At 73.1% G+C, this 56663-nt stretch carries 51 protein-coding genes and 1 pseudogene (2 of these 52 only partly in view); 29 read left to right on the top strand and 23 right to left on the bottom strand.

The features are described from left to right. Positions 1-1332: the 3' portion of an ATP-dependent Clp protease ATP-binding subunit gene (locus ACFYOJ_RS01485; RefSeq protein WP_356552392.1), read on the top strand. Its footprint begins 1149 nt before the window's first position; the window shows 1332 of its 2481 coding nt (coding positions 1150-2481); its start codon lies beyond the left edge, outside the window; it ends in the stop codon at positions 1330-1332. Between the two features lie 81 nt (positions 1333-1413). On the opposite strand, the gene ACFYOJ_RS01480 is transcribed toward ACFYOJ_RS01485, so the two are convergent. Then, positions 1414-1785, bottom strand: coding sequence for a DUF488 family protein (locus tag ACFYOJ_RS01480; protein WP_356552390.1), 372 nt, complete (start codon positions 1783-1785; stop codon positions 1414-1416). 279 nt (positions 1786-2064) lie between these two features. Between ACFYOJ_RS01480 and ACFYOJ_RS01475 the strand changes: the two genes are divergently transcribed. Beyond that, positions 2065-4143, top strand: coding sequence for a SpoIIE family protein phosphatase (locus ACFYOJ_RS01475; RefSeq protein WP_356552389.1), 2079 nt, complete (start codon positions 2065-2067; stop codon positions 4141-4143). Positions 4144-4216: 73 nt separating this feature from the next. Here the strand turns inward: ACFYOJ_RS01475 and ACFYOJ_RS01470 are convergent, their stop codons facing one another. The 3 genes from ACFYOJ_RS01470 to ACFYOJ_RS01460 form a co-directional block, all read right to left on the bottom strand. Next, positions 4217-5056: a class I SAM-dependent methyltransferase gene (locus ACFYOJ_RS01470; RefSeq protein WP_356552387.1), complete on the bottom strand. Its 840-nt coding sequence runs from the start codon at positions 5054-5056 to the stop codon at positions 4217-4219. Positions 5057-5335: 279 nt separating this feature from the next. After that, on the bottom strand, positions 5336-5830 hold the full coding sequence (locus tag ACFYOJ_RS01465; RefSeq protein WP_356552386.1) for a hypothetical protein: 495 nt from the start codon (positions 5828-5830) through the stop codon (positions 5336-5338). A gap of 43 nt (positions 5831-5873) precedes the next feature. Continuing rightward, positions 5874-7088, bottom strand: coding sequence for an FAD-dependent oxidoreductase (locus ACFYOJ_RS01460; RefSeq protein ID WP_356552385.1), 1215 nt, complete (start codon positions 7086-7088; stop codon positions 5874-5876). Positions 7089-8112: 1024 nt separating this feature from the next. Between ACFYOJ_RS01460 and ACFYOJ_RS01455 the strand changes: the two genes are divergently transcribed. From ACFYOJ_RS01455 to ACFYOJ_RS01445, 3 genes are read left to right on the top strand one after another with little or no spacing between them, the layout of a single operon-like run. Further along, positions 8113-8595 (top strand): DUF6301 family protein, encoded by a 483-nt coding sequence (locus ACFYOJ_RS01455; protein WP_356552383.1) that lies wholly within the window; start codon positions 8113-8115, stop codon positions 8593-8595. Next, positions 8592-9029, top strand: a complete 438-nt coding sequence (locus ACFYOJ_RS01450; protein ID WP_356552381.1) for a hypothetical protein — start codon at positions 8592-8594, stop codon at positions 9027-9029. Before ACFYOJ_RS01455 ends, ACFYOJ_RS01450 begins: the two co-directional genes overlap by 4 nt. Before the next feature lie 21 nt (positions 9030-9050). Further along, positions 9051-11522: a HEAT repeat domain-containing protein gene (locus tag ACFYOJ_RS01445; RefSeq protein WP_356552380.1), complete on the top strand. Its 2472-nt coding sequence runs from the start codon at positions 9051-9053 to the stop codon at positions 11520-11522. Positions 11523-12432: 910 nt separating this feature from the next. Here ACFYOJ_RS01445 and ACFYOJ_RS01440 read toward each other — a convergent pair. Together ACFYOJ_RS01440 and ACFYOJ_RS01435 are read right to left on the bottom strand one after the other, a co-directional pair. Further along, positions 12433-12993, bottom strand: a complete 561-nt coding sequence (locus ACFYOJ_RS01440) for a hypothetical protein (protein WP_356552378.1) — start codon at positions 12991-12993, stop codon at positions 12433-12435. 357 nt (positions 12994-13350) lie between these two features. Then, complete coding sequence (locus ACFYOJ_RS01435) at positions 13351-13764, bottom strand: Ohr family peroxiredoxin (RefSeq protein ID WP_356552376.1); 414 nt, start codon at positions 13762-13764, stop codon at positions 13351-13353. A 526-nt stretch (positions 13765-14290) separates the two neighbouring features. Here ACFYOJ_RS01435 and ACFYOJ_RS01430 point away from each other — a divergent pair. Next, positions 14291-14875, top strand: a complete 585-nt coding sequence (locus tag ACFYOJ_RS01430; RefSeq protein WP_356552374.1) for a TetR/AcrR family transcriptional regulator — start codon at positions 14291-14293, stop codon at positions 14873-14875. A gap of 292 nt (positions 14876-15167) precedes the next feature. On the opposite strand, the pseudogene ACFYOJ_RS01425 reads toward ACFYOJ_RS01430, so the two are convergent. From ACFYOJ_RS01425 to ACFYOJ_RS01410, 4 genes and pseudogenes are all read right to left on the bottom strand, one after another. Beyond that, positions 15168-15236 (bottom strand): annotated as a pseudogene (locus tag ACFYOJ_RS01425) (oxidoreductase); the annotation flags it as partial. Between the two features lie 13 nt (positions 15237-15249). Further along, positions 15250-15981: a chorismate mutase gene (locus ACFYOJ_RS01420; RefSeq protein WP_356552372.1), complete on the bottom strand. Its 732-nt coding sequence runs from the start codon at positions 15979-15981 to the stop codon at positions 15250-15252. 7 nt (positions 15982-15988) lie between these two features. Next, positions 15989-17365, bottom strand: a complete 1377-nt coding sequence (locus ACFYOJ_RS01415; protein WP_356552370.1) for an FAD-binding oxidoreductase — start codon at positions 17363-17365, stop codon at positions 15989-15991. Between the two features lie 159 nt (positions 17366-17524). Next, the gene (locus tag ACFYOJ_RS01410; RefSeq protein ID WP_356552368.1) at positions 17525-18334 is read right to left on the bottom strand and encodes an alpha/beta hydrolase; all 810 of its coding nucleotides are present in this window, start codon (positions 18332-18334) and stop codon (positions 17525-17527) included. Positions 18335-18597: 263 nt separating this feature from the next. On the opposite strand from ACFYOJ_RS01410, the gene ACFYOJ_RS01405 reads away from it, so the two are divergent. From ACFYOJ_RS01405 to ACFYOJ_RS01385, 5 genes are all read left to right on the top strand, one after another. Beyond that, positions 18598-19239 (top strand): TetR/AcrR family transcriptional regulator, encoded by a 642-nt coding sequence (locus ACFYOJ_RS01405; RefSeq protein ID WP_356552367.1) that lies wholly within the window; start codon positions 18598-18600, stop codon positions 19237-19239. Positions 19240-19288: 49 nt separating this feature from the next. Continuing rightward, entirely contained in the window at positions 19289-19513 is a 225-nt protein-coding gene (locus tag ACFYOJ_RS01400; RefSeq protein ID WP_356552365.1) for a hypothetical protein, read from the top strand. 232 nt (positions 19514-19745) lie between these two features. After that, positions 19746-20738, top strand: coding sequence for a dihydroxyacetone kinase subunit DhaK (gene dhaK, locus ACFYOJ_RS01395; RefSeq protein ID WP_356552363.1), 993 nt, complete (start codon positions 19746-19748; stop codon positions 20736-20738). A gap of 50 nt (positions 20739-20788) precedes the next feature. Further along, a complete protein-coding gene (gene dhaL / locus ACFYOJ_RS01390; protein ID WP_356552361.1) occupies positions 20789-21388 on the top strand; it encodes a dihydroxyacetone kinase subunit DhaL in 600 nt (199 codons plus the stop codon). Then, on the top strand, positions 21381-21791 hold the full coding sequence (locus tag ACFYOJ_RS01385) for a PTS fructose transporter subunit IIA (RefSeq protein ID WP_356552360.1): 411 nt from the start codon (positions 21381-21383) through the stop codon (positions 21789-21791). The genes dhaL and ACFYOJ_RS01385 overlap by 8 nt, the downstream gene beginning before the upstream one ends. Positions 21792-21852: 61 nt before the next feature. Here ACFYOJ_RS01385 and ACFYOJ_RS01380 read toward each other — a convergent pair whose 3' ends face one another. Next, positions 21853-22716, bottom strand: coding sequence for a glycoside hydrolase family 75 protein (locus tag ACFYOJ_RS01380; protein ID WP_356552358.1), 864 nt, complete (start codon positions 22714-22716; stop codon positions 21853-21855). A 362-nt stretch (positions 22717-23078) separates the two neighbouring features. On the opposite strand from ACFYOJ_RS01380, the gene ACFYOJ_RS01375 reads away from it, so the two are divergent. Both ACFYOJ_RS01375 and ACFYOJ_RS01370 read left to right on the top strand, forming a co-directional pair. Further along, the gene (locus tag ACFYOJ_RS01375; protein WP_388596061.1) at positions 23079-24089 is read left to right on the top strand and encodes a fibronectin type III domain-containing protein; all 1011 of its coding nucleotides are present in this window, start codon (positions 23079-23081) and stop codon (positions 24087-24089) included. A gap of 174 nt (positions 24090-24263) precedes the next feature. Further along, complete coding sequence (locus tag ACFYOJ_RS01370) at positions 24264-24845, top strand: hypothetical protein (RefSeq protein WP_356552356.1); 582 nt, start codon at positions 24264-24266, stop codon at positions 24843-24845. A gap of 13 nt (positions 24846-24858) precedes the next feature. Here the strand turns inward: ACFYOJ_RS01370 and ACFYOJ_RS01365 are convergent, their stop codons facing one another. The 5 genes from ACFYOJ_RS01365 to ACFYOJ_RS01345 form a co-directional block, all read right to left on the bottom strand. Then, entirely contained in the window at positions 24859-25413 is a 555-nt protein-coding gene (locus ACFYOJ_RS01365; protein ID WP_356552355.1) for a PadR family transcriptional regulator, read from the bottom strand. A 45-nt stretch (positions 25414-25458) separates the two neighbouring features. Next, a complete protein-coding gene (locus tag ACFYOJ_RS01360) occupies positions 25459-27474 on the bottom strand; it encodes an NADPH-dependent 2,4-dienoyl-CoA reductase (RefSeq protein WP_356552353.1) in 2016 nt (671 codons plus the stop codon). Positions 27475-27584: 110 nt separating this feature from the next. Then, entirely contained in the window at positions 27585-27956 is a 372-nt protein-coding gene (locus tag ACFYOJ_RS01355) for a hypothetical protein (RefSeq protein WP_356552352.1), read from the bottom strand. 199 nt (positions 27957-28155) lie between these two features. Beyond that, the gene (locus ACFYOJ_RS01350; RefSeq protein WP_356552351.1) at positions 28156-28995 is read right to left on the bottom strand and encodes a putative protein N(5)-glutamine methyltransferase; all 840 of its coding nucleotides are present in this window, start codon (positions 28993-28995) and stop codon (positions 28156-28158) included. 174 nt (positions 28996-29169) lie between these two features. Further along, a complete protein-coding gene (locus ACFYOJ_RS01345; RefSeq protein WP_356552349.1) occupies positions 29170-30246 on the bottom strand; it encodes a hypothetical protein in 1077 nt (358 codons plus the stop codon). Positions 30247-30341: 95 nt separating this feature from the next. Between ACFYOJ_RS01345 and ACFYOJ_RS01340 the strand changes: the two genes are divergently transcribed. From ACFYOJ_RS01340 to ACFYOJ_RS01315, 6 genes are all read left to right on the top strand, one after another. After that, positions 30342-30851 (top strand): MarR family winged helix-turn-helix transcriptional regulator, encoded by a 510-nt coding sequence (locus tag ACFYOJ_RS01340; RefSeq protein WP_356552573.1) that lies wholly within the window; start codon positions 30342-30344, stop codon positions 30849-30851. A gap of 86 nt (positions 30852-30937) precedes the next feature. After that, positions 30938-31543 (top strand): sulfite oxidase-like oxidoreductase, encoded by a 606-nt coding sequence (locus ACFYOJ_RS01335; RefSeq protein WP_356552347.1) that lies wholly within the window; start codon positions 30938-30940, stop codon positions 31541-31543. Positions 31544-31547: 4 nt separating this feature from the next. Beyond that, the gene (locus tag ACFYOJ_RS01330; RefSeq protein ID WP_356552346.1) at positions 31548-32318 is read left to right on the top strand and encodes a ferredoxin reductase; all 771 of its coding nucleotides are present in this window, start codon (positions 31548-31550) and stop codon (positions 32316-32318) included. A gap of 268 nt (positions 32319-32586) precedes the next feature. After that, the gene (locus ACFYOJ_RS01325; RefSeq protein ID WP_356552344.1) at positions 32587-33555 is read left to right on the top strand and encodes an acetylxylan esterase; all 969 of its coding nucleotides are present in this window, start codon (positions 32587-32589) and stop codon (positions 33553-33555) included. Between the two features lie 408 nt (positions 33556-33963). After that, positions 33964-35103: a transcription termination factor Rho gene (rho, locus tag ACFYOJ_RS01320; RefSeq protein WP_356552342.1), complete on the top strand. Its 1140-nt coding sequence runs from the start codon at positions 33964-33966 to the stop codon at positions 35101-35103. Between the two features lie 173 nt (positions 35104-35276). Then, positions 35277-36464, top strand: coding sequence for a serine hydrolase (locus tag ACFYOJ_RS01315; RefSeq protein ID WP_356552341.1), 1188 nt, complete (start codon positions 35277-35279; stop codon positions 36462-36464). Between the two features lie 27 nt (positions 36465-36491). Here the strand turns inward: ACFYOJ_RS01315 and ACFYOJ_RS01310 are convergent, their stop codons facing one another. Continuing rightward, a complete protein-coding gene (locus tag ACFYOJ_RS01310; RefSeq protein WP_356552340.1) occupies positions 36492-37424 on the bottom strand; it encodes a glutaminase in 933 nt (310 codons plus the stop codon). A gap of 104 nt (positions 37425-37528) precedes the next feature. On the opposite strand from ACFYOJ_RS01310, the gene ACFYOJ_RS01305 reads away from it, so the two are divergent. Further along, positions 37529-38587: a fatty acid desaturase family protein gene (locus ACFYOJ_RS01305; RefSeq protein WP_388596066.1), complete on the top strand. Its 1059-nt coding sequence runs from the start codon at positions 37529-37531 to the stop codon at positions 38585-38587. 61 nt (positions 38588-38648) lie between these two features. On the opposite strand, the gene crcB (ACFYOJ_RS01300) is transcribed toward ACFYOJ_RS01305, so the two are convergent. From crcB (ACFYOJ_RS01300) to ACFYOJ_RS01290, 3 genes are all read right to left on the bottom strand, one after another. Continuing rightward, positions 38649-39023, bottom strand: a complete 375-nt coding sequence (gene crcB / locus ACFYOJ_RS01300) for a fluoride efflux transporter CrcB (RefSeq protein WP_356552338.1) — start codon at positions 39021-39023, stop codon at positions 38649-38651. Between the two features lie 40 nt (positions 39024-39063). Then, positions 39064-39516, bottom strand: a complete 453-nt coding sequence (gene crcB / locus ACFYOJ_RS01295) for a fluoride efflux transporter CrcB (RefSeq protein ID WP_356552337.1) — start codon at positions 39514-39516, stop codon at positions 39064-39066. 224 nt (positions 39517-39740) lie between these two features. Further along, the gene (locus ACFYOJ_RS01290; RefSeq protein WP_356552336.1) at positions 39741-41762 is read right to left on the bottom strand and encodes a beta-galactosidase; all 2022 of its coding nucleotides are present in this window, start codon (positions 41760-41762) and stop codon (positions 39741-39743) included. A gap of 185 nt (positions 41763-41947) precedes the next feature. Here ACFYOJ_RS01290 and ACFYOJ_RS01285 point away from each other — a divergent pair, with 185 nt between their 5' ends. The 5 genes from ACFYOJ_RS01285 to ACFYOJ_RS01265 all read left to right on the top strand — a co-directional run bounded on the left by ACFYOJ_RS01285 (position 41948) and on the right by ACFYOJ_RS01265 (position 46951). Then, positions 41948-43267, top strand: coding sequence for an extracellular solute-binding protein (locus tag ACFYOJ_RS01285; protein WP_356552334.1), 1320 nt, complete (start codon positions 41948-41950; stop codon positions 43265-43267). Beyond that, a complete protein-coding gene (locus tag ACFYOJ_RS01280) occupies positions 43264-44244 on the top strand; it encodes a sugar ABC transporter permease (protein WP_356552332.1) in 981 nt (326 codons plus the stop codon). Before ACFYOJ_RS01285 ends, ACFYOJ_RS01280 begins: the two co-directional genes overlap by 4 nt. Then, on the top strand, positions 44241-45143 hold the full coding sequence (locus ACFYOJ_RS01275) for a carbohydrate ABC transporter permease (protein WP_356552330.1): 903 nt from the start codon (positions 44241-44243) through the stop codon (positions 45141-45143). Before ACFYOJ_RS01280 ends, ACFYOJ_RS01275 begins: the two co-directional genes overlap by 4 nt. Beyond that, positions 45140-46171: a LacI family DNA-binding transcriptional regulator gene (locus ACFYOJ_RS01270; RefSeq protein WP_356552328.1), complete on the top strand. Its 1032-nt coding sequence runs from the start codon at positions 45140-45142 to the stop codon at positions 46169-46171. The genes ACFYOJ_RS01275 and ACFYOJ_RS01270 overlap by 4 nt, the downstream gene beginning before the upstream one ends. A gap of 183 nt (positions 46172-46354) precedes the next feature. Beyond that, positions 46355-46951, top strand: a complete 597-nt coding sequence (locus ACFYOJ_RS01265) for an NAD(P)H-dependent oxidoreductase (RefSeq protein ID WP_356552326.1) — start codon at positions 46355-46357, stop codon at positions 46949-46951. A 126-nt stretch (positions 46952-47077) separates the two neighbouring features. On the opposite strand, the gene ACFYOJ_RS01260 is transcribed toward ACFYOJ_RS01265, so the two are convergent. Then, positions 47078-47479 (bottom strand): SseB family protein, encoded by a 402-nt coding sequence (locus ACFYOJ_RS01260; protein ID WP_356552324.1) that lies wholly within the window; start codon positions 47477-47479, stop codon positions 47078-47080. Between the two features lie 291 nt (positions 47480-47770). On the opposite strand from ACFYOJ_RS01260, the gene ACFYOJ_RS01255 reads away from it, so the two are divergent. After that, positions 47771-49216, top strand: a complete 1446-nt coding sequence (locus tag ACFYOJ_RS01255; RefSeq protein WP_356552322.1) for a glyceraldehyde-3-phosphate dehydrogenase — start codon at positions 47771-47773, stop codon at positions 49214-49216. A gap of 125 nt (positions 49217-49341) precedes the next feature. Next, the gene (locus ACFYOJ_RS01250; RefSeq protein WP_356552321.1) at positions 49342-51600 is read left to right on the top strand and encodes a PI-PLC domain-containing protein; all 2259 of its coding nucleotides are present in this window, start codon (positions 49342-49344) and stop codon (positions 51598-51600) included. Positions 51601-51672: 72 nt separating this feature from the next. Here the strand turns inward: ACFYOJ_RS01250 and ACFYOJ_RS01245 are convergent, their stop codons facing one another. Beyond that, positions 51673-52563 carry a DeoR/GlpR family DNA-binding transcription regulator gene (locus ACFYOJ_RS01245; protein WP_356552319.1) on the bottom strand — a complete coding sequence of 297 codons (891 nt, stop codon included), beginning with the start codon at positions 52561-52563 and terminating at the stop codon, positions 51673-51675. 117 nt (positions 52564-52680) lie between these two features. Beyond that, the gene (gene araD / locus ACFYOJ_RS01240; RefSeq protein WP_356552318.1) at positions 52681-53421 is read right to left on the bottom strand and encodes an L-ribulose-5-phosphate 4-epimerase AraD; all 741 of its coding nucleotides are present in this window, start codon (positions 53419-53421) and stop codon (positions 52681-52683) included. 413 nt (positions 53422-53834) lie between these two features. Between araD and ACFYOJ_RS01235 the strand changes: the two genes are divergently transcribed. Then, positions 53835-54890, top strand: a complete 1056-nt coding sequence (locus ACFYOJ_RS01235) for a LacI family DNA-binding transcriptional regulator (protein ID WP_356552316.1) — start codon at positions 53835-53837, stop codon at positions 54888-54890. 715 nt (positions 54891-55605) lie between these two features. Beyond that, positions 55606-56663, top strand: the 5' portion of a protein-coding gene (gene araB, locus ACFYOJ_RS01230) for a ribulokinase (protein ID WP_388596069.1). It continues 643 nt past the right edge of the window; 1058 of the gene's 1701 nt are visible here — the first part of the coding sequence; its start codon is at positions 55606-55608; its stop codon lies beyond the right edge, outside the window.

Genomic DNA, 56663 nt, shown 5'->3' with positions numbered 1-56663 from the left:
GAGGGGCTGCGCGACACGTACGAGGCCCACCACCAGGTGCGGTTCGCGGACGGCGCGCTGGCGGCCGCGGCGGAGCTGTCCGACCGCTACGTCTCCGACCGGTTCCTGCCGGACAAGGCGATCGACGTGATGGACCAGGCGGGCGCGCGGGTGCGGCTGCGCAGTGCCGGCCGGTCCACCGAGGTGGCCGGTCTGGAGGACCGGATCGCCCGGCTGCGGCGGGAGCAGGACCAGGCCGTGGCCGCGCAGGACTACGAGCGGGCCGCGGAGCTCAAGGGCCGGATCGCCGAGGCGGAGGGCGAGCTGGCGGGCGTCGAGGAGCGCCGTGAGGGTGTCGTGTCCGTCACCGCCGCCGACGTCGCGGACGTCGTCTCCCGTCGCACGGGCATCCCGGTCTCCCAGCTCACCGCCAGTGAGAAGGAGCGGCTCCTCAGGCTGGAGGAGGAGATGCACGAGCGCATCGTCGGCCAGGACGAGGCGGTCACCGCCGTCTCGCGGGCCGTGCGCCGCAACCGGGCCGGCATGGGCGACCCGAACCGTCCCGTGGGCTCCTTCCTCTTCCTCGGCCCCACCGGTGTGGGCAAGACGGAGCTGGCCAAGACCCTCGCCGAGCTGCTGTTCGGCGAGGAGGACCGCATGATCCGGTTCGACATGAGCGAGTTCCAGGAGAAGCACACCGTCGCCCGCCTGGTCGGCGCCCCTCCCGGGTACGTCGGCTACGAGGAGGCGGGGCAGCTCACCGAGAAGGTCCGCCGGCAGCCGTACAGCGTCGTCCTGTTCGACGAGGTGGAGAAGGCGCACCCCGACGTCTTCAACACGCTGCTGCAGATCCTCGACGACGGGCGCCTCACCGACGGGCAGGGCCGCACCGTCGACTTCCGGCACTGTGTCGTCGTCATGACGTCCAACATCGGGGCGCGCCGCATCCTCGACCACCAGGGCGACGTGTCCGGCCTCAAGGACGAGCTGATGGACGAACTGCGGAGCAGGTTCCTGCCGGAGTTCCTCAACCGCATCGACGACATCGTCGTCTTCCACGGCCTGTCCGAGGACGACCTGGGCAAGATCGTCGATCATCTGCTGGACCGGAGCGAGCACCGGGTGCACGCGCAGGGCATGAGGCTGGAGGTCACCGAGGCCGCCAAAAAGCTGCTGACCGCCCACGGGCACCAGCCGGAGTTCGGTGCCCGTCCGTTGCGCCGCACCATCCAGACGGAGCTGGACAACCGCGTCGCCGACCTGCTGCTCGGCGGCGAGGCGGAGCCCGGGGACACGATCGTCGCCGACGTGCGCGACGACTCCCTGCACTGCACCGTCAGGAAGCCGGCCTGAGCGGCCGACGGCGTCCGGCCGGCCCCGGTCCGCCGGGACCGGGGCGCGTCACGTCCGGGAACACGTCACGACCGGGGCACGTCACGTCCGGTGCGCGTGGTCGTCCAGCCACTGGGCGAGTACGGCCGCCTCGCTGTGGTCGGCGTCCTTGGTGGCGGTCAGCAGGGTGACCGTGCCGTCGGACGCCAGGGCGCGCAGTTCCTCGGCCGCCTCCTCGTGCTGCGGGTCCTCCAGTTCGGCGACGTAGCGGCGGCGGAACTCGGCGAAGCGTCCGGGGTCGTGGTGGTACCAGTGGCGCAGACCGGTCGAGGGGGCGACCTCCTTCAGCCACCTGTCCAGGCGGGCCCGTTCCTTGCTCACGCCGCGCGGCCACAGGCGGTCCACGAGCACCCGCTTGCCGTCCTGCGGCGACGGCTCCTCGTAGATCCTGCGGTAGGTGATGTGTCCGGCCATGGGGGATCCTCCCGTCGGGGCTGCCGGGCGGGTACCCGGCGCCCGCCCGGAGACACGGGCGGGGACCGGCGCCCGCCCGGGGGGCACGACGGCGGCGGTCGCGTGTCCTCCGGGAGCGCCCGGCCGGCCGTACCACCGGGCATCGCGCTCCTGTGAAGGGGGCGATCTGCGCGCGGGGCGGCTCACGCGCAGAATGGGAGGAGAACACGCCGGTCCGGTGGCGCCCGGCCGTCCCGGCAGGGGCGCACCGAGGCGCGCGCGACCTGCCGGGAGGCAGCGATGGAGCATTCCGGGGGCCGCCCCGCCGGGCGGGAGGGCCGAAGGGCCGCCGCGCACGTGGCCCTCGCCGTCAACGGCATGGGCAGCTTCACCTGGGACGTGCCCAGCGGTGTGATGCACTACGACGACGCCGCCCTCGCCGTGATGGGTTTCGGGCCGGGCGAGTTCGACGGCAGTCTCGGCGCGCTCGGCGCGCGCATGCTGCCGGCCGAGCTGCCCGCGGTCGAGGAGCAGGTGGAGCGGGCGCTGCGGGAGCGCTCCGCGTTCAGTCTGTACTTCCGGGTCCGGCACCCGGGCGGCCGGCTGCGCTGGACGCACACCCAGGGGCACGTCGTCTGCGACGACCGGCGGCGTCCGGTGCAGGTCATCGGCATCGTGCGGGACGCCAGCCAGGAACTGCGGGCCATCGACCAGACCGAGCAGCTGCGGCGGGCACTGCAGGACCGGCGCCGGCAGGCCGACATCGTCGCGTATCTCAGCGACGTGCTCGTGCCCACCATCACGGTGGACGACGTCGCCGAGGCGCTGACCTCGGACCGGCTGCTGCAGCGGCTGGGCGCGTCGGGCGTCGTCCTGGGGCTGGTCGACAACGGGCGGATGCATCTGATCGGCTCGAACGGGCTGAGCCGTGCGCTCGTGCGGGACTTCCACCTGTCGCCGCTGGACCGGGCGCTGCCCCTGGCCGAGGCGGTGCGGACCCGCGAGCCGGTGTTCCTCACCGACCGTGAGGAAATGGCCCGGCGCTACCCGGCGCTGCTGCCGTACCTGCCGGAGCTCTCCCGCGCCTCGGCCGCCGTGTACCAGCCGCTGATCGCCCACGACACCCCCATCGGCGCGCTCGGTCTCGTCTACGACGGCAGGACGTCGTTCACGCACGACGAGCAGACGGTGCTCAACGCCCTGGCCAAGGTCGTCGCGCAGTCGTTGCAGCGGGCGCTGCTGTACGACCGGGAGCACGAGCTGGCGGCCGGGCTGCAGAACGCGATGCTGCCCGGTCACACGCCGCGCACCCCGGGTCTGGCCTTCGCGACCCGGTACCGTCCGGCGAGCGCGCGGGGCGGTATCGGCGGCGACTGGTACGACGTGCTGACGCTGCCGGACGGGCGGGTGGTCGCCGTCGTCGGGGACGTGCAGGGCCACGACGTGACGGCGGCGGCGGTGATGGGCCAGCTGCGCATCGCGCTGCGCGCCTACGCGGCCGAGGGGCACCCCGCCACGACGGTCGTCGCGCGGGCCTCCGCCTTCCTCACGGAGATGGACACCGACCGCTTCGCCACCTGCCTCCTCGTGCAGACGGACCCGCGCACCGGGCACACGGTGATCGTCCGCGCCGGTCATCTGGAGCCGGTGCTGCGGCACCCGGACGGCACCTGCGCCTGGCTGGAGGTTCCGGGCGGGCTTCCGCTCGGCCTGTCGTCGCCCGGCTCGCAGCCCGGTTACCCCGCTTCGGAGACGGTGCTGCGGTCCGGTTCCACACTGCTGCTGTGCACGGACGGACTCGTCGAGGCACGCGCCACGGACATCGGGCACGGCTGCGAGCGGCTGCTGGGCGCGGTCGCCGGGGGGCCGGCGGACCCGGACGGCCTCGCGGACCATGTGCTCGGTTCCATGAGCGCCTACACCGGGGAGGAGGACGACGTGGCGCTGCTGGTGATGCGGCGCGGCCGGCACGACGGCGAGGCCGGCCGGCGGATCCAGGTGCCGATCCGGTCCGGCGACCCCGACTCCCTGCACGCCGCGCGGCGGGCCCTGCGGTCGGCGCTGTCCGAGTGGTCGCTGGCACCGCTGACCGAGACGGCGGAACTGCTCGCCTGCGAGCTGGCCACCAACGCCCTGCTGCACGCCCGCGGCGGCGCCACCCTGACCGTCTCCCAGGTCCCCGACCGGGGCGGCCGCCCGGCCGTGCGGCTGGCCGTCGCCGACGCGTCCCCGGTCTCTCCCCGGCGCCGTGCGGCGACGGAACGCTCGACGTCCGGGCGCGGCATGATGCTGATCGAGGAACTGGCCGCCTCCTGGGGGGTCGAGTCGCGGGGCAACGGCAAGACGGTCTGGTGCGAGGTGACCCAGCCACCGTCCTGACGGCCGGCCCCGCGCGGCCGGTGGTCTCCTCCCCCGTGGCCGCCGGCGAGCGTCGCGGTGACGCCGGCCGGCGTCACCGGCGGTGCGACACCGCCAGCTCGATGAGGTACCGCTTGGTCACCCGGCCGCCGTACCGCCCGTCGATCAGGTCCGCGATGCACCTCAGCAGGCCGTTCCTGGCGGCTTCCGGCAGAGCCCGGTGGCCGGAGTAGGTGCGCAGCAGCTCCAGGTACTCCGGCGTGGTGTACGTCAGGTCCTGCTCGTGGCGGCGGAAGACCGTGGGACCGAACGCACCGCTGCGCGCGACCTCCCGGGCGTGGTCCGAGCCGTCGACGGCGGCGGCTTCCGGAGGCCGCGTCCCGGGCGGCGTGTCCGGGTCGAAGCGCTCGTAGCAGCGCTGGACCTCGACGAAGAACTCCTCGGTGCCGCCCCGCACGTGCTGGGTGCGCACCACGGCGAGCGCCCCGCCCGGACGCAGCGCCTCGGCGGCCTTCGCCGTCCTCACCGCCGGGTCGATCCAGTGGAAGGCGGTCGCCGCGAGGACCACGTCGAACGGTTCCTCCGGCAGCGGCCAGCTCTCGAAGTCCGCCGTGACGATCTCCGCCCCCGCGGCCCCGTCCAGGTTGCGGCGGGCGATCGCGGCCATGCCCGGTCCTGCCTCGACGGCCGTGATCCGGCAGCCTCGCCCGGCCAGTGGCACCGTGGCCTGGCCGGTCCCGCAGCCGATCTCCAGCACCCGGCTGCCCGGGCGGGCACCGGCGACCTCCGCGAGGTCGTCGTACAGCGCCGGCGGGTAGCCGGGCCTGGCCCGGTCGTACAGCTCCGCGTCCTCGTCGAACGTCCGGCTCAGCCGTACTCGCCGGGTTTCCTCGGGCCGGTCGTCACGCCTCACGTGCGTGGTGTCGTCGGGCATGCGGAGCAGGTTAGGCGATGCCCGCCCGTCCATGAGCGGGAACGAGGAGGTTCCCGACGTGCCGCCGTCGCGGAGGCGGCACGCGGCCGTCCTGCACGGCCGGGGGTTCTCGGCCGGGTACGGGCTCCACGACGTCACCGGCCACGGCGTTCCCCGGACGCGGAGACGGGCGGTCCTGCTCGCCCGCCGGGGCCGGACGGCACAGCCCCACGCCGACGCACGCCCGAGGCGGTGTGGTGGCGAGCCCGACCGTGCCGGTGGGCACGGGCCCGACGAGCCTCAGCACATCTTCCCGATGTGCAGTGCTCGCGCCCGCTCTCCGGCGTTCTCCGGGTGGATCCGCTCGGCCAGGCAGTGCCGGTGGGAGACGAGGGTGTGGCTTCCCGGACCGTCGTTGCTCCGCGAGTCCAGGACGAGGGCGTCTCCCCCTGGGCTCAACGTGACCCGTTCACCGCAGAAGTCGCAGCTCCAGGTCAGCGACTCCAGGTCGGCGGGCCGGATGCTGAGCCGCACCGACACCGGCGGATGCCAGCGGTGGATCTGCTCGATCACCGCTTCGATCCGCGAACCGACGGGAGGGAAGAGGGCGAGCAGTTCCTCATGGCTGCCCGTGGTCCGGGAGAAGTGCTCGATCATGTCGACGGAGGCCGACAGACCGGCGTTCTCGTGACCGGCGATCTCGACGACCACACCCCAGGGGTGATGGCCGAGAACCGTGGCCCGGACCTTCTGGCCGGGCATGAGCGCCAGGCTCCCCGTCTCGAACCTTTCCATGAACCGCTTCCCCCCTCGGAGCCGGTGCCGGTGCCGGTGCTGGTCAGTGCGCGTCGTAGATGCCCCGGTAGTGGCTCAACGCGGTCTCGCGGATCTTCTCGTCGCTCCAGTGGGCGAAGCGGCCGGGGGCCAGCCGCTCCGGTGCGACGACGAGGTCGCCGGTCTCCAGAAGCATGTTCGCGAGCTGCCGGCCGACACCTCCGGCATGGGTCACCCAGGACGCTTCCGCGAACCACAGGCCGGGCATCGTGGCAGCGGGGCCGACGAGCGGGAGTTCGTCGGGAGTCAGGGCGAACACCCCGTTGAGCCGACGTCCCCGGCCTGCCCTCCGGAACGCCGGAACGAGGGCGGTGGCCTGTGCGAGGGCGGCGCCGAAGTCGGCCTCCAGGAAGGGGCGTTCGGCTGACGTGAGCGTGGAAGTGGGGGTCAGCGGCACCGGGGCGTGCGAGTAGGTACCCAGCCCGTAGCGGCGGCCGTGGCGGCGGGTGTAGACCGCCTGGTCGGGGTAGCGCACGATCGGGGTGTCGATGGGGGTGTCGTCAAGACCGTCCACCTCGGTGGTGAACAGGTAGGGGTGCTGGACATCCACCATGGGCAGCCGCACCCCGGCGTCCGCCGCCAGCACCGGGCCCCAGATGCCCGTGGCCAGCACGACCCGTCCGGCCTTGAGCAGTTCGGCGTCCCTGCCCACGCGGACACCGACGATCCGGCCCCGGTCGCCCTCCAACGCGCGCACGGGCGTGTTCCAGCGGAACCTGGCGCCGCGCGTCTCGGCGGCGTCGACCAGAGCGTGCGTCAGGGCGGCCGGATCGGCGGCACCGTCGGAGGGGATGTGCAGCGCGCCCAGCGCCCGTTCGGCGTCCACCAGCGCGGGGGCCAGCGCGACGGCTTCGTCCGCATCGAGCACCCGGGCCTCGATGCCCAGGCGGCGCCCGTGCTCGACGTCGTGGTGGGCCTGTTCCAGGCGAGCGGGGCCGGTGGCGATCTCCAGGCAGCCGACCTGCCAGAACACTGGCGCCGGGGCGGTCCGAGAGAGCGCGCGATAGGTGGTGACACTGTCCTTGGCCAGCACGGCCAGTTCCGGCGTGGCGCTGAGCTGGCCGACGAAGCCGGGCGCCAGGCCGGTCGATCCGGGCAGCACACCGCGGTCACGGGCGTCGACCACCATCACCCGGTCATGCCCGAGCCGGGTGAGGTGATACGCCACCGAGGCCCCCACCACACCGGCCCCCACCACCAGGACGTCTGCCTCGGCCATGACTCTCGTACCCCCTCGGTCTCCTGCGGTCCCTCGAGGACCGCTCGGCACGGCGATCCCTCACCCCCGTACGGCATGAGAAGGGTACTGGCTGACCGGCAGAGCCGAAGGCGGCGCTGCCAGACTCTGAAGACCCGTCGTGCGCTGCCGGCCCGACCCGTGCCGTTCCGGCCCGCCGCCGATGACGAGGCGTTCGTCCGTTGCCCCGTCGCGGCTCGTCGCGACGGCTGTGTCCCCCGACGGGTAAGGCCGGCGCGAAGCGGGTCGTCCAGGAGTGCGGTCACCGAAGTGGAGGGCAGCGCGGTGGAGTTGGGAACCGTCGGGTTGTACCGGGAGATGTACGGAGGCGAGCACGGCCAACTGCCGTCGATCTACGGGTCCGTGGCCACGCGGGCGTTGCCCGGCAGGGACGGGCTGGTCCGGTACCTCCGTGACAGCCCCGGGGTGTTCGACGCACGGCGGACGATCCCCGGTGGTCCCTCCCTGCATTCCGACGGCGTATGGGTGTGGCGGACTGGCTCCATCGAGTACCTGGCGCACCAGCCGCTGGAGATCCCGGCGGATTTCGTCGAGCACGTGCGGGCGAGAGGGTACCGGCCGCCAGAAAGACGTCCCACCGCCGGTGCAGGACCTGGTAGACGAGCCCCATCCCGCCCTGCTCGTGCCCCCCACACCGTGTACTGGCCGTCGATCACATCGCCGACCTGTCATCTTCCCGACTCACCGGCCCAGCTCCGGACCTGCTCCATTCCCCTGCGCCCCCCTTCACGGGGGCCGGCCATCGCGCCGCCCCGGTGGTCACGCCTGTCGCCCCGCACCGCCCCGGACGGTGCCCACGGGCCGTGCGGTTCCACTGCTGCCGGGACTGCAAGCGGCTTGCGGTACGACGGCAGGGTCGGCGGTGTGCCAGGATCGGTCGGAGAGTCGGCGATGTGCGGGACAGCCGCATCGAGGGGGAGGAGGGCAGGGGGGCGGGTCCGTGAGGACACCGTGTCCCTGACTGCGTATGACGCAATGGCGTGCGTTGAGCGACACCGAGGTCGTCGCACTCGCGACACGGTTGCAGTCGCTGGACTGCACCTGGGAGTTGGGCGCCACACCGAGTGCGAGGCGGTCGTCGAGGTTCCCTCGGAAGGCGCTGCTGATCCGGCCGCGGTGGGACGTGCTCGGCACCGGGTTCGAGAGGGACCGCCATGAGACGTTCACCGTAGGGGAAGAGGAGCTGGTCGAGCGTGTCCGGTTGCGCCTGACCGACTACGCGGAGCAATGGGACCAGAGCCTGGACGCGTTCGCGCGGATGTTCTCCGCGCTTCGCGGCGCATTCGGCGATCCGACGTACCGGAAGCCGGGCAGGTGGGCCGGGATCCACTGGATCGGCGACGACACCACCCTGCTCCTCGAGCGGACGGAAAGCTCGGTGTACCTGGAGCGGGCGACCAACAAACGGCTGGCCCTCGACGAGGAACTCGAGCGGTTGGAAGAGACGGACGGGGAGGAGCTGCTGTGACGGGGTGGGACGAATTCGGCGAAGGGCTCGCCGAGCAGCTCTCCACGCTGGCCACCGGTTCGGTGCTGATCCTCAGGGAGAGCGCGCCGACGGGCCGGTACGCGCAGTTCATGCAGGACGACGACCGGCTGGGGGCCGAACTCGTCGGCGATCACTACCTCGAGCCCGGGGTACGCGCCGGAGAACAGGGCGGCCGGCTGATCGCCGAGGCCGGCTGGCAGCGCCCCGAGGACACCGTCTACGGCCACAACTGGCAGGCCGAGCTGCCCTGGCCGTCGGCGTCGGACGCCTACCGGCGGCTCGCGGCGATGACGGTGACCGGGCTGCGCGACGGTCTGCGGATCACCGGCCCGAAGGACCTGGTCTACAAAGCCTGGACGCGCAGGAACCGCCCCTTGCAGTTGCCCCTGCTGGGCCTTGCCTCCATGCCCTGACGGAAGGCGGCGAGCGGCGGCATGTCCCCACAGGACGCGAGAGCACGGCGGCTGGCGCGGCTCGCCGCGCAGGTCGACTGGTCGAAGGTCGTCGATCCTTACACCACCGGGCGGTACGGTCCCGAGGTGCTGGAGGAGCTCTGGTCGGCCGACCGCGACACGGCCGGCCGGGTCTGCGAGAACCTGCGCTGCGCGGCCGTCGGCGACGGCGGCTCGGTGCGGGCGGCCGCCGCCGAGACGCTGCCGTTCCTCGTCGAAGCGGCCCGGGACCCGGACGTGACGGTGCGCTCCGGGATCCTGCGGGCGATCGCCGACATCGCGGCCGTGGGCGACACCGCCCCGGACGCGTGGGTCGACCCCGCGTGGCCGGCCGTCTGGGAGCGCGCCGCCGACGCGTTGCTGCCGCTGCTCGACGACGGTGACGTGTCCGTCCGGAGCGCCGCGGCCGCGGCGCTCTCGCGGTCCACGGCCCACGCCGACGCCCTGATCGCCCGCTTCCTGCACTGCTTCGGGACCGAGACGGACCCCTGGGCGGCGGGACAACTGGTGCTGGGCGTCGGGGAACTCGCCCGCCACGCCACGACGCGGCGCGAGGAGGCACTCGTGTGGCTGCGGCACCGTATGACCGACGCGGGGAAGGGAGAGGAGCCCGACCTCGACGAGGACGTCGACGCCTGGCCGGCGTGGACGGACGACGTCCGCCACGACGTCCGGCTGGAAGCCGTGCAGGCACTGTGCCGCGCACTGCCCGGGCACTCCGACCCCGCCTACGCCCGTGTCACCGCCGACGCGCTGCTCGCCCCCTCCTTCGGGCTCGCCCACCCCCCTGTGGGGAGCCGGTCCTGGGGCGACTGCTGGGACGTCGACGTCATCACCGAAGCCGATCGGCGGCTGGGGGCCGACCTGCCCGGGCGGCTCGCCCTCGCCCACGCGCTGCTGCGCGCCCCCGGCGCCCTGCAGCGCGAGGGCGGGCTCAGGGTCGCCGCCGGTCTGATGTCCCGCAGGCGCTCCGCCGTGCCGGAACTCCTCCCCTCCGTCGCCGGGCTCGTGGACGACGCACGGCCGGAGAACCGTGCCCTCGCACTGCGGGTCCTCGCCATGTGCGGGGCCGCCGCGCGTCCCTGGGCAGAGCTCGTCGCCGCACGCCTCGCCGAGGCCGTCGAACCCCACGCACCCGTGCGGGAGCGCGCCGCCTGGGCGCTGAGCCGGATGGGCGACGAGCGCTGTGTGCCGCCCCTTGCCGAACTGCTCGCCGGCCCTGGGGCGTTCACCCCCGGCCCCGCCCGCCCGCGCCGCCGCGACTGGGACGACGACGACCTCAGCCTCACCGAGGCGCTCGCCCCCCTCGCCGCCCACATGGACACCCTCCTCGACCCCTTGCTGACCCGGATCGAGGAGACGACGAGCCCCTTCCACCCGTACTGCTCGGTCGTGCGCCGGTGGCACGAGGACGGCGGGGACGTCGTGCCGCGACTGCTCCGGCTCCTGGACAGCGACGACCGGATGCCGGTCGCCGCACACGTCCTGAGCCATCTGGACGTCGGCGCCGTCGCCGCCGCCCACCGCGAACGGCTGCGGGAACGGCTCGGCCTCTCGTACCCCCGACGGGACGAGGATCTCGCACACCTCTCCCCCTTCGGGTACCACTCCCTCACCGGAGACGACGAGCCCTTGCGGGCCCTGCTCCGCCCACCCGACGGCAGCGGCCTCCCCGGTCCAGGGCCAGGGCCGGGCCCCCAGCTCAGCGAGCCCACCCTGCTCCATGTCTGCGTCACCCTCGGCCCGCTCGCGGCGTCGGCGGCGGACCGGCTGCGCGGCATGTTCCACGAGGCGCTGAGCGGAAAGCCGCACCGACGGTCCGACGACGCGCCAAGAGGTGCCGTGGAACGCGGCCGGGCCCTGTGGCGCGTCACCGGCGACGCGGACGAGGTGCTCCCGGCGCTGCTGGAACTGACCGCCCGCAGCACACACGAGGTCCACCGGACTCCGGGAGGTGTCGAGGCCCTGGAGCTGCTCGCCGAGGTCGCCGCCGCCCACCCACCCGTCGCGGACCGCGTCGCCCGACGCCTGCGTGCCGGCGCCGAAGCACGGATCAGGCACGACAACCCCTTCGACGCGATGAGAATCGTCCGGGCGCTGTGGCAGCTCACCTCGGACCCCCACCTGGTCACCCCGCTCCTGACCGGCCTCGTCCGCATCTGCCCACCGCCCGGCGGCACCCGCCCCACCGTCCTCGAGCCCCTGCGTCTCCTCGCCGAAACCGCGGCCTCGGACCCGGCGTCCCTCGCCCCGGCCGTGCCGGCCCTGCGCACCCTCCTCGACACCGACGAACGCCCCGTACGCCACGACCACTGGCGTGCCGTGTCCGACGACGACGCCCTGCGCGCCGCGGCCCGAACGGCACTGGCCACCGCCGCCGCCACTGCCGAGCCGGCCCCGGGCACGACTCCCCCACCCGGTCCGCAGCCGGGCCCCGGCCGACCGTCACACTGACAGAGCACCGGCGTGTGCCCGCCCGGCCCGGCGTGACCACGCGGGCGTCTGACCGCGGTCGGGCTGCTCCTCGTCGACGACGATCCGCTCGTGCGGGAGGCGACGGCGCAGACGGGCTGCAACGGCAAAGAGAGCCGATGCCGGCCGGGTCGAACCCCCACGGTGCCGTCAGTGCCCGGAGGTCTCCGAGCCATCCGTCTTCTCCAGCCGCCAGCCCGTGGTTCATGTGCGCGGCGTTGTCCGCGCCGTAGCCGGCACGGGAGCAGGTGACAACACGGTACCCGCGGTCGGTGGCCGAGCCGAGGACGGAGTCCATGGGGACCGCGGAGCCCGGCATGCCATGGTGAAAGAGAACAACCGGCCCACGTTCGGGTCCCGAACGGCGTACTCGAGAACACGACCGTCCTTCAGGCGCAGCGACTCGCATCCTCGGTCTTCAGAGCCTCCGTCGCTGCTGTCGGCAGCGCGACTCCCCGCTGTGGGCGGCGGGCTGCAATCCTCGTGCCGCCCCGTAGAACCCGATTCCATGAACTCGCTCCTGTTCCGTCGGATGGTCTGCGGACCATGTGCTGCGGTCACGAAGGCTTGCGGGGAGACCCCGTGCGCCGGGCTGTCGCCCCTCGAAGGGTCTGCCGAACAGCTTTGAGCGCCTTCCGTCCTGGCAGTTGACCTCAAGGCCGCCCGGACAACGCTTCACGCGGTCCCGGAACCTGCCGGGTCGCCCGAAGTGCCGCCGTGCTCCGCAGCAGTGCCTTGGCCGGCATGCGGGCATGGCAGGAGCGTTCGCCCCCCGACCAGTTCCCGCTCGACAGCGGCGGTGCCGAGCCCGCCCTGCACCACCCGGTCGGCGATGTTCTCCCCGACCGGACCCGGGCCGATCACGATGGCGTCGTACGTGCGGTCACTCTCGTCAGCTCTCCTGGGTGGCGCGCTTGAGGCGCAGGGCCGAGAGGAGGAAGAAGATGCCGCCCGGGACGGCGTAGCCGATGGCACTGGTCAGCGTGGGATCATCCGCACTGGCTGACGCGATGAACGACCCTCCGGCCAGGGCCGATATGCCACCGCTCAGGATCATCGGCCACTGGCCGCCCATCTTGCGGCGGGGGATGGCCACGATCAGCTGGACCAGGCCGGCCACTACTGCCCAGGCACCCCACACGCGCAGCACGGCCGGAACACCCGACGCGCAGGCGACGGCCAGGCCGACAGCCGTGACAAGGCTGACCGCGACGTTCACGTACAGCAGCGCGGGCGATCCCGTGTTGCGCGAGACCTTCGCGTCGTAGATGGCCGCACCCACGTCGAACAGCGGGTACAGCACCAGGAGCACGGCCCCGGCCGGAGTGATCTCCTTGGCCATCGTGAACATCACGAGGGCCCAGACGATGGCGAACGCGAACCGGACGAAGTAGAGCCGCCGCAGGGCGAGGGCGGTCCCGGTGGTGTCGGACGGAGCAACGGTGGCGCTCACGATGGTCCCTTTCAGTGGTGTACGGAGAAGAAGGGCAAGTCAGAGGTTCCTGCGGTCGGCCTCATCGATCAGGCCGGTTGTCCCTCTCCCGGAACGGCACGATCGCCCGGTCCGGACAGTGAGGGCTGAGGGGGTCTCAAGCAGCCGCCGGATTCGGCCGGCACATGAACGCCTCCAGGGAGGACGAACGTTCTGTTCACCAAGACTGGCAAGGCGCCGACCCCCTGTCAAGACCGAACGTTCTACCTCCCCATCCGTCGGCGCGTCCCGGGAGCGCCGCCCGGCCGGTTTTGCCCGTACGGGGACAGCCGGACCCCGGCCACCGGGCCGAACCGTCCCCGTTGGCCGATCGGGAAATCACTCGACGACGAGCCGGACGGGGACGTTGCCGCGAATGGCGTTGGAGTACGGGCAGACCTGGTGGGCCTGGTCGACGAGGCCTCCGCCGACTGCGCGGTCGACGCCGCCGGGCATCGCTATCCGCAGGACGACGGCGAGTCCGAAGCCTTCGCCCTGCTTGCCGATCGACACCTCCCCGGTCACGGTGGCGCGGGAGAGGTCCACGCCGGCCCGGCGGCCCACCACGCCGAGGGCACTGGCGAAGCACGCCGCGAATCCGGCGGCGAAGAGCTGCTCGGGGTTGTTGCCCTTACCGCTACCGCCCAGTTCCTTCGGGGGCGCGAGCTGCAGGTCCAGAGAGCCGTCCGAGAGAACGGCACGGCCGTCGCGGCCGTGGGTGGCGGTCGCGACCGCGGTGTAGAGCGCGTCCATGGGTGATACGTCCTTCTGTGACGGGCTTCGACGGGGGGCGCCGCTACCGCACGGCACGGGCCCCGATGTCGGAGCGTGTGATGAGAGCGCCTTCTCCGGCGCCGGTGCGCACTGATCGATACCGAGATCCTGTGCGACCCACCAGGAGAGGCCACAGGCCTGGCGGCAGGAGGGCCGCCCGGACTCGTGGAGCACGAAGAAGGCAGAACGTTCGTTCTCCCGCGAAGCCTGCACGAAGAAAGCCCCGACGTCAACCACGTCGCGGCAGTCGACCAGCCCTTTCACTTTCACTCGACGTCCCCTTGAGGGAGAACGGCCGGTGCCGGCGAGTGCGGGCCCGCGCGCCGGTGCCACACCTGGCAGCGCCTGCCGCTGTCGGCGGGCGGAGATGCCGGTGCGTTTGTCCCGCCCAGCCGCCCAGCCGCTCAGGCCGGTCAGGGCGGTCAGGCCGGTCAAGGACTACGAGGGCTTGGCCGCCATCCGATGAGGCCGATCGTTCTCTCTCGCTCTTCGATAGCCTTGACGCATGAGCCAGAGGACCAAAGAAGCCGGCACGTCGGAAGCGCGAGCACGACTGCTCAACACAGCGACCAGGATCTTCTACGCCGAGGGGATCCACTCCGTAGGCGTCGACCGGATCGTGTCGGAGGCACAGGTCACCCGTGCCACGCTGTACCGCCACTTCGCCGGCAAGGAGGATCTCGTCCTCGCCTACCTCCAGCAGGCCGACCGGGACCTCCGGGCACAGATCGAGGCGGCCCAGGCGGCCGAGGAGTCGGGGGCCGGCAAGGTCCGCGCCGTGTGCCGGGCCATCACCGCGGGAATCCGTTCCCCGGGCTTCCGCGGATGCGCGTTCCTCAACGCGGCGGCCGAGTACCCCGACCCGGAGCACCCGGTTCACCGGGCCGTCCTGGCTCACCGGCAGTGGTTCCAGGAGACCGTCACACAGCTGCTGTCCCAGACCGGCTCCGCACCCGCCGGTCCCGCCGGCCGGCATCTCGTCATGCTGCGGGACGGTGCCATGGCCTCCGGCTGCCTCGCCGACCCCGACATGGTCTGCGAGACCTTCCTCCAGGGCGTCGAGGAGATTCTCCGGGCCCGCGCCGCCTGACGGCCGCGCCGCTCGCCGCGGCCGTCAGGCCCCCATCGGGCCAGCCGCTCCTGGTCCTCCGCGACCGGGTCCCTCGGCCCACCTGCGGGATCCCGTACCTCCGGATCCCGTACCGGACGTGCCGGCCGGCGTGACGACTCGGGTTCCCGCAGCCGGAGCGGGTGTTCCCGCTGCGCCCATTCGCGCGTGACCGGACCGGTGCGCATGCCCCCGGCGGGCCTCCGGGCCGCCCACGGCCATGCCGATGCGGCCGGCGAGCACGCCCCCGAGGATCGAGGACGCACACGCCCATGTCCTGCATGCGCAGGGCGACCAGGACGTCCGCGCGGCGCGCCTGTTCCGGAGTGAGGCTCTCCGTACTCGATGCCGTCCTGTCATTCGCCGGGGCGGCACACGGAGTGTGTCGCCGTCCCGAGCGCCTGACGATGGAGCGGGTCCAGGTGCTCCAGCACGGCTCCCGACCCGGTGGCCAGGGCCGACTGCACCGTGCATGCGAGGGGCTTCTCGCGCAGTGCCTGCGTGTCCTTCAGTTCCTGGAGCAGGGCCGTGGTCAGCCGGTCGAGCTGCTCGCGGATCGGGCCCAGTTCGGGGCGCGTCGTGGGCGCCTGGTCCGGGTGAGCACTCCAGCGGGCGAACAGGCCCTTCTGCACGGCCTTGCTCGCGGTGATCTGGTCCTGGAAGAAAGCCACCGCGTCGTCGGGGTTCACCCCGGAAGCCTCGGCCTGAGTCCGGACCTGCTCGAGTACCCGTGCCTCGCGCACCGGGTCCTCGATGGGCGAGCCGGTGCCGAACTTGGACGCCGCCACGTCATCGCTCACGAGGAGGCGCTGGATGACGAGGTCCGTCAGCGGACCCAGCGGACCGAGGGGCTTGGCCGTACGCACCGTGCTGCTGACGGGTGCGTCGGCGTTCGCAGGGGCGTCGGCGGCCACGGCCTGAGGGACGGTCAGCACGGTAGCGGCCCCCAGAAAGCCGGTGATCGCGGCGTAGCGGGCCATGTGGTTGCGCAGGTTCAACGATCTGCCTCGGTTCTCGATGGACTGGGGAAGCGGGCCGCGCAGGGGCGAAGCCGCCCGCGTGCGGCGGAAGTGGTCCGTCTGCTTCACCGGGCCGTCACCGGGCTCGGGACGGGCCGGGCAGGGGGATGGCCTTGAAGATGCCGCACGGGTCGTACCGGTGCTTGGCGGTGAGCAGCCGCTCGGTGTTGGGGCCGTAGGCGTGTGCGATCTGGTCGGCCGCGTCCGGGCCGAGCAGGTTGGGATAGCCGCCCGGCAACGCATCGGGTTCGAGGGCGTGGGCCAGGTCGCCGGCCCAGGCTCGGTGCTCCTGCGCCCGGGAGTCGTCAGGCTCCCACCGGGCGATGATCTCGATCATCAGGTGCGGGTCGCGGTTGCCGAACGCCGTGTCCCTCACGGGCACCCGGGTCGCGGCACCGTGCAGGCTGTGCACGGACACCGCCGAACGGGGCGAGGTCAGGGTGGCACCCGCGAGGCTCAGCACGTCCCGCACTCCGGAGGTCAGGGACGCAACGGAACGCGTGCGGATCTCGACGTGCCGGCCGAAGGGGAACTGCGCGTCGATGGCCGCGAGCATCGCGGGCACGGTGACGCGGGCGACCTGGGAGACGAGAGGCTTGCCCAGGCCGTCCACCCGCGCCAGCGCGTGTTCCCCCGCTTCCTCATCGTCGCCGCTCCAGGTCGGCGAGAGGAAGACCACGGGCTTGCCGTCGGAGCCGGGCAGGACGCCGGACTGCACGGTCAGCTCGTCCGGGCACTCCTCCAGCACGTCCGCCAGGCCGGCCAGGACGGGCCCGGCCTGCTCCCAGGGGTACAGCACCATGCCGGAGAGCAGCGTCGGCACGGGGTGAAGACGTACGCGCATGGAGGTGACGACACCGAAGTTCCCGCCACCGCCTCGCAGGGCCCAGAACAGATCCGGCTCCCGCTCCGCGTCGGCCGTGACGACCGAGCCGTCGGCCAGCACGACCTCGGCGGACAGCAGGTTGTCCAGGGCGAGACCGAAGCGGCCGCTGAGCGGCCCGTAGCCGCCGCCGAGAGTCAGGCCCGCCATGCCGACGGAACCGGCGGTGCCGGTCGCCGCCGTCAGCCCGAAGGGCTGGGCCGCGGCGACGAGGTCGGCGGCCGTTGCCCCTCCCGCCACCTCGGCGGCCCTTGCCCCCGGATCCACCGACACCTGGCGCATCCCTGAGAGATCGATGGTCAGGCCTCCGTCGGCCAGGGCCCTCCCGGCCCAGTCGTGTCCGCCACCGCGCACGGTGAGAGGGACGCCGAACTCGCGCGCTGCCAGTACGGCGGTCGCCACCTCGGCCGGATCGGCGCACCGGACGATCACGCCCGGGCGGGCGGAGACGGCGCCGTTCCAGATGTGCCGGCCCGTGTCGTACTGCGCCCCGGTGGTCATCACCGAACCTACGGGGATGGTCCGCCGCAGGGTGTCGGTCAGGCGGCCGAGTTGCGGGTGTGTGGTCATGGTCGTGGCACCTCAGTCCTGGTGAACTTGGCAGAATCCGTGGGGAGCGGCGTCGCGTCGTGAGCCATGGCCGGACGGGGCCGCGGGGTGGCCGGACGGAGGCCGTGGTGCGGCCCGGACGCGGCAGCCCGGCCGGTGAGGCGGTCGTGTGAGGGTGTGTCACTCGGCGTTGCGGGCAGCCTCTTCGATGATCCGGGTGACGGTGGCGGGGCGGCTGATCATCACGGCGTGGGAGGCGTCGACCTCTTCGATGTGTGCGCCGGCACGCTGGGACATCGAGCGCTGGACCGCGGGAGCGATGGCGCGATCCTGGCGGGTGATCAGACTCCAGGCGGGAATGGTGCGGAAGGCTTCCCGGGCGCTGGCATCGGTGACGGCCTTGGTGTTGGCGGGCCGCTGGGTGGCCGCCAGCACCGCAGCCGTGGTCTTGTCGACGTCCCCCGCGAAGACCTCCCTGAAGTGGTCCGGATCGATGGACACGTCCGTTCCGTCCGGAACCGCCGTCGACACCAGCGGGATGGACGTCGAGGACCGGGCGGCCAGGTCCCCCACCGTCTCACCCTTCACCGGAATGAAACCGGCGATGTAGACCAGGGCCTTCACATCCGGGTCCGAGGCGGCCGAGTTGGTGATCACCGCACCCCCGTAGGAATGCCCCACCAGCACTACCGGGCCCTTGATCGTGGACAGGTAGCTGGACACGTAGGCCGTGTCGCTGGTCAGTCCCTGCAGCGGATTGGCGATGGCCCGCACCGGATAACCGTCCTTGCGCAGCCGCTCCAGCACCCGCGACCAACTCGAGGAATCCGCCCACGCCCCATGTACCAGAACCACCGTCGGCTTCACCGGCGCCGACGCCTCGGAAGGCCCTCGACCGGTCGCCAGCGCCGCCCCCGGAGCGGTCGTGACACCCAACAGCGTCAGAGCACCGGCGGCGAGCGCGATACGACGCGGAACACGGAAACCCATGATGTGACCTCTCGAAATCGACGACGGACCCACTGCGCGCGGACCCGGACACAGAAGGCGGGCGCTGCACAGACACGGACCGCAGCCGGCCGCAGATCCGCCGGCCGGGCAGCGGCGAACCACCCCACCCACCCGTCCTGTGACAGGCCTAGTGACACCAGGCCCGCCCACCGAAGGAGAACGTTCGGTGGCAGCAAGGGAAGCGTGCCGAACAGAACTTGTCAAGACCGAACGTTCTATCTCGCTTTTGCTAGCCTGACGCCATGCACCCGACCCCGGAAAGCGGAAGCGCCTCCGAAGCGCGAGCGCGGCTGCTCACCACGGCGACCAGGATTTTCTACGCGGAGGGGATCCACTCCGTCGGCATCGACCGGATCACCATGGAAGCGAAGGTGACCCGGGCCACGCTGTATCGGCACTTCGCGGGCAAGGAAGAACTCGTCCTCGCCTACCTCGATCGGGCCGACCGGGGAATCCGCGCCCGGATCGCCGCCGCCCGGGCGAGCAGCCCGTCAGACGTCGGCAGGGTGCAGGCCGTCACCGAGTCCCTCACCCACGGCATCCTGCAGCCCGGCTTCCGCGGCTGCGCCTTCCTCAACGCGGCAGCCGAATACCCCGACCCCGCCCATCCGATCCACCAAGCCGTCCTGGGCCACCGGCAATGGTTCCTGGACACCATCACGGAGTTGCTGGCACCGATCGGCGACGCACCCCCCGGGCCGGCCGCCCGCCACCTCGTCATGCTCAGGGACGGCGCCATGGCGGCCGGCTGCCTCTTCGACCCCGAACTGGTCTCCGCCACCTTCCTGAAGGGCGTCGACGGACTCCTCCTGGCCCGCGTCGGCTCGGTGACCGGGTCCGCCCCTCCCCCCTCCCTCGCCGGCACCACCGACCAGGCACCCTGACCCTTCCGGCCCCGCCACCGTGCCGGCCGTCCTGGGCCGCCACGGTGTCATGCACGTCAGCAGGCTCACCGAACCACGCGGTGCCGCCCCGTCCGCCACCGGCCGTCACACCGCCCGCCCCACCGCGCTGGACCGGATCGACCGCACCCCCGGCCCGGCCGACCGGTGCTCGCGCCTCCTGCGGCCGACCGCCGAAGGGCGCGCCCGCCACGCCGTACGGTGCAGGCGACGGGCCTCCCGCCTCTCCGGCACGTCCGAACGCCCGTGCACGTGACCTTCGCTCCCGCAAGGCCGATACTTCCGGCAGGGGGTCTCCCGTCGTCCCCCGTCCGCACGCCCAGCAGACGGGACGGCCCGACACCGTAGTCGGCACGAAGTCGGCACCACTTACCGCCGGCTCCGCTCACGACCGCTGCGGGCCACCTAGGTCGACACCTGCCCACAGCCACTCTCACCAGCCAGAACGCCAGTCGAAGACTCGCCCACCGCCCTCCCTGGAGGTATTAGTGAAGATGCTCATCAACGTCGCCGAGACCGTGGTCGCGGACGCGCTGCGGGGGATGGCGGCCGCCCATCCCGAGCTGACCGTGGATGTCGAGAACCGGGTGATCGTGCGGCGGGACGCCCCCGTGGCCGGGAAGGTCGCCCTGGTGTCCGGGGGCGGGTCGGGGCACGAGCCGCTGCACGGCGGGTTCGTGGGGCCGGGGATGCTGTCGGCGGCCTGCCCGGGCGAGGTGTTCACCTCGCCGGTGCCGGACCAGATGGTGCGTGCCGCGGCGGCCGTGGACGGTGGTGCCGGGGTGCTGTTCGTCGTGAAGAACTACACCGGTGACGTCCTGAACTTCGACATGGCCGCGGAGCTGGCCGAGGACGAGGGCATCCGGGTCGCGAAGGTGCTGGTCGACGACGACGTGGCCGTCACGGACAGCCTGTACACGGCGGGGCGGCGCGGTACCGGCGCGACGCTGTTCGTGGAGAAGATCGCGGGCGCCGCCGCCGAGGAGGGACGTCCGCTGGAGCAGGTGGAGGCGATCGCCCGCCGGGTCAACGAGAGCTCCCGCAGCTTCGGCGTCGCGCTGAGCGCCTGCACCACGCCGGCCAAGGGCAGCCCGACCTTCGACCTGCCCGACGGTGAGCTGGAGCTCGGCATCGGCATCCACGGGGAGCCCGGGCGGGAGCGACGGCCGATGATGACCTCCGGCGAGATCGCCGAGGCCGCGGTGGAGGCGGTGCTGTCCGACCTCGCTCCCCGCAATCCTGTACTGGTCCTCGTCAACGGCATGGGCGCGACGCCGCTGCTGGAGCTGTACGGCTTCAACGCCGAGGTGCAGCGCGTGCTCGGCGAGCGCGGTGTCGCCGTCGCCCGCACGCTCGTCGGCAACTACGTGACCTCCCTCGACATGGCCGGCGCCTCGGTCACCCTGTGCGAGATCGACGAGGAGCTGCTAGGCCTGTGGGACGCGCCGGTGCGGACGCCGGGGCTGAGGTGGGGGATCTGAGCGCGGACGCGGGAAAGGATGGCACCGTACCTACCAGGCAAGGAGATCCAGTGCTCGACGCCGATTTCTTCCGCCGCTGGATGACGGCGACCGCCGCGTCGGTCGACCGCGAGGCGCAGCGGCTCACCGCCCTCGACTCGCCCATCGGCGACGCGGACCACGGCAGCAACCTCCAGCGCGGGTTCACTGCGGTGACGGCCACGCTGGAGAAGGAGGCCCCCGGCACGCCCGGCGCGGTCCTGACGCTGGCGGGACGTCAGCTGATCTCGACGGTCGGCGGCGCCTCCGGGCCGTTGTACGGGACGCTGCTGCGCCGCACCGGCAAGGCGCTCGGGGACGCCGCCGAGGTGAGCGTGGAGCAGCTGGCGGAGGCGTTGCGGGCGGGGGTGGACGCGGTCCGGACGCTCGGGGGCGCGGCGCCGGGCGACAAGACCATGGTCGACGCGCTGGTGCCGGCCGTCGAGGCCCTCGGCGACTCGTTCGCCGCGGCCCGTGCCGCCGCCGAGGAGGGCGCGCGGGCGACCACGCCGCTGCAGGCCCGCAAGGGCAGGGCGAGTTATCTGGGTGAGCGCAGCATCGGGCACCAGGATCCGGGGGCCACGTCGGCGGCGCTGCTGATCGCGGGACTCCAGGAGGCGTCCGGTGAGTGACGGGAAGCTGGTCGGGATCGTGCTGGTGTCGCACAGCGCGCAGGTCGCGGCGTCCGTGGCCGAGCTGGCGAAGGCGCTGTCCGGCGGTGGTGCGGAGGTTCCCGTCGCGGCGGCGGGCGGCACCGCGGACGGCGGCTTCGGCACCAGCTACGAGCGGGTCTCCGCGGCCGCCGCGTCCGTGGACCGCGGGGCGGGGGTCGCCGTCCTCGCCGATCTGGGCAGCGCGGTGCTCACCGTGAAGGCGCTGCTCGCCGAGGGCGACGAACTGCCGCAGGACACCCGTCTGCTGGACGCCCCGTTCGTCGAGGGCGCGGTCGCCGCGGTCGTCACGGCGGCGACGGGTGCCGGCATCGCGGCGGTGGAGGCCGCCGCGGCCGAGGCGTACTCCTACCGCAAGGTGTAGCGGGGGACGGCGGGGGACGGTACGCGTGTCGTCCCCCGCCGTCCGGACGGCCGCCCACGCGTCACCGGGCGGTCCGGCCCCCGGCCGCGAACTTCCGGGCCAGCCGTTCCCCCGCCCGTTCGGTGGCGGCCGTGTCCTCGATGCGTCCGGTCCCGCTGTCCTTGAAGACGATGTACGTCACCCCGGAGGGGGTGCCGCCGCTGCTCGGGTCGGCGGGGACGCCGAGCGACTTCGCGGCGGCGTAGGACGCCTCGCCGATGATGCCGCTCGGTCCGACGTCGCCGACGACGGCGTATCCCACCCGGTCCCCGTGGACGACGGCCACGACGGACCCGCCGCGTACGCCGTCCTCGCGCGGGTTCCAGATGCCGCTCGGCTGGGGCACGACCACGTAGGGCAGTTTCTCGGCGTCCAGCGGGCGGCCGTCGGACCGTGTGTAGGCGGTGGCGGCGGTGAAGTGCGGGTCGGTGCGGGAGTTGCACCGGTCGCCGGGCCGGCCGTCGCAGTCGACGTCCAGGTCGGCCTTCCAGTAGACGGCGTCCCGGGTGCCGCAGACGGGGATGTCCGCCGGGGTCCCGGCGTCGCTGCGGTACCGGCCCCGCGAGACGGCCGCGCAGTCCCGGGTCCGGGCCAGCAGGTCGGCGGCGCGGACGGGTCCGCGGTCCGCGCCGTCCGCCGCCCGGGTGCCGGGGCCCGCCGGGGGACGGGGCCGCGTGCCGGAGCGGGAGCCGGCCTCGCGCGCGGGCCGCCGGCGGAGCGCGGTGCCGGGCGCGGACCGCTCCGGGGTCCGGGGGCCCGCCTCGGGCACCGGCCGCGCCGGGGGCTGCTGGGCTGCGGTCCGGGGCGGGGCCGGCGGGGCGGGGAACGTCGTGGGGGCGAGCAGGGCGGCGCCGGCCGCGACCAGTGTCAGGGACTGGACACGCACGTTGTGGCCTCTCCTGGGGGGCATGGGGGTCGTTCGGCCCCATCTGTCCCCGGTCCGGCCGCGGACACCACCAGCACAGGGCCAGACGGTGCACACCCGGGTGGGCGACCCGGGGGCGGGCGGGGCCGGTGCTGCGTCTTCCCGGCCCCGCCCGGCCGCCCGTGCCGGCGCGGCATCAGCGACGACAGCGGTCCGCGCCGTCGGCCGCAACGTCCCGTCCTGCGGAGGGACTTCGGCCGTGAGGGGACTCAGCATACGGAATGCCCCGGGGCGGCCGGGCACCACGCCCTCTTGATGTGATCGCGTCACGACGGCATATTGGTCCGGACCATTGCCGTCTGGCCGTCCCGGGAGGCAGAGCCGTGCGAGGCGTTCCCGTTCCCCCTCCCCACCACGTCCCGCGCCGTACCCTCCTTCGCCGCTGCGTCCTGTTCTGCGGCGCCCTCGTCCTGGTCACGTCCTGCGGCCGGGGCACGGGCGGTGACGGCGGTGACGGCGGGCCGCCGGGCGCTCCGACGGGCGTCACCGCGGCCGCGGGCAGCGCGACCAGCGTGCACGTGATGTGGAACGCCGTCGACGAGGCGGAGGTCTACGAGGTGTACCGCGACGCCGCCAAGGTGAAGGAGGTCCCGGCGTCCGCACGCATGGTGGACGTGACCCGTCTGCGCCCCTCGACCGCCTACGTCTTCACCGTGCGGGCCCGCGGCGCCGACGGGCGGCTCGGGCCCGGCAGCGAGGAGGTCCGCGCGACGACCCCGGCCGCGGCGTCCGCCGACCGCGCCGCCCCCACCCGCCCGCCGGGTGCGCACGGCCGGGCGGCGGGCAGCCGGGCCGTACAGCTCGCCTGGACCGCCGCGACGGACGACCGGGGCGTCGTCTCGTACGACGTCTACCAGGGGAACACCAAGATCCACAGCGTCGGCGGGGCGCAGACGGCCGCCGTCGTGACGGGCCTGCGTCCGGGCACCCGCTACACCTTCACGGTCCGGGCGCGGGACGCCGCCGACAACCTCTCCCCCGCCAGCACGCCCGTCCGCCTCACCACCCCCGGCACCGACGACGGCCGCGCCACCGCGCCGTCCGGTCTGCGCGCGGCGGCTCACCGCGCCGACGGCGGCTACCACATCGACCTCGACTGGATCCCGCCGCGTACGGACGGCGTGGTCACCGAGTACGAGATCCACCTGGACGGCAACAGGGCCACCTCGCTGGTGTACGGCGGTGACGCGCCCCGCGACCGGGCCGAGTACAGCTTCTACGCGGGACAGGAGGCCGGCGTCACGCACCGGGTGCGGGTCCGGGCGAAGCTGCCCGACGGTACGTGGGGCGGTTTCTCGGAGGAACGGACGGTGACGACGGGCCCGGCCAGGTGACGCACCGGCGTGCGGGGGCCGACGGGGGCCGACGGGTGTGTCACCTGGCCGGTCGCGCCCGGCATGCGGGTCCCGCCGGGGCCCTGTTGGCTGCCCCTGAGGGGGGCACGGGCGATCCGAATCTCGGCGGCACCAGGGATGTACCGCCAACCGTGCCGCCGGAGGGCAGTCCACATGCGCATCTCACCGCCACTCCTCCGCCGCGGCCCGATCGTGGCGGCCGCCGCCGTACTGCCCGCCCTGGCCGCCGGGCCGGCAGCCGCGGGGCCGGGGATCTCCGTGAGCACCACCGGGGACACCGTGTCGGTCACGACCACCGCCTGCGCCCGGCTGAACGGGAGCTGGGGCACGGCGTCGCTGCTCACCAGCGTCCAGGGCAGCTTCGCCGAGGGGCGCCAGGTGGCGCTGACGGGGACCGCCGCCGGCCAGTCCGCCACCTGGAACGGCATCGCGCCGGGCACCTACACGGTCGTCGTCGTGTGCTCGAACAACAGCACCGCCGGCACCCAGGCGGTCATCGTCTCCTCGGCACCCTCCCCCTCCCCCTCCGCCTCCGTCTCCGCCTCGCCCTCGCCGAGCCGGACCGCCGCCTCGCCGTCGCCGTCGGTGTCGCCCCGCGGGGTCCTGGGCGGGGTCGGCGGGGCCGTCAAGGACTACGGCACGGTCACCCTCGCGGCGGGCGGCGCGCTGGTCGGCGCGGGGGTCATCGCGGCGGCCTGGTTCCTGCGGCGCCGTTCGAAGCCCTACCGGTTCTGAGCCGCGCCGGACGTCATCGGGCCGGGTCGTCGCCGGGCAGCTCGGCGAACTCGGCCAGCGCGTGCCTGAGCCACTGGGTCCAGAAGGTCTCCAGGTCGATGCCGGCCCGCAGCACCAGGTGCCGCAGCCGGTCCTCGGCGCTGTCCCGGCCCGGCGGGAAGTCGCGCTTCTCGATCTCCTGGTACTCGGCCAACTGCCGTTCGTGCGTCTCCAGATGGCGCCGCAGGTCGGCCTCGATGCCGGTGGTGCCGACCACGGCGGCGGCCCGCAGCCGCAGCAGCATGGTGTCCCGCAGGGGCCGCGGGTCCTGGGCGGTGGCGGTCCAGCGGGCCAGTTCGGCGCGGCCCGCGGGCAGGACCTCGTAGCTCTTCCTCTGCCCGCGGGCGGGCTGCTCCGACGGCAGTGCGCGGATCAGCCCCTGTGCCTCGAGCCGGCCCAGCTCCCGGTAGATCTGCTGGTGCGTCGCCGACCAGAAGTAGCCGATCGACCTGTCGAACCGGCGGGTCAGCTCCAGCCCCGACGACGGCTTTTCGGCCAGGGCGGTGAGGATCGCGTGCGGGAGTGACATGGGCTCATCCTAGGGACGGGCCCCGCCGGCTCCCCGCGCTCTCGCCTACAGCGCCGCCGCCAGTTCGGTGCCCTGCTTGATGGCGCGCTTGGCGTCCAGTTCGGCGGCCACGTCGGCGCCGCCGATGAGGTGGGCCTTGCGCCCGGCGGCGACCAGCTCGTCGTACAGGTCGCGGCGCGGCTCCTGGCCGGTGCACAGGACGATCGTGTCGACCTCCAGTACGGTGGACTCGCCGTCGACGGTGATGTGCAGGCCGGCGTCGTCGATGCGGTCGTAGCGCACGCCCGGGACCATGGTGACGCCGCGGTGCTTGAGCTCGGCGCGGTGGATCCAGCCGGTGGTCCTCCCGAGTCCGGCGCCGACCTTGGTGGTCCTGCGCTGGAGCAGGTGGACGGTGCGCGGCGGTGCCGGGCGCTCGGGCGCGGCGAGGCCGCCGGCGGTCCGGTAGTCCGTGTCGACGCCCCAGAGACGGAAGTACGTCTGCGGGTCCTCGTGGGCCTTGTCGCCGCCGTCGGTGAGGAACTCGGCGACGTCGAAGCCGATGCCGCCGGCGCCGAGGATCGCGACGCGGTCGCCGACGGGGGCGCCGTCGCGCAGGACGTCCAGGTAGCCGAGGACGCTCGGGTGGTCGACGCCGGGGATGTCCGGTGTGCGCGGGGTGACGCCGGTGGCGACGACGACCTCGTCGTAGGCGGTGAGGTCGTCCGCGGTCACCCGGGTGTTCAGCCGTACGTCGACGCCGTGCGCGTCCAGCTGGGTGCGGAAGTAGCGCAGCGTCTCGTCGAACTCCTGCTTGCCGGGGACTCGGCGGGCGACGTCGAGCTGGCCGCCGATCCCGCTCGCGGCGTCGAAGAGGGTGACCTCGTGGCCGCGTTCGGCGGCGCTCACCGCGCAGGACAGTCCGGCGGGGCCGGCGCCGACGACGGCGACGCGCTTGCGCAGCCGCGTCGGGGAGAGGACCAGTTCGGTCTCGTGGCAGGCGCGCGGGTTGACCAGGCAGGAGGTGAGCTTCCCGCTGAACGTGTGGTCCAGGCAGGCCTGGTTGCAGCCGATGCAGGTGTTGATGGCCTCGGGGCGGCCCGCCGCCGCCTTGGCGACGAAGTCGGGGTCGGCGAGCATCGGGCGGGCCATCGACACCATGTCGGCGGTGCCCTCGGCGAGCAGCTGCTCGGCCAGGTCGGGGGTGTTGATGCGGTTGGTGGTGACGAGCGGCACGGACACCTCGCCCATCAGCCGCCTGGTGACCCAGGTGTAGGCGCCGCGGGGCACGGAGGTGGCGATGGTGGGGATGCGGGCCTCGTGCCAGCCGATGCCGGTGTTGATGATCGTCGCCCCGGCGGCCTCGACGGCTTTGGCGAGGGTGATCACCTCGTCCAGCGTGGAGCCGCCGGGGACGAGGTCGAGCATGGACAGGCGGTAGACGAGGATGAAGTCCTCGCCGACCGCCTCGCGCACCCGGCGGACGATCTCGACGGGGAAGCGCATCCGGTTCTCGTAGGAGCCGCCCCAGCGGTCGGTGCGGTGGTTGGTGCGCGCGGCGACGAACTCGTTGATGAGGTAGCCCTCGGAGCCCATGATCTCGACGCCGTCGTAGCCGGCCCCGCGGGCGAGGCGGGCGGTGCGGGCGTAGTCGTCGATCGTGCGCTCGACCTCGGCGTCGGTCAGCTCGCGGGGCACGTGGGGGCTGATCGGTGCCTGGAGGGGGCTCGGCGCGACCAGGCGGGCGTGGTAGGCGTAGCGGCCGGAGTGCAGGATCTGCAGGGCGATCCGGCCGCCCTCGCGGTGCACGGCGTCGGTGACGGTCCGGTGCCGTCCGGCCTCCTCCTCGGTGGTGAGCTTGGCTCCGCCCTCGTAGGGCCGGCCCTCGTCGTTGGGGGCGATGCCGCCGGTGACTATCAGGCCCACTCCCCCGCGGGCGCGGGCGGCGTAGAAGGCGGCCATGCGCTCGAAACCGCGCTCGGCCTCCTCCAGGCCCACGTGCATGGAGCCCATGAGGACCCGGTTGGGCAAGGTGGTGAAGCCCAGGTCGAGCGGGCTCAGCAGGTGGGGGTAACGGCTCATCGGGCCCTCCGTGCGCGGTGTCGTGCCTCTGTTGTAGAGGACGGCCGCCACCTTATGCAACTAGTTGCATAAGGTGGCGTCGCACACAGTCGGGGCCCTGCGGGCCCGTGTCAGCGGCTCTCCAGCCGCACGTGCAGCTCGCGCTCCTGGTCACCGGAGGCCATGCTCAGGTCCTGCACGGTGAACAGGGAGTCGAGGGTGGTGCGGAACCGTTCGACCGCCCAGTAACCGCCCTGCACGTCGGCGTCGACGGACGCCCCGAGCCGGGCGGGGTCGCACTGGCCCTGGTGGGCGTCGGCCACGTCGAAGGTGCCGAGCCACACGGTCGGGCGGACCTCGTGGCAGTCCCGTGTCACGTCGCCCGCGTGCCGGTCGGAGGCGAAGCAGGCGCACAGGGCGTCGAACACGGTCCGGGCGTCCTCCTTGCTGCAACCGCTCAGCTCCACCGAGACGGACTCCGGGTGCAGTCGCTCACCGTCCATCGTGATCGCTCCTCTCCTGGCCGGCACTGCGCCGCCGCAGGCCGTTCCCGGCACGGACGTCCCACTCCGGCCGTGCTCGTATCACCAGAAAAGCACCACATCGGGCGAAGCACTACCGGCGCGTACCGGAACAGACCGGAGCAGGCCGGAACGGAGAGGGACAGAGCGGAACGGTCCGGCATCGTCCCGTCCCGTCCCGTCAGCCGGTCCGTCCGTGCTCCCGTACGCCGATCACCACGTGGGCGTACAGCTCCTCGCAGACCGCGAGGCGGGTCGTCAGGCCGGCGCGGGTGAAGGCGGCGACGGCCGCGGGGGCCTGGCGTTCGCTCGTCTCGGTCAGCAGGCAGCCGCCGGGGGCGAGCCAGGCGGGCGCCTCGGCGGCGACCCGGCGCAGTACGTCGAGTCCGTCGGCGCCGCCGTCGAGGGCGGCGAGCGGCTCGTGGTCACGGGCCTCGGCGGGCAGCAGGGGGACCTCGCCGGTGGGGACGTAGGGCACGTTGGCGGCGAGTATGCCGACGCGGCCGCGCAGGGTGCCGGGCAGCGCCTCGAAGAGGTCGCCGGTGTGCACGTGGCCGCCGGCGGCGGCGAGGTTGCCGCGGGCGCAGCGCACGGCGGCGGGGTCGATGTCGGCGGCGTGCACCTCGGGACGGCCGAGGGCCGCGGCCAGGGCTGCGCCGACGGCGCCCGTGCCGCAGCACAGGTCGACGACGACGGCCGCGTCGGGCGCGTGGGCGAGGGCCTGGTCCACCAGGAACTCGGTACGGCGCCGGGGGACGAAGACCCCGGGGGACACGGCGATGCGCAGTCCGTGGAACCCGGCCCAGCCGAGGACGAGTTCGAGGGGCAGGCCGGTGACGCGGCGCTCGACCAGAGCGGCGGCCTCCCCGGGGGTGCGGGCGGTGGCGAGGATCAGTTCCGCCTCGTCCTCGGCGAAGACGCAGCCCGCGGCGCGGAGCGCGGCCACGACCGAGTCACGGGAGGGGAAGGCGGAGGGAGAAGAGGAAGAGGAAGAAGGGGACGCGGGGGTCGGTGGAGACATGGGGCGAGAGCCTTTCGGGAACCGAAGGGCGCTCTCGTGGTCATCCGTCGCCGGTGACCGCACCGCCGGGGGAGGAGAGCACCCGGGCCGACACAGCGGTAATGGGTCTCACCTCCCAGGTGTACGGCGGCCGGGTCGTCCCGCGGCCGCCGGTCACATTACTACCCCGGACGATCAGACGCCGACGGATTCCTCCATCTCCTCTTCCGCCTCCTGCTCGGCGTCGTGCTCCGCCTTCTTCCCCTCCGGCCGCGCGTGCTTCGGGTGGGCCGGGTGGGCGGGCACCGGGGCGGACGCGGTGGCCCGTTCGCGCAGGGCGGCGACGCCCGTCACCACGAGGCCGAGCAGCAGCCAGGCGGCCAGGGTCCACAGGTTGCGGCCCAGCCCGTCGCTGTCGAAGTAGAGCAGGCTGCGGGCGCCCTCGACGAAGCCGGCGCCGTTCCAGAAGGAGTGCAGGGCGCCGAAGAAGCCGTTCTGCAGCTCGGGCCGGAACAGGCCGCCGGAGGTGGTGAAGTTCAGCATCACGAACAGCACCATCATGGCGAGGGTGGTCCACCGCTTCAGGAAGGTGTGCAGGCCCACGCCGACGAACAGGATGCCGGCGGCGTAGAGCCAGGTCATGCCCCACAGGCCGGCCAGGTCGTGGTGCGCGAGATGGAAGACGGGCCCGGCGAGCAGGGCGCCGATGGCGCTGACGACGACCGAGACGCCGAGCGTCAGCAGGGCGCGGACGCGCATCGGCAGCGCGGCCCCGGCGGCGCCGATGGCGGCCACGGAGGCGTAGGAGCCGATGCTGACGGCGACCAGCAGGAAGAACAGGCCCTGTCCCGTCGGGTCGTCGTCGACCGGGGTGGCGACGTCGGTCACCTTCAGCGGGACGCCCTTGCCCTCGGCGAGGGGCGTGAAGACCTTCTCCACGGCCATGGCGCCCATGTCGGAGCCGGCGGTCGCCACGACGACCTCGGGTGACTTGTCGCCGGGGACGAAGGCGCCGGTGATGTCGCGGTGCCGGAGCAGGTCGACGGCCTCGTCGCGGGTGGGGACGGTCCGGACGTCCAGGGCGTCGCCGGCCTTGTCCTTGACCGTCTGGGCGATGACCTTGGCCTCGGGACCCGAGCCGACGACGGCGACCGGCAGGTGGTTGGGCTCGGGGTGGACGAAGGCCCCCATGTACGCGAGGCCCATCCCGATGCACATCAGCAGCGGGGTGAGCAGGTGCGTGAGCACGTGGCGCAGGGCGTGCGACCTCATCGGCTCACATCCTCCAATGGTTGGCTTATACAACTCTTCTTTCAGTTGTACTATACAACCAAGAGCGCGAGGAGGAATCCGTGACGGCAGCCGAGATGCCCGACGAGACGACCGTCACCACCGGTGCCCGCGGTGCGGCGGACGCGGCCGTGGAGACGATCCAGCGGGAGATGACGGCCTTCGCCCGCCGCGCCCGCGCCACGGCGGGCCGCATGCACCCCGAGCTGTCGCTGGTGTCGTACACGCTGCTCGGGCACCTGGAGGAGCGGGACGGCTGCCGGGCCACCGACCTGGCCGCGCACTACGCGCTGGACAAGTCCACCGTCAGCCGCCAGGTGGCCGCCCTGGAGCGTGCCCGTCTGGTCGAGCGCCGCGTCGACCCGGACGACCACCGGGTCCAGGTGCTGCATCTGACGGACGCCGGGCGGCGCATCCTGGCCCAGGTCACGGAGAGCCGCCGGACGGCCTTCCGGGAGCGGCTCGCGCACTGGCCCGAGGAGGACCTGCTCCGCTTCGCCGCGTATCTGGAGCGCTACAACGCGTGGCGGGAGCCGGAGAGCGGCGGGGACGCGGACCGGAGCGGTCCGGCGGCCACGTACGGTTGATCCCGTACACGCGGCCCACGCGACCGCGTACACACCGATCACCCCGCCGGGGACCCTCCCGCCCCGCCGGTCCGAAAGGCCCCCGCATGAACACCACCCGAGGCTTCACCGGGCGCCCGCGCACCGCCCGGCCGGGCCTGCCGCCCGGCCAGTACGACGCGGGCGACGACTGGCCCGTGCTGTCCGCCGAGGTCACCCCCGACCTGTCGTCCGACGACTGGACCTTCCGCGTCGGCGGTCTGGTGGCCGAGCCCCGCACCTGGAACCGGGCGGACGTCGACCGGCTGCCGCCCTCGGTGTACACGGGCGACATCCACTGCGTCACCGGCTGGTCGAAGTTCGGGGTGCGCTTCGGGGGCGTGTCCCTGGACGCCTTCCTGGACGCGGCCGGGCCGCTGCCGTCCGCCACGCACGCCGTCGCCTACGCGCACACCGGCTACACCGCGAACCTGCCGCTCGCGGACCTGACCGGCGGGCGCGCCTGGATCGTCCGGGAGTACGACGGCCGTCCGCTGACCCCCGAGCACGGCGGCCCGGCGCGGCTGGTGGTGCCGCACCTGTACTTCTGGAAGAGCGTCAAGTGGATCGCGGGCCTGGAGCTCCTCGACCACGACGAACCCGGCTTCTGGGAGAAGAACGGCTACCACGCGCGCGGCAACCCCTGGCAGGAGCAGCGGTACTCCGGTGACTGAGACGATGACGACGACACGTGACGCACGCGGCTTCACGCCCCCGACGCAATTCGCGGTGCCCGGGCGCATCGAGGTGTCCGGGCAGGTGGCGGGGAAGTGGCGGACGGCCACGCTCACGGAGATCCGCCGCGAGACGCCGCGCGCGGCCACCTTCCGGCTGGCGGTGCCCGGCTGGGCGGGCCATCTGCCCGGCCAGCACCTGATGCTGCGGCTGACCGCGCCCGACGGGTACACGGCCCAGCGCCACTACTCGCTGGCGTCCGCCCCGGACGGCTCGGGGCACATCGAGCTGACCCTGGACCACGTCGCCGGCGGCGAGGTGTCCGGCTGGTTCCACGAGGTGGCCCGGCCCGGCGACCGGATCGAGGTGCGCGGCCCGCTGAGCGGCTTCTTCGCCTGGCCCGGCGACCGGCCCGCGCTGCTGCTCGGAGCCGGCTCCGGGGTGGTGCCGCTGATGTCGATGGTGCGCCACCACCGGGCCATGGGGCTGACGGTGCCGCTGCGGCTGCTGGTGTCGGCGCGCAGCCGCGAGGAGCTGATCTACGCGCGGGAGTACGGCGCGGAGACGACGCCCGTGTTCACCCGCAGCGCTCCCGCCGGTACGCCGGTGGGCCGGCTGTCGGCCGCGCACCTGGCCCCGCTGCTCGCCGACCCGCCCGCCGGGGGCTGGGAGGCGTACGTGTGCGGCTCGAACTCCTTCGCCGAACACGCCTCGCGGCTGCTGGTGGCGGCGGGACAGCCGGTGGACCGGATCCGCATCGAACGCTTCGGCTGATCCGCGCGGCCGGGGGCCGGAGGGGGCCGGCCCTCGTCCGGTGACCCGACCACCCGGACCGCGCACGACTCCCCCGGCCCGCCCCCGGCGGCCGTCCGCACGCTCCCGGGCACACCCCTTGACCAGTGCTCCAGCGGGTCCCGCGCGCCTTCGTGCCGCATCGGTGCCGAACGAACTCACCTTGGGGATCTGGCGAGTCCTCCGACCACTCGCATACGGTGTGCTCACCCGTACGGCATGGCACCGAATCCGGCAAAGGCGGTCATCGATGGCCCTGTTCGACCTTCCGCTCGACGAACTGCGCGCGTACCGCAGCAAGTCCACCGAGCCCGAGGACTTCGACGTGTTCTGGGACAAGACCCTCCAGGAGGCCCGCGCACACGACCTCGACGCCCGTTTCGAACCGGTCGACACGGGGCTGTCCACGGTGCGGGTGTACGACGTGACGTTCGCCGGGTTCGGCGGTCACCCGGTCAAGGGCTGGCTGACCCTGCCCGCCGCGGCCGAGGAACCGCTGCCGCTGGTCGTGGAGTTCGTCGGCTACGGCGGCGGGCGCGGACTGCCGCACGAGCACCTGCTGTGGGCCTCCACCGGCCGGGCGCACTTCGTGATGGACACCCGCGGCCAGGGCAGCGCCTGGGGCGGCGGTGGCGGGACCGCGGACCCGGTCGGCGGCACGCCGGCGTACCCCGGGTTCATGACCCGCGGCATAGACGCCCCGGACAACTACTACTACCGCCGCGTGTACACCGACGCGGTGCGCGCGGTCGAGGCGGCCCGCTCGCACCCGCTGACCGACCCGGCGCGCACGGTGGCGCTCGGCGGCAGCCAGGGCGGCGGCATCACGATCGCGGTCGGCGGCCTGGTGCCCGACCTGTCGGCCGTGGCGCCGGACGTGCCGTTCCTCTGCGACTTCCCCCGCGCCACGACGCTCACCGACCGGCACCCCTACCGGGAGATCGGCTCGTACCTGAAGACGCACCGCGGCCGGACTGGGGACGCGCTGCGCACGCTCTCGTACTTCGACGGGGTGCACTTCGCGGCCCGCGGCCGGGCCCCGGCACTGTTCTCGGTGGCCCTGGAGGACCAGACCTGCCCGCCGTCGACGGTCTTCGCCGCGTTCAACGCCTGGGCGCACGACGACAAGACGATCGAGGTGTACGACTTCAACGACCACGAGGGCGGCGGCCCCTACCAGGAGGCCGCGAAGCTGCGCTGGCTGCGCTCCTACGCCTGATCCCTCCGGGACGCGGCGCCCCGGGCCCCGGCCGAGGGCCCGGGAACAGATGCGGCGCCGCCCGTGTTGACAGGGGTGGGACGGAACGACCGTCCCGCCCCTCCGCCGTCCACCGGTCGTGGTGGTACAGTGCGGTCAGCGCCTGTGCATGTCCCCCGTTTCTTGTCGAGGGGCGTCGGCGCGTTTTCCTCTCTCCGTTCGCCGGCACGTCCGTCGCGACGCGACCAGCGTGTCCGCTTCCCGGCACGACCTCGTGAGCAGGGTTCCACCCTGGCCTCCGAGCCGCCGTTCCCGCCGCCCGCAGGGCGCCGTCCGGCCCCTCCCCGCGGCTTCTCCCGCTCCTTCCTTCCGCATGTTCCACGTCATGTCCCACGTCTCATGCCCGCGTCCGTGAAAGGACCGATCACCTTGACCACCACACTCGAACATCCCCCCGTGCGGCAGTCCCCGGCCGGGATCGCCTCCGGTGTCCTCGACATCGACGCGGGAGACAGGGGCCACCTGCGCGGCCCGGGCCTGCGCCCCGGACCGGCCGACCCGCTCCTCTCCCCCGCGCTGATCCGCCGTCACGGCCTGCGCAGGGGCGACCTGGTCGAGGCCGTGCGCGGCGACCGCGGCGCCCTGACCGACGTCGTCCGGGTCAACGGACGCACGCCCGAGGCGCAGCGCGGGCGACGGCACTTCCGGGACCTGACCCCGCTCCACCCGCACGAGCGGCTGCGCCTGGAACATCCGGCGTCCGCACTGGCCGGGCGCGTGACCGATCTGCTCGCCCCGGTCGGGAAGGGCCAGCGCGGCCTGATCGTGGCCCCGCCCAAGACCGGCAAGACCGTCCTGGTCCAGCAGATCGCCGCCGCCGTCGCCGGCAACCACCCCGAGGCCCACCTGATGGTGGTGCTGCTCGACGAGCGGCCCGAGGAGGTCACCGACATGCGGCGCTCCGTCCGGGGCGACGTGTACGCCTCGACGTTCGACCAGAGCGCCAGGGAACACATCGCGCTGGCCGAGCTGGTGATCGAGCGGGCCAAGCGGCTCGTCGAGGCCGGCGAGGACGTCGTGATCCTCCTCGACTCCCTCACCCGCCTGTGCCGGGCGCACAACAACGCCGCGTCCGCCGGCGGCCGCACGCTCAGCGGCGGGGTCGACGCCGGGGCGCTGCTCGGACCGAAGCGGTTCTTCGGAGCCGCCCGCGAGACCGAGGAGGGCGGCTCGCTCACCGTCCTCGCCACCGTGCTGGTGGAGACCGGGTCGCGCGCGGACGACTTCTACTTCGAGGAGCTGAAGGGCACCGGCAACATGGAGCTGCGGCTGAGCCGGGAACTCGCCTCCCGCCGCGTCTTCCCGGCCGTCGACCTGACCGGCTCCGGCACGCGCCGCGAGGAACTCCTCCTCTCCGCGGCCGAGTCGGCGGCCGTACGGGGGCTGCGCAGGGCCCTCGGAGGCCGGGACGGGCAGTCGGGCACGGAGACGCTGCTCGAGCACATGCGGCAGACGCCGGACAACGCCACGTTCCTGCGGCGCGTCCAGCCGACGCTGCCCACCGGCTGACGGCCGGCCGCCGGCCGGCCGCCGGCCGCCGGCCGCCTGTCCGCTCGTCACCTGTCCGCTCGTCACCTGTTCGCCCGTCACCCCGCAGGGTCCGCTACGGCATCCGGGTGTTCACGGGGGCCGTCCGGCCCGGGCAGTGTGGCGTTTCGGGGACCCCTTCCTACGTTTGCGGTATGACTATCGGATTCTCATCCCGGGCGACGCGATCCACCTGTGTGCTCTGCGTGGCGGGCCTGCTGACGCTCATGCCGGCCGCCGCGGCCGCGCGTCCGGCACGCCCGGACCCCGCCCCGCCCGGCGGGCCCCGGGCGGTGGCACCGCAGCCCTCCCTGCTGTACCGCTCCGGCACACAGGTCCGGCTCCGCCCCGGCGCACCGGAGGTCCCCGATGTCTCCGCCCTGTCCTGGGTGGTGGCCGACGCCGGCAGCGGCGAGGTGCTGGCCGCGCACGACGCGCACCGCAGACTCCCGCCGGCCAGCACCCTCAAGACGCTGTTCGCGCTGACGGTGCTGCCGGTCCTGCCGGGCGGCATCCGGCACCGGGTGAGCGCCGGGGAACTGTCGGGAATCGGGCCGGGCAGCAGCCTCGTCGGTGTCGTGGAGGACCACACGTACCGCGTCTCCGACCTGTGGAACGGGGTGTTCCTCAACTCCGGGAACGACGCCGTGCGCGTCCTGGCCTCGCTCATCGGCGGCTGGGAGGCCACGGCCGAGCGGATGCAGGCCGAGGCCCGCGCCCTGGGCGCCCGCGACACCCAGGTGCGCTCGCCCGACGGCTACGACGCGCCGGGCCAGGTCTCCTCGGCGTTCGACCTGGCGGTCTTCGGCCGGGCAGGACTGCGCAACCCGGACTTCGCCCGGTACTGCGCCAAGGTGGACGCGATGTTCCCCGGCCGGGACGGGGAGTACGGGATCATGAACACCAACCGGCTGCTGACGGGCGCGGACGGGGTGGAGCCGTACCCGGGGCTGATCGGCATCAAGAACGGCTACACCAGCGGCGCCGGCAACACGCTCGTCGCCGCGGCCCGCCGCGAGGGGCGGACGCTGGTGGTGACCGTGATGAACCCCCAGGAGGGCGGCGGCCACGCCGTGTACGAGGAGGCACGCTCGCTGCTCGACTGGGGGTTCGAGGCGGCCGGGCGGGTCGAGCCGGTGGGCTCGCTGGAGCCCGCGGGCGCCCGGCCCCGGCCGGGTGCCGAGGCGGTGCGCGCGCCGGCGGCGCAGGCACGGCCGGCGGCGGACGGGCCGGGACGGCCGGGCTGGCCGGACGCGGGGGCGATCCTGGGCGCCGCGGGGCTCGGCGCGGGCGCCGTGGCACTGGCGCTGCGGCTCAGGACGGGACGGGTGGAGCAGGGCTGACCAGCCGGGGCCGGGTGCGGGCCCGGGTCAGAACACCGACAGGCCCGTGAGCGTCGTGAAGCGGTCCAGGGCGGCGACCCCGGCGACCGAGTTGCCCCGCTCGTCCAGGCCGGGGCTCCAGACGCACAGCGTGCAGCGGCCCGGCACGACCGCGATGATGCCGCCGCCGACCCCGCTCTTGCCCGGCAGACCCACCCGGTAGGCGAAGTCGCCGGCCGCGTCGTACGTCCCGCAGGTCAGCATGACCGCGTTGACCTGCTTGGCCTGGCTGCGGCTGAGCAGCCGGGTGCCGTCGGCGCGGACGCCGTGCCGGGCGAGGAACCCGGTGGCGAGGGCGAGGTCGGCGCAGGACGCGGTGACGGAGCACTGACGGAAGTACTGCTCCAGCAGGACCGGCACCGGGTTGTCGATGTTGCCGTAGGACGCCATGAAGTGGGCCAGGGCGGCGTTCCGGTCGCCGTGCGCCGTCTCGGAGGCGGCGACCTCCTCGTCGAAGGTCAGGTCCGGGTTGCCGCTCTCGGCGCGCAGGAAGGCGAGGAGTCCGCCCGCGGCGTCGCCGGTCCGGGTGTGCAGCCGGTCGGTGACGACCAGGGCGCCCGCGTTGATGAACGGGTTGCGCGGGATGCCGTTCTCGTACTCCAGCTGCACCAGGGAGTTGAACGGGTTGCCGGACGGTTCACGGCCCACGCGCTCCCACAGGGCGTCGCCCTCCAGGGCCAGGTCGAGGGCGAGGGTGAAGACCTTGGTGATGGACTGCACGGAGAAGGGCTCCCGCCACTCCCCCACGCCGTACACCGTGCCGTCCGGCTCGGCGACGGCCATGCCGAAGCGGCGGGGGTCGCAGGCGGCGAGCGCCGGGATGTAGTCGGCGGGCCGGCCCCTGCCGGGCGTCCGCTCGATCTCCTCGGCGATGCGCTCCAGGACCGGCTGGAAGGTCGTCGGCGTACTCATGGTCACCATCCTGCCCGGGGGTGTCCCGGCGTGCGGGGGTGGGGCTGGCCGCACCCTCTTCCCGGGGGCGGGCGTCATTCTGCGGGCGGGCGGCCGTTCACATACTGGAGCACATGGCCGATTCCATGGTGCTCAGCGAAATTCCAGCCGCCCGCGAGCGGAAAGAGGGACGGGAAAGGGGAAGCGATTTCTCCGAACTGTCACGGCGTATGACCGAAGCGGGTCTGCTGCGGCGCCGCCCGCTGTACTACACGGTGCGTTTCGGTGCCGTCGCCCTCGCGCTCGCGGGCGGGGTGGCGGCCTTCGTCGCCCTGGGGGACGGCTGGAGCCAGCTGATCGTCGCCGCGGTGATGGCCCTCGTCTTCGGCCAGCTGGCACTCGCCGCCCACGACCTGGCCCACCGGCAGGTCTTCTCGCGCCGGCGGCCCAGCGAGGCGGGCGGGCTGCTGGTGGCCAACCTCCTGCTGGGCATGAGCTACGGCTGGTGGATGAACAAGCACACCCGCCACCACGCCAACCCGAACCACGAGGAGAAGGACCCGGACGTCTCCCCCGACATCCTGGTCTGGTCGCAGCGCCAGGCGCGCGGGGCCCGGGGAATTCCCCGGTTCGTCGGAAAGCACCAGGCCGCTCTTTTCTTCCCGCTGCTGACGCTGGAGGGACTCAATCTGAGTTTCAACAGCTTCAAGGCGCTGCGCGGGCCGTCGATGAAACGGCCGGTGCTCGAGGGGACGCTGCTCGTCGCCCATTTCGCCGTGTACTTCGGCGGCCTTTTCACCGTCCTCTCCCCCGGCAGGGCGATAGCCTTCGTCGCCGTGCACCAGGGCCTGTTCGGCGTCTACCTCGGCTCGGTCTTCGCGCCCAACCACAAGGGCATGCCGATGATCGAGGAGGGCACGCGGCTGGACTTCCTGCGCCGGCAGGTGCTCACCTCCCGCAACGTGCGCGGCGGGGCGTTCGTCGACGTCCTCATGGGCGGCCTCAACTACCAGATCGAGCACCACCTGTTCCCGAGCATGCCGACCCCCGCGCTCGCCGACGCCCAGGTCATCACCGAGCGGTACTGCGCCGAACTGGGCGTCCCCTACCACCAGACCGGGCTGATCGCTTCGCACCGCGAGGCCCTGCGGCACCTGAGGCACGTCGGGGAGCCGCTGCGCGACGCCCGCTGAGCCACGGAGGCGGGGACACGCGCCGGGCCGCCCCTTCCGGTCTCCGGGAGGGGCGGCCCGCTCAGTTCCACAGCGCGCCTGCGAGCGCCACCCCCGCGAAGGCCGCGCCGAGACCGGCCGCCACGCTCGCCGTCACGTTGACGACGGCGAGCGGGCGGGCCCCGGTCCCGGCCAGCTTCAGCGTCTCGTAGGAGAAGGTCGAGTACGTCGTCAGGGCACCGCACAGGCCGGTGCCGAGGAACAGCTGGAGGCGGGGGCCGGCGGCCCCGGCGAGCACCGCGCCGGTCAGCACGCCGAGGACGAGGCAGCCGACGACGTTGACGGCGAAGGTGCCCCAGGGGAAGACCGGGTCGTGCCGGGACCGCACCGCGCGGTCGGTGAGGTGGCGCAGCGGTGCGCCGACCATGGCGCCCGCGACGACCAGCAGCCAGTTCACGACGGCACCCCGCCCTCCGGGGCGTCGCGGGCGGGACGGTTCATGCGGGCCTCCGCCCCAGGACGCGGCGGGTCGCCCACGCGGCGAGGGCCACCGCCGCCAGGGACGCGAGCGGGGTCGCGGCGAGGTACGCCAGGCCCGTGCGGACGTGGCCGCCGGCGAGCAGCTGCCGGACGTCGACGGCGTAGGTGGAGAAGGTGGTGAAGCCACCGAGCACGCCGGTGCCGAAGAAGGGCCTGACCAGGCGGTGGACGTTCCACACCTCGGTGACGGCGATCATGAACACGCCGATCACGGCGCAGCCGGCGAGATTCACCCAGAAGGTCGCCCAGGGGAAGCCGCCGGGGTGCGCGGGCCAGGCCAGGAAGGCCGCGTAGCGGGCGGCGGCACCGGCGCCGCCGCCGAGGGCCACGGCGGCGACGACGGGTGCCTGGCCGCGCCGGTCCGGCTGTCGCGGGGCGGCGCCGGGGCCGCGGGGTTCCGGGGCTGTCATGGTCGTACGTCTCCTACTCGCCCGGGCGTGGGGTGCCCCGTTCGCAAGCAGGGACCGTCGGCGGCGGGTGTGCCGCGGTCCGGGGACGGCGGGCCCCACCGCCGCGCCGCGCGCACCGGCCGCGGCCGCCGGTCAGCCTAACGCCGGGGTGCCGCCCGGGGCACGCCGGGTGCGGCCCCGTCGCGCCGCCGGGGCGCGACGAGGGGGACGGGGAGACCGGGTGCCTAGCCGTCCAGTCGTACGACCCGTACGGCTCCCGCCGGCACCGCGAGACGGTCGGCGGCGCGTTCCCCGGTCAGCAGCTCGGTGCCGGGGGCCTCCAGGGGGATCCGGACGTCGGACGCGGTGTGGTTGACGGCGAACAGGTAGGTGCCCGTCCCGCCGGTGCGGCGCACGACCTCCACGTCGCGGGGCAGGCCGTCGCGCGGGGTGATGCGGGCGTCCGCCGCGGCCCGGCCGAGGACGGCGTCCAGGCCCTCGGCGCCGAGCCGGGTGGAGACGTACCAGGCGGTGCCCTCGCCCAGGCGGTGGCGGGTGACGGCGGGCCGGCCGGCGGCCAGGCCGTCGGCGTACGTCCACACCGTCTCGGCGCCGCGCGGCACGACGAACTCCGTCCACACGTCGCCGTCGAGCTCCGTGCCGTCGGGGCCGGTGATCCGGATCCGCTCCTCCGCCAGCAGCGGCGAGAACTCCTCGACGGTGAGGCCCAGCACGTCCCTGAGCGCGCCCGGGTAGGGGCCCTCGTGGACGGCGTCGTGCTCGTCGACGATGCCGGAGAAGTAGGAGACGACCAGGGTGCCGCCCCGCTCCACGTACTCCCGCAGGTTCTTCCCGGCCGCCTGTGTCGTCAGGTACAGGGCGGGGACGACGACGAGGGGGTAGGCCGACAGGTCGGCCTCCGGGTGGGCGAAGTCGACGGTGAGGTGACGGTCGTAGAGGACCTCGTAGAAGGCGTCGGCGCGTTCGCGGGGATCGTGGTCCTCGCTGGGGCGCCACTGCAGGGTCTGCGCCCACCAGGAGTGCCAGTCCCAGACCATCGCGACGTCCGCCTCGGTGCGGGTGCCGCGGACCGGGTTCAGCGAGTCGATCGAGGCGCCGAGTTCGACCACCTCGCGCCAGACCCGGGTGTCCGTACCGCCGTGCGGGAGCATCGCCGAGTGGAACTTCTCGGCGCCGCGCCGGGACTGGCGCCACTGGAAGAACATGGCGCCCTCGGAGCCGCGGGCCACGTGGGCGAGGGAGTTGCGGGCCATCTGGCCGGGGGCCTTGGCGGGGTTGCGGGGCTGCCAGTTCACGCCCGAGGTGGAGTGCTCGAGCAGCAGCCAGGGGGCGCCGCCGGCGACGGAGCGGGTGAGGTCGGCGGCCATGGCGAGGTTGACGTGGGTGCGGCGGCCGTCGGTGATCAGGTAGTGGTCGTTGGTGACGAGGTCGACCTCGCGGCCCCAGGCCCAGTAGTCGACGGAGTCGCACTGGCTGAGGGCGGTCATGAAGTTGGTGGTGACGGGGACGCCGGGTGACAGGCGGTGCAGGATGTCGCGCTCGGCGCGGAAGTTCTCGCGCAGGGTGGCGTCGGCGAAGCGCTTGTAGTCCAGCGCCTGGGCCGGGTTGCCCACGGTGGGCGTCATGCGCGGCGGGTTGATCTGGTCGAGGTCCGCGTAGCGCTGGCCCCAGAAGGCGGTTCCCCAGGCCTCGTTGACGGCGTCGACCGTGCCGTAGGTGGTCGCGAGCCAGCGGCGGAAGTGGGCGGCGCAGGAGTCGCAGTAGCAGGCGGAGACGGGGACGCCGTACTCGTTGTGGACGTGCCAGAGCGCGAGGGCCGGGTGGGAGCCGTAGCGCTCGGCGAGCTTCGTGGTGATGTCCGCCGCGGCGGCCCGGTAGTCGGCGTTGCTGTGGCAGATGGCGCCGCGGGAGCCGAACTCGTGGCGCAGTCCCTCGGCGGTGACCGGGAGGGCCTCGGGGTGGGCCCGGTAGAACCAGGCGGGCGGTGCGACGGTGGGCGTGCCGAGGTCGACGCGGATGCCGTTGTCGTGCAGCAGGTCCAGGAGGCGGTCGAGCCAGCCGAAGTCGTAGGTGCCGGGGGCGGGCTCCAGCAGCGCCCAGGAGAAGATCCCGACGCTCACCATGGTGACGCCTGCCTCGCGCATCAGCCGGACGTCCTCGGACCAGACGCTCTCGGGCCACTGCTCGGGGTTGTAGTCCCCGCCGAAGGCGAGCCCGGTCAGGCCCCTGGGGGTGGTCTCCGGCATGGCTGCTCTCCCGATGTGATCGATCAGATGGGAACGTGCACACACATGATCGGCGGCACGCACTCAACATAACCGCACAGCAACAACCATTGACAAGTGTCCAGGATGTTTCTCTACTGTGAACGCTCACAGAAGCATGGCAGGTCCCCGCAAGAGGCGGGGACCCCAGGTCAGGGGAGAGATCCATGCCGCACACCAAGCGCCGCCGCCTGGTGACGTCCGCCGTCGCCGTCGCGCTCGCCGCCACCGCCCTCGCCGCCTGCGGCTCGTCCGACGACGGCGGCGAGGCCCAGTCGGGGCCCGTCTCGCTCACGTACTGGACGTGGACGCCCGGCATGGACAAGGTCGCCGACCTGTGGAACAAGGGGCCCGGCAAGAAGGAGCAGATCACCGTCACGGTGAAGAAGCAGGCGTCCGGCGACACGCTCGTCACCAAGATCCTCACCGCGCACAAGGCCGGCCAGGCGCCCGACCTCGTGCAGGCCGAGTACCAGGCGCTGCCCACACTGGTCAGCAACGACGCGCTCGCCGACATATCGGGCGAGGTCGACGACGTGAAGGGCAAGTTCGCCGAGGGCGTGTGGCAGCAGACCACGCTCGGCACGGACGCCGTCTACGCCGTCCCGCAGGACATCGGGCCGATGATGTTCTACTACCGCGAGGACCTGTTCAAGGAGTACGGCCTGAAGGTCCCCTCCACCTGGGACCAGTTCGCCGAGACCGCGCGCAAGCTGAAGAAGGAAGCCCCCGACAAGGCCCTGACCACCTTCTCCGCCAACGACTCCGGCCTCTTCGCGGGCCTCGCCCAGCAGGCCGGCGCCAAGTGGTGGACGACCGAGGGCGAGAAGTGGAAGGTCGGCATCGACGACGCGGCGACGAAGAAGGTCGCCGACTTCTGGGGCGGCCTCGTCGAGGAGGGCGCCATCGACAACCAGCCGATGTACACCCCGGCCTGGAACAAGGCGCTCAACACCGGCAAGCAGATCGCCTGGGTCAGCGCCGTGTGGGCGCCCGGCACGCTGACCACCGCCGCGCCGGACACCAAGGGCAAGTGGGCCATGGCCCCGCTCCCCCAGTGGACGGCCGAGGAGAACCGCACCGGCAGCTGGGGCGGATCCTCCACCGCCGTGACCACCGACTCCAAGCACAAGGACGCGGCCGCCAAATTCGCCGCCTGGCTGAACACCGACGGCGACGCCCTCAACGCCCTCGCCAAGGAGGGCGGCATCTACCCCGCCTCCACCTCGGCCCAGCTCAGCGGCGCCTTCACCAACCCGCCCGCGTACTTCTCCAACCAGCCCGACTTCTACTCCCGGGCCGCCGACATCGCGAAGACGACGGCCCCCGCGGCCTGGGGCCCGAACGTCAACGTCGCCTACACGGCCTTCAAGGACGCCTTCGCCGCCGCCGCCAAGAACAGGTCGGACTTCTCCGCCGCCCTCGCCACCATGCAGAAGGAGACGGTCGCCGACCTGGAGAAGCAGGGCTTCGAGGTCGCCCGGTGACCAGCACGACCGCACGCCGGAGGCCGTACGGGGTCCGGAGCGCCCCGTACGCCCACCCGTCTCCCACCACCGCCCTCAGAGGAGCGCTTCGCGCCCCCTACTTCTTCCTGTTCCCCGCGGCCCTCCTGTTCCTGCTCTTCTTCGCGCTGCCCATCGGGTACGCGGTGTGGCTCAGCTTCCGCAAGGTGAAGGTGTCCGGGCTGGGCCTCGGCTCCGGGGCACGGAAGGAGGTCTGGGCCGGCTTCCGCAACTACGCCGACGCGCTCGGCGACAGCGAGCTGCTGAACGGCGCGCTGCGCGTCCTCGGCTACGGCTGCATCGTCGTGCCCGTGATGCTGGGCCTCGCCCTGCTGTTCGCGCTGATGCTGGACTCCGACAGGGTCCGCCTCACCTCCTTCACCCGGCTCGCGATCTTCCTGCCGTACGCCATCCCCGGTGTGGTGGCGGCGCTGCTGTGGGGCTTCCTGTACCTGCCGGACGTCAGCCCCTTCCACTTCGCGCTGGACCGGCTCGGCCTGCCGCAGCCGGACCTGCTGGACGGCGGCCCGCTCTACTTCGCCCTGTCGAACATCGCGGTCTGGGGCGGCACCGGCTTCAACATGATCGTCATCTACACCTCGCTGCGGTCGATCCCGGCCGAGGTGTACGAGGCGGCGAAGCTGGACGGCGCCTCCCCGCTGCAGATCGCGCTGCGGATCAAGATCCCGATGGTGGCGCCCTCGCTGGTGCTGACGTTCTTCTTCTCGATCATCGCCACGCTCCAGGTGTTCAGCGAACCGACCACCCTCAAGCCCCTCACCAACGCCGTTCCCACCACCTGGAGTCCGCTGATGAAGGTGTACCAGGACGCCTTCGGCAAGGGTGACGTCCACGCCGCCGCCGCACAGGCGACGATCATCGCGCTCGTCACCCTGCTGCTGTCCTTCGGGTTCCTGCGGGCGGCGAACCGGCGCAACAAGCAGGAGGAGGCCCGATGAGTTCTCTCGCCGTGCGCAAGGCGCAGCCGGCGGCGGGCACCACACCCGGCACCGCACAGGGGCCGCCGCGCCGCCGCATCGCCCCGGTGCCGACGCTCACGCTGCTGCTCGGCGCGGTCTACTGCCTGCTGCCGGTGGCCTGGGTGGTCGTCGCGGCCACCAAGTCGGGCAGCGAGCTGTTCTCCACCTTCACCTTCCTGCCGGGCACCGGTTTCGCCGACAACGTGAGCGACCTGAGCGCCTACCGCGACGGCGTGTACTGGCGGTGGATGGCCAACTCGGCCCTCTACGCCGTCCTCGGCGCCCTCCTGTCGACGGCCGTGTCGGCGGTCAGCGGCTACGCGCTGGCCGTCTACCGCTTCCGGGGCCGCGAGGCCCTGTTCAACGTGCTGCTCGCCGGCGTGCTGATGCCGCCCGTGATCCTCGCCGTCCCGCAGTACCTGCTGCTGGCTCAGGCGGACCTCACGGACTCGTACCTGTCGGTGCTGCTCCCCCAGATCCTCTCCCCCTACGGCGTCTACCTGGCGCGCATCTACGCCTCGGCGGCCGTGCCCGCCGACGTGGTGGAGGCCGGGCGGATGGACGGGGCCGGCGAGTGGCGGATCTTCACCCGCATCGGGCTGCCGATGATGGTGCCGGGACTGGTGACGGTGTTCCTGTTCCAGTTCGTGGCCGTGTGGAACAACTTCCTGCTGCCGTACATCATGCTCAGCGACGACGAGAAGTTCCCGATCACGCTCGGCCTGCACACACTGCTGGAGCAGGGGGCCAACACCCCGGCGCTCTACACGCTGGTGATCACGGGCGCGTTCCTCGCGGTGATCCCGCTGGTCGCCCTGTTCCTGGTCGTCCAGCGGTTCTGGAGCCTCGACCTGCTCTCCGGGGCCGTAAAGTCGTGACCATGGGCAACACGGGGGGACGGCGCCGACCGCCGACGATCCACGACGTGGCGCGCGAGGCGGGGGTGTCGCGCGGCACGGTGTCACGGGTGCTCAACGGCGGGCACTACGTCAGCCCGGCCGCGCAGGAGGCCGTCAACGCCGCGATCCGCAAGACCGGTTACGTCGTCAACCGGCACGCCCGGTCGCTGATCACCGGGCGTTCGGACTCGGTGGGCTTCCTGCTCACCGAGCCGCAGGAGCGGTTCTTCGAGGACCCCAACTTCAACGTCCTGCTGCGCGGTTGCACGCAGGCGCTGGCCGCGCACGACGTGCCGCTGCTGCTGATGCTGGCGGGGACGAAGGACGAACGGCGGCGCATAACGCGGTACATCACGGCCGGGCACGTCGACGGGGTGCTGCTGGTCTCCAGCCACTCCGGGGACCCGGTCGCCGAGGAGCTGCGCGCGGCGGGGGTGCCGCTGGTGGCGTGCGGCAAGCCGATCGGGCTGGGTTCCAAGGTGAGTTACGTGGCCGCCGACGACCGCGACGGCGCCCGGGACATGGTCCGGCACCTGCTGTCGCTGGGGCGGCGGCGGATCGGCGTGGTCACCGGTCCGCTGGACACCCCGGGCGGTGTGGAGCGTCTCGCCGGGTACGAGGAGGTGCTCACCGAGGCGGGCATCGAGGTCGACGAGCGGCTCGTCGTGTCCGGTGACTACAGCAGGGCGAGCGGTGAGGCGGGGGCGGAGCGGCTGCTGGCGCGGGCTCCGGACGTGGACGCCGTGTTCGTGGCCTCCGACCTGATGGCGCAGGGGGTGCTGGCGGCCCTGCGGCGGGCCGGACGGCGGGTGCCGCAGGACGTGGCGGTGGGCGGCTTCGACGACTCCCCCGCCGCGGTCGCCGCCAGCCCGGAGCTGACGACCATCCGCCAGCCCTGGGACCGGATCAGCGCCGAGATGGTGCGGGTGCTGCTGGCCCAGATCGGCGGCGAGGACCCGGCGACCGTCATCCTGCCGACGGAACTGGTGCGCCGGGAGTCGGCCTGAGGGCTGCCCCGTGGCGGCCGGCCGGCCGGTGTCCGGGCGGGAGCCGGGACACCACGGCCGGTGGTCCCGTCCGGATCTCGGCGATCGGTCCCGCGAGCAGTACCTCACCGGCATGATGATCGTTCGAACGGGTCGGCTGCGGAGTCCCGCGGACGACGACCACCGATACCCCTGGGGGAACGAATGCCACGCGTAGGGGTCTACCTCGCGCACCCACGGCCCGGCAGCTTCAATCACGCGGTGTTCGACGCCGTCGTGCAGCAGTTGCGCGATCTCGGGTGCGAAGTCCTCGCGCACGACCTCTGTGCCGAGGGGTTCGCGCCCGGGCTGTCCGCCGACGAGACGGAGACGGTCCGGGCCGCCACGGATGCCCACGACCCGCAGGTGGCGCTGCACCGGTCGGAGGTGGCCACGCTCGACGCCATGGTGTTCGTCCACCCCAACTGGTGGGGCATGCCGCCCGCGGTCCTGGCGGGCTGGGTGCAGCGGGTACTCGTGCCCGGCGTCGCCTACAAACTGGGGACGGCGGAGGGGGAGCCCGAAGGGCTGCTGAAGGCCGGCCGCGCCCTCGTCCTGAACACCTCCGACACCCCCGCCGATCGCGAGGAGAGCGAGTTCGGGGACCCCCTGCACAGGATCTGGTCGGCGTGCGTCCTGCCGTACGTGGGAGTGACCGACGTCCGCCGGGTCGTCTTCCGGACGGTCACCGCCTCCTCCGGGGAGACCCGCGCGACCTGGTTGCGTCAGGCACGACAGCACGCCGCCGCGCTGCTGGCCTGACGCGTACGGCGGGGCCGCGCCCCGCGGTGGTCCACGGAACCGCCGGCGCCGTCGACACGGACCCGGGCGCGGCCCCGGGTGAACAGACCTCCGACGAGACCCCCCGGCGAAGCCGCCGACGGCTCGCTAGGAGCGCGCGAGCAGGGTGCGTACGCCGTTCGACGTGAGGGTGAGGCGGTGCTCCGAGCCGGCGTCGATGGACAGGGACAGATCGTCGGCCGGCCACTGTGCGGCGAGGGCGCCGAGCGGCACCATGCGGTAGCGCGAGACGTACGGCAGCAGGCCGGCCATCTCCGTCTCGGAGGTGAACACGGGCACCACCTGGCCTCCGCCCTGCTGCTCCAGCACGGGCAGGGCCAGCGTGCCGGGGTCGGCGGCGTCCTGGTCGTCCGCGTCGTCGGGCACCGGGACGAGCACGTCGCTGCTCGCGAGCGTGTCGAGCGCCGCCGTGTCCTCGGTGTTCTCGGCGAGCGCGTCCAGCGCCTGCTGGGCGGGCGTGACGGGGTGGTCGTTCGCGGGTGTCTCCATGACAGATCCCCTGGTAGCGGCGGTGTTGCAAGGCCGGTGCCGGTGATCGGCACGGGCGCGGTCCAGCCTCGCGTACCCGGTCGGGGGCGGCGCAATCCTGTGCGAGGGCCGCGGACGGGGACGGGCGAGGGCCGCGGACGGGGCCGGGCGGGGGCGGGGGCGAGGACGGGTGCCGGGGCGGGGCGAAGGCGAAGGCTGGGGCACTCATCTGATCGAAGGTGGGCCCACTTGATCGATCACAGAATCGATGGGGTTAGCATATGAGCGCCGCCTAGCTCGAAAGATAGAGACGTGACTGTCAACGAGGACTCGTTCACCAACTGGAAGAACCGCGAGGAGATCGCGGAGTCGATGATCCCGATGATCGGGAAGCTGCACCGCGAGCGGGACGTCACCGTCCTGCTGCACAGCCGCTCCCTGGTGAACAAGTCGGTGGTCAGCATCCTGAAGACGCACCGCTTCGCCCGGCAGATCGCCGGTGCCGAACTGTCGGTCACCGAGACGCTCCCCTTCGTCCAGGCGCTCACCACGCTCGACCTCGGGCCGTCCCAGATCGACGTCGGCATGCTGGCCTCGACGTACAAGGAGGACGACCGCGGTCTGTCGGTGGCGGAGTTCACCGCCGAGGCCGTCGCCGGCGCCACCGGCGCGAACAAGATCGACCGCCGTGAGCCGCGCGACGTCGTCCTCTACGGCTTCGGCCGCATCGGCCGGCTGGTCGCCCGCCTGCTCATCGAGAAGGCGGGCTCGGGCAACGGCCTGCGCCTGCGCGCCATCGTCGTCCGCGGCGGCGGCGAGCAGGATCTCGTCAAGCGCGCCTCGCTGCTGCGCCGCGACTCGGTGCACGGACAGTTCCAGGGCACGATCACCGTCGACGAGGACGACAGCACGATCCTCGCCAACGGCAACGCCATCAAGGTGATCTACGCCGACGACCCGGCCCAGGTCGACTACACGGCGTACGGCATCAAGAACGCCATCCTCATCGACAACACCGGCAAGTGGCGCGACCGCGAGGGCCTGTCCAAGCACCTGCGCCCCGGCATCGACAAGGTCGTGCTGACCGCGCCGGGCAAGGGCGACGTCCCCAACATCGTGCACGGCGTCAACCACGACACGATCAAGCCGGACGAGCAGATCCTGTCCTGCGCCTCCTGCACCACCAACGCGATCGTGCCGCCGCTGAAGGCGATGGCCGACGAGTACGGTGTGCTGCGCGGCCACGTGGAGACGGTCCACTCGTTCACCAACGACCAGAATCTGCTGGACAATTACCACAAGTCGGACCGCCGCGGCCGTTCGGCGCCGCTGAACATGGTCATCACCGAGACCGGTGCCGCCTCCGCCGTCGCCAAGGCGCTGCCCGACCTCAAGGCGAAGATCACCGGCAGCTCGATCCGGGTGCCCGTGCCGGACGTCTCGATCGCGATCCTCAACCTCCAGCTCGCCCGCGAGACCACCCGCGAGGACGTGCTCGACCACCTGCGCGAGGTGTCGCTGACCTCGCCGCTCAAGCGCCAGATCGACTTCATCAGCGCCCCCGACGCGGTCTCCAGCGACTTCATCGGCTCGCGCCACGCCTCGATCGTGGACGCGGGCGCGCTGAAGGTGGAGGGTGACAACGCGATCCTCTACCTCTGGTACGACAACGAGTTCGGCTACTCCTGCCAGGTCGTCCGCGTCGTCCAGCACGTCTCCGGGGTGGAGTACCCGACGTACCCGTCCCCGGCGGTCTGATCCGCGGCACACCGGACGCCCGAGGGGGCGGTGGGAGAGCGGACCTCTCCCACCGCCCCCTCGGGCTTCCCGCGTCCGGGGTATGAGGGAGGTACACGGGGGCCGGCGGGACGGGAAGGAGCACCATGGAGGGACTGGTCGGCCGTTCGGCCTGGGCGCACGCGCTGGTGTGGGCCGTGGCCGTGCTGAGCCTGACCGTCCTGGCCGCGGCCGCCGTGGTGCGCAGCACCGTGCTCGACCCCGCCTTCTACAGCCGCGTGCTCGAGGACGAGCACGCCTACCAGCGGTTCTACGACGAGGTGCTGGTCGATCCGCACAGCACGCCGCTGACGCAGGAACTGCTGGACCGGCTGCCGGTCCCGCAGTCCACCCTCACCTCCAACATCAAGGTCGTCGTCCCGCCCGAGACGCTGCGGGAGATGGGCGACCGGCAGATCGGCGAGGTGATCCGCTACCTGGAGGGCGACCGCGACGGGCTGCGCGTCACCGTGGACCTGGAACCCGTCGTCGCGAACGTCGAGAGGCTCAGCCAGGCGTACTTCGGGGACGCCGTCGCCGCCCTGCAGCGGCGTTCCGAACCCGACTTCCAGGCGTTCGTCAACCGCCTGTCCGAGGTGGCGGCGCGGCTGGTGGCGGGCGAGGCCCCGCTCGAGGACCTGCCGACGCTGCCGCTCTCCCCCGGCCAGGCGGCCGCGGCGACCGAGGCGCTGCTGCGGCTGGTCCCCGGGTCCGAGCGGGCCACGCTCGAGCCCACGCTGCGGTCGGCGCTCGACCGGGGCGACGTGGCCGCGGCACTGGCCGCGCTGGCCCCGGTCGCCCTGACGGACCAGGTGCGGGCGACCGCCGCGGAGCTGCTGCGGGAGGCCCGCGACGGCACCTGGGTCATCACCGTCCACGTCGACGCGTCCCGTGACGAGCTGGCCCCGGTGCACCGGGCGCGCGCGGTCACCCGCCTGTTCCAGGAGGTGGTCGAGCCGGTCGCCGCGGTCCTGGGCGCGGCCGCGCTCGCCCTGCTGTGGTTCTCCGCGCCGTTCCCCGTCAAGCGGCGGCTGATGCCGCTCGGCTGGGTGCTGACCGCCGCCGCCTCGCTCACGGCGCTGGCGGTGTTCCTGCTCCGGCTCGTGCTGGGCGACGCGCTCTTCAGCGCGCCCGCCTCGTGGCCGCCCAGCGCCGCGCGTCTCGTCGCCGACGTGCAGGCCGCCGCGCTCGGCCGGCTGCTGACCGCGGCCACCGTCGTCGCCGTGATCCTGCTCGCCGCCGGGGCGCTGCTGATCACCGTCGCCTGGATCTGGCAGACCAGGCCGTCGGTGCCGGTGCTCACCGACCCGCGGCACGGCCCGGCGCTGACCGCCGTCGTGTCGGCGTGCGCGCTGGCCGGCACGGTGTTCGTGCCCGTCGCGCTGACGGGTCCCTCCCCGCGGATCTGCCAGGGCAGCGCCGAACTGTGCGACGTCCGTTACGACGAGATCGCCCAGCTGGCCGCGCACAACGCGATGGCCACGACCGCGGACCGTTTCATCGGCCCCCTGCAGGACCCGGACATCGTCGGCCAGCTGGACGCCGGGGTACGCGTCCTGCTCCTGGACACGCACCGCTGGGAGCGGCCCGAGGAGGTCGCGGACCGGCTGAGCACCTCCGAGTTCTCCCCGGAACTGCGCCGCCGGCTCACCGGGATCCTGGAGCGGGTGAATCCGCCCCACCCCGGCCTGTGGCTGTGCCACTCGGTCTGCGGCGCCGGCGCGCTGGAACTGACGCCCACGCTGCGCCAGATCGGCGACTGGCTGCGCGCGCACCCGACGGAGATCGTCACCCTGATCGTGCAGGACGGGGTGGACGGCGCGGCGACCCGGCACGCCTTCGAGCGGGCCGGGCTCACCGGCCTGCTGCACGTGCCGCACGAGGACCCGGACCGTCCGTGGCCGAAGCTCGGGGAGATGATCGACGACGGCCAGCGCCTGGTGGTCTTCGCGGAGAAGGCGGACGGGCCCGCGCCGTGGTACCGGAACTTCTACCGGTACGGCATGGAGACGCCGTTCGCCTTCCGCAGTCCCGGGGAGATGACCTGTCTGCCCAACCGAGGCGGCACGGACAAGCGGCTGTTCCTGCTCAACCACTTCGTCACGGCCGGCGGCGGGCGGCGGCTGGACGCCGGTACGGTCAACTCCCGGCAGGCGGTGCTGGAACGGGTCCACGACTGCGAGCGGCGCCGGAACAGGCCGGTCAACTTCGTCGCCGTGGACTACGCCACGATCGGGGACGCCCGCGGCGCGGTCGACGACCTGAACGCCGAACGGCTCGAGGACGATCCGCGCTTCCCCGCGAAACGGTCGCCGGGCAGTCCGTCCTCTCGGGCCCTGGACCGGCCGAGGCCAAGCGCTTTCTAAGCGCTTGGCCTCGGCCGGTGCGGGGCCGGCGTCACCGCGTCGCCCCGGCCGCCACCGGCCGCTCCCTCGCCCTCACGTGTCGTGTGCGGGGTGGTGCAGGCGGATGCCGTGTGTCCGGCACCACCGGGCGAGGTCCGGCTGCGGCCGGTCGCAGACGATGTCGTCGACGTCCCGGAGTCCCGCGATGCCGAAGAAGTCGGCGTTTCCGACCGCGGACGCCTCCACCGTCACGACGACCCGCCGGGCCCGGCCGATGGCGATCTGCTGGATCTGTCCGTCCTCCGTGGCCGCGACGCTGACGCCCGACTCGGTGAGCCCGCCGGCGCCGACGAAGGCGATGTCGACGGTGAACCGCTCCAGCGCGGCGGCGGCCACCGGCCCCACCAACGACCGGCTCGCCGGGCTCAGTTCCCCGCCGAGGAGCACGTGCGGCGCGGTGGGCCGTCCGGCCAGGGTCTCCGCGACGCCGAGGGCGTTGGTCAGGACCGTGACGCGCAGCGGCCCGAGGGCGTCGGCGACGGCCTGGGAGACGGTGCCGGAGTCGAGGAACAGCGTCTGTCCCTGGTCGACGAGGTCCAGGCACAGCCGTGCCGTCACCGCGCGGACTCCCCCGCGGTCCTCGCGGCCGCGCCGCGGGAAGGGGGTGAGGCCGGTGACCGCCACGACCGCTCCCTGGCTCGTGCGGCGCAGCACGTTCGCCCGTTCCAGCACGGTGAGGTCCCTGAGCAGGGTGGGCTCGCCGACTCCGAGGAAGCCGGCGAGGTCGGTCACCGGGACGCGGCCCCGCTGCCGGACGACGGAGGCGATCCTCGCCCTGCGTTCCTCCGCCGCGGCCCGTCCCGCCGAGCCGCCGGTGCCCGCTCCCTCGCTCTGGCGCCGGACGATGTCGGCGATCCGGGTGCGGCGTTCCTCGCCGAGGCCGTGCACCCTCGTGGCGTCCTGGGCGCGTCCGAGGGGTGTCATCGACGTCCTCGCCGCGACGACGCCCCTGTCACGGGGCGTTCCCTGCCCGCCCGTACCCGTCCGGCCTGGGCCGGACGGGTACGGGCGGGGCGGGCGACCGGCACGGTGCCGTTCCCCTCAGCGGGCGGTGGCCGGGGCGACGGCGTTGCCGTAGTACGCGTCCGGTCCGTGCTTGCGGGTGAAGTGCCGGTCGAGCAGGTGCTGCGGAGGCTCGGGGAGCGCGGCGGGCGAGCTCAGCGCCATGGTGTGCAGCGCCATCTCGGCGACCGCCTCGCAGATGACGGCGTTCTCGAGCGAGGCGGTCGCGGTGGCGCCCCAGGTGAACGGCCCGTGCCGCGAGACGAGCGCCGCGGGCACCTCCTCGGCACGGCGGGGGTCGTCCTCGAGCATGGCCACGATCACCTGGCCCGTGTTGTACTCGTAGTCACGGGCGCACTGTTCGGCCGTGAGGTCCTCCGTCACCGGGACCGGGCCGTTGAAGGTGTCCGCGTGGGTGGTTCCCAGGACGGGGATCGGGCGGCGTGCCTGGGCGAAGGCGACCGCGTGCGTCGAGTGCGTGTGGGTGACGCCTCCGATGGAGGGGAAGGCGCGGTACAGGCACCTGTGGGTCTCGGTGTCGGTGGAGGGCTTGAGGTGTCCCTCGACCACCCGGCCGTCCTCCAGGGAGACCACGACGAGGTCCTCCTCCCGGAGGTTCTCGTAGGAGACGCCGGACGGCTTGATGACGAAGACGCCGGCCTCCCGGTCGACACCGCTCACGTTCCCCCAGGTGAGCGTGGCCAGGCCGGCCGCCGGTATCCGCAGGTTGGCCGCCAGGACCTCTCGGCGGAGATCCCCGAAGGAGAGGGACTCGCTCACTACGCTCTCACCGTCTTTCCGTCGTCGGCCGCGCCCGCCCCGCCGTCTCTCCGGCAGGAGGCCGCGACCGCGCGCGTGTGTGTTCCGAAGGACATCTCGAAGGACATGGGGACCGCCCGATCGCTCGACGGCTGTCCAGCAGGCCCCCGGAGATTGTGCGCGCTAACATGCGGGTAACTCAAGAGCTGGCGCCGATTTGCCGACGCGCTTGTCGCACGTACCCGCCCAGAATGTGAGCCCGAACATGACTGCTCGGCGGTCGGCGCGTGCTGCGGCCGACGCGCACTGCGGCGGACGTGCACCGTGACCGGTCGCCCGCGGTCCCCCGACCGCCGGACCCGGCCGCCGGGGCGCCCCCACGACGAGGCGGTACTTTGAACAGTCGCCATCCAACGAACAAGGCGGGGAGAGGGTTGACCCAGTTGCCAGACGCCTCCAGGGCGCCCACCATGGCGGACGTGGCACGCGTCGCCGGCGTGTCCCACCAGACCGTCTCACGCGTGCTCAGCGGTCACCCGAACGTCAGGCCCGGGACCCGCTCCGCGGTGATGGAGGTCGTCGAGCGGCTGGGGTACCGCCGCAACTCGGCGGCGCGCGCGCTCGCCACCCGCAGGACGCACACGCTGGGCGTCATCGCCGTGAACACCACGCTCCACGGGCCCGCCAGCACGCTCTTCGGCGTCCAGGAGGCGGCACGGGAGCGCGGTTACCTGACCTCCGCGGTCACTTTGCGCACGCTCACGGAGACCTCGCTCACCGAGGCGATGCACCATCTCACCGCCTGGGGGGTGGAGGGGGTGATCGCCATCACCCCCCAGCGCGACGCCGTCCGGGCCCTGGCGTCGCTGCAGGCCCCGTGCCCCGTGGTCACCGTCGAGGGCGGTCACGCCCTCGAACTGCCCGGCGTCTCGGTCGACCAGCACCTCGGGGCCCGCATGGTCACGGAACACCTCCTCGCCGCGGGGCACTCCACCGTGTGGCACGTGTCGGGGCCCGCAGACTGGCTGGAGAGCGAGGCGCGCACAGCCGGCTGGGAGAGCGCGCTGCGGGACGCCGGAGCCGAGATGCCGCCGGTGCTGCGGGGCGACTGGAGCCCGCTGTCGGGGTACCGGGCCGGCCAGCAGCTCGCCGGCCGGGCGCTCGCCTCCGCCGGGCACGGCAGCGGGCTCACCGCGGTGTTCGTCGCGAACGACCACATGGCCCTGGGGGTGCTGCGGGCGTTCCGCGAGGCGGGGCTGCGCACCCCGGCGGACGTGGCCGTCGCCGGCTTCGACGACACGCCGCAGGCGGAGTTCTTCCCTCCCCCGCTCACCACGGTCCGCCAGGACTTCGGCTCCCTGGGGCGCAGCAGTATCGAGCTGCTCCTCAAGCACATCGAGGGCACCGCGACCGAGGCCGAACACCTCACCATCGCCCCCGAACTCATCGTCCGGGCCAGCACCGCCCGCCGTTCCACGGCCGGGGAGTGACCCGCGGCCGCGACGGAGAAGCCGTGATCCGGGCCGCGGCCGGCGGTTCCTGAGGGACGCCGGCCCAGCCCGCGGCCCGTCGGCCGGGCGGTGCCGCCGCGCCCCCGCGGTACGGCAGGCGGTGCCGCCCTCGCCCCGGAACGGCACCGTTCTCCGCATCACCGCACCTCCGCACGTTCGACATATCGAATACTGTTCGAGATGCTGCCAATACGTTAGGGTGCTCCCGGAAGTCGCGTCAACGGGCGTGCGCGTGCCGTGCGTCGGGCGTACCCAGGCCCCCGCCCCGGGCCGGGCCTGCCGGCCGACCGGCGGGAGCGCATCGCCGGGACGGGCCACAGAAGTGGGCCGCCCGAGGGAATGGCCACCCTCCGTGACGAGTGAGCCCCATCTTTTGTTAGCGCTCACAAAGCGATTCCCCCTCCCTCCGGGTGCGACACACCCCCGTAGCGCCTCGGCGCGCGCGGCCGGCACCCTCCCCTCCTCCGGCCCGTAGCGCCGGAGGAGTTCGCGAGAAAAACCCCGTGTCCCACAGGATTTCCGCGTCGGTCCGCCGACGGCGTCTCGCGATCCCGGAAGAGGTTGGCGTACGCATCTTGATTTCCCTGCTGTTAGCGCTCACACTTCGAATGCGTAACCGACCGTGCCCGTCGGCCAGCGGACCTGCCGGAACTGGAGCCGTCCGCCGCCGTACGGCTTCTCGAAAGGCAATCCGGTGACCTCCCCCTCGCCCCCCTCGGCCTCCGCCGCCCACTCCCCCGACACACGTGAGCAGTACACCGTGGGCGTCGACTTCGGCACCCTGTCGGGCCGCGCCGTGGTGGTGCGGGTCCGCGACGGCCTGGAACTGTCCTCCGCCGTCCACGAGTACGCGCACGCGGTCATCGACGACCGCCTCCCGGGCACCGGCGCGAAGCTGCCCCCGGACTGGGCGCTCCAGCACCCGGACGACTGGCGCGAGGTGCTGCGCCGGGCCGTGCCGGCGGCCGTGGCCGAGGCCGGTGTCGACCCCGCCGACATCATCGGCATCGCCACCGACTTCACCGCCTGCACCGTCCTGCCCACGCTGGCGGACGGCACGCCCCTGGCCGAGACGCCCCTCGCGGACCGCCCGCACGCCTGGCCCAAGCTCTGGAAGCACCACGCCGCCCAGGCCCAGGCCGACCGCATCAACGACCTCGCGCACGCGCGGGGCGAGAAGTGGATCGGCCGGTACGGCGGCAAGATCTCCGCCGAGTGGCAGTTCGCGAAGGCCCTGCAGGTCCTGGAGGAGGACTCCGAGGTCTACGACGCCTGCGCGCGCTGGATCGAGGCGGCCGACTGGATCGTCTGGCAGCTCACCGGCGCCGAGTCCCGCAACACCTGCACCGCCGGCTACAAGGGCATATACCAGGACGGCAGTTACCCCGGCGAGGACTACCTGGCCGCGCTGAACCCGCGGTTCGCCGACTTCGCCCGCACCCGGCTCGAGTTCCCGCTGTCCCCGCTCGGCTCCCGCGTCGGCTCCCTCAGCGAGCAGGCGGCCGCGTGGACCGGACTGCGGCCCGGCATCGCGGTGGCGGCCGGCAACGTCGACGCCCACGTCACCGCGGCGGCCGCCCAGGCGGTGGAGGACGGACGGCTGCTGGCCATCATGGGCACCTCCACCTGCCACGTCGTCAACTCCTCCGTCCTCGCCGACGTCCCCGGCATCTGCGGTGTCGTCAACGGCGGCATCGTGGAGGGCGCGTACGGCTACGAGGCCGGGCAGAGCGCGGTCGGCGACATCTTCGC

The sequence above is a fragment of the Streptomyces sp. NPDC006384 genome (genome assembly GCF_042870695.1).
In the GTDB taxonomy this organism is placed as follows: domain Bacteria; phylum Actinomycetota; class Actinomycetes; order Streptomycetales; family Streptomycetaceae; genus Streptomyces.
The sequence above is the reverse complement of the archived record's forward strand: the minus strand, read 5'-3'. Positions and strand labels throughout refer to the sequence as shown.

Bases quoted from the DNA above. Each gene is read 5' to 3' on its own strand.
- ACFYOJ_RS01405 (WP_356552367.1), top strand. From the start codon at position 18,598: ATGCACCCGACCCCGGAAAGCGGAAGCGCCTCCGAAGCGCGAGCGCGG.
- ACFYOJ_RS01480 (WP_356552390.1), bottom strand. From the start codon at position 1,785: ATGGCCGGACACATCACCTACCGCAGGATCTACGAGGAGCCGTCGCCG.
- ACFYOJ_RS01410 (WP_356552368.1), bottom strand. From the start codon at position 18,334: ATGGGTTTCCGTGTTCCGCGTCGTATCGCGCTCGCCGCCGGTGCTCTG.
- ACFYOJ_RS01430 (WP_356552374.1), top strand. From the start codon at position 14,291: ATGAGCCAGAGGACCAAAGAAGCCGGCACGTCGGAAGCGCGAGCACGA.
- ACFYOJ_RS01470 (WP_356552387.1), bottom strand. From the start codon at position 5,056: ATGCCCGACGACACCACGCACGTGAGGCGTGACGACCGGCCCGAGGAA.
- ACFYOJ_RS01275 (WP_356552330.1), top strand. From the start codon at position 44,241: ATGAGTTCTCTCGCCGTGCGCAAGGCGCAGCCGGCGGCGGGCACCACA.
- ACFYOJ_RS01345 (WP_356552349.1), bottom strand. From the start codon at position 30,246: ATGAGGTCGCACGCCCTGCGCCACGTGCTCACGCACCTGCTCACCCCG.
- ACFYOJ_RS01340 (WP_356552573.1), top strand. From the start codon at position 30,342: ATGCCCGACGAGACGACCGTCACCACCGGTGCCCGCGGTGCGGCGGAC.
- ACFYOJ_RS01260 (WP_356552324.1), bottom strand. From the start codon at position 47,479: ATGGAGACACCCGCGAACGACCACCCCGTCACGCCCGCCCAGCAGGCG.
- ACFYOJ_RS01415 (WP_356552370.1), bottom strand. From the start codon at position 17,365: ATGACCACACACCCGCAACTCGGCCGCCTGACCGACACCCTGCGGCGG.
- ACFYOJ_RS01400 (WP_356552365.1), top strand. From the start codon at position 19,289: ATGCACGTCAGCAGGCTCACCGAACCACGCGGTGCCGCCCCGTCCGCC.
- ACFYOJ_RS01465 (WP_356552386.1), bottom strand. From the start codon at position 5,830: ATGGAAAGGTTCGAGACGGGGAGCCTGGCGCTCATGCCCGGCCAGAAG.
- ACFYOJ_RS01475 (WP_356552389.1), top strand. From the start codon at position 2,065: ATGGAGCATTCCGGGGGCCGCCCCGCCGGGCGGGAGGGCCGAAGGGCC.
- ACFYOJ_RS01350 (WP_356552351.1), bottom strand. From the start codon at position 28,995: ATGTCTCCACCGACCCCCGCGTCCCCTTCTTCCTCTTCCTCTTCTCCC.
- ACFYOJ_RS01325 (WP_356552344.1), top strand. From the start codon at position 32,587: ATGGCCCTGTTCGACCTTCCGCTCGACGAACTGCGCGCGTACCGCAGC.
- ACFYOJ_RS01360 (WP_356552353.1), bottom strand. From the start codon at position 27,474: ATGAGCCGTTACCCCCACCTGCTGAGCCCGCTCGACCTGGGCTTCACC.
- ACFYOJ_RS01335 (WP_356552347.1), top strand. From the start codon at position 30,938: ATGAACACCACCCGAGGCTTCACCGGGCGCCCGCGCACCGCCCGGCCG.
- ACFYOJ_RS01305 (WP_388596066.1), top strand. From the start codon at position 37,529: ATGGCCGATTCCATGGTGCTCAGCGAAATTCCAGCCGCCCGCGAGCGG.
- ACFYOJ_RS01365 (WP_356552355.1), bottom strand. From the start codon at position 25,413: ATGTCACTCCCGCACGCGATCCTCACCGCCCTGGCCGAAAAGCCGTCG.
- ACFYOJ_RS01435 (WP_356552376.1), bottom strand. From the start codon at position 13,764: ATGGACGCGCTCTACACCGCGGTCGCGACCGCCACCCACGGCCGCGAC.
- ACFYOJ_RS01460 (WP_356552385.1), bottom strand. From the start codon at position 7,088: ATGGCCGAGGCAGACGTCCTGGTGGTGGGGGCCGGTGTGGTGGGGGCC.
- crcB (WP_356552337.1), bottom strand. From the start codon at position 39,516: ATGACAGCCCCGGAACCCCGCGGCCCCGGCGCCGCCCCGCGACAGCCG.
- ACFYOJ_RS01355 (WP_356552352.1), bottom strand. From the start codon at position 27,956: ATGGACGGTGAGCGACTGCACCCGGAGTCCGTCTCGGTGGAGCTGAGC.
- ACFYOJ_RS01330 (WP_356552346.1), top strand. From the start codon at position 31,548: ATGACGACGACACGTGACGCACGCGGCTTCACGCCCCCGACGCAATTC.
- ACFYOJ_RS01370 (WP_356552356.1), top strand. From the start codon at position 24,264: ATGCGCATCTCACCGCCACTCCTCCGCCGCGGCCCGATCGTGGCGGCC.
- ACFYOJ_RS01315 (WP_356552341.1), top strand. From the start codon at position 35,277: ATGACTATCGGATTCTCATCCCGGGCGACGCGATCCACCTGTGTGCTC.
- ACFYOJ_RS01245 (WP_356552319.1), bottom strand. From the start codon at position 52,563: ATGACACCCCTCGGACGCGCCCAGGACGCCACGAGGGTGCACGGCCTC.
- ACFYOJ_RS01445 (WP_356552380.1), top strand. From the start codon at position 9,051: ATGTCCCCACAGGACGCGAGAGCACGGCGGCTGGCGCGGCTCGCCGCG.
- ACFYOJ_RS01290 (WP_356552336.1), bottom strand. From the start codon at position 41,762: ATGCCGGAGACCACCCCCAGGGGCCTGACCGGGCTCGCCTTCGGCGGG.
- ACFYOJ_RS01265 (WP_356552326.1), top strand. From the start codon at position 46,355: ATGCCACGCGTAGGGGTCTACCTCGCGCACCCACGGCCCGGCAGCTTC.
- ACFYOJ_RS01310 (WP_356552340.1), bottom strand. From the start codon at position 37,424: ATGGTGACCATGAGTACGCCGACGACCTTCCAGCCGGTCCTGGAGCGC.
- ACFYOJ_RS01250 (WP_356552321.1), top strand. From the start codon at position 49,342: ATGGAGGGACTGGTCGGCCGTTCGGCCTGGGCGCACGCGCTGGTGTGG.
- ACFYOJ_RS01285 (WP_356552334.1), top strand. From the start codon at position 41,948: ATGCCGCACACCAAGCGCCGCCGCCTGGTGACGTCCGCCGTCGCCGTC.